Below are 57671 nucleotides of genomic sequence, written 5' to 3' on the forward strand. Positions count from 1 at the left end.
TGCCGGCGCTCCAGGCGGATGTCTTCCACGGCAGGCCTGCGAGCCACCGATCGAGCTCGTCGGCGTCGAGCTGGACGGCCCGGATGGCATGAGGTGGACGAGATCCGAGAACTTCAAGAGCGTAGCCGACGGATAGCACGTTATACAACGCCTTCGGGTCGTCCCTGAGCTTAGTCCCTGCCCGATGCGCATTCGGCTCCGGAAAGAGGCCGGTCTCGCCGTCCTGCAGGTTTTGGAGCCGCTCGACTGTCTGCGATCGATCCAGCCCTGGTGGCAATTCCCCGAAGCCTGCCGCGATCTCGATTGCGTCACACAGATGCCGCGCTGCGGGTCGCTGCACGCCATCCGCTTCCAGCGATTCATAGGCGTCGGCTGTCTTCCATCGCTTGAGGATATCACGCCATTGATCCTGCGCCTTGCTGCCGAGTTTTTGCAGGCAGTCTTCGACACTTCCGACGCCCGACGACCGAGGGGTCCCGCCCCTGAGGCGGATGACGCGTGCGGGCACGCCGCCTGCGATCGCCAGTGGCGGGATTTCTCCAGCCACGACCGCGCCGGCAGCAATCACCGCGCCGCTGCCGATGACGGCGCCATCCAGGACGACAGCATTGGCCCCGATCCAGACGTCGTCGCCGATCGTGATTCCGGCAGTCGTTACCTTCTGGCGATGGATCGGCACGGTGGGATCGTCGAAGCCATGGTTGAAGCCGACGATCGAGGCGTGCGATGCGATCCGAACGCCGTCGCCGCAGGTCACTCTGCCCGAAATGCAGGCATAGGGGTTGATGGTGCAATCGTCTCCCAGAGTGATATCGCCTCTGACAAGCGCGTGGCCGGCGATCCATGACCGCTCACCCATCTTCAGGCGATCGGTAAAGACGGCGGCATGCTCGGCGATGTAGGACGTGTCGGCGAACTCGGCCCCGCAGGCCCTGCGAAGCTCTGCCTTGCGCGCGAGATGAGCCGGATGGCGCAGGTCGGAAGCGATATGCTCCCAAGGCAGGAATTGGAGCCTGCGCGCTTCTTCCCGGTCTTCCAGCGCCGCGTTCGGATTATTGGCCTGATCCATTTCTTGTCCTTGGGGCGGCTCAGCCGCCGAATATGCGCTTGCCTTCCGACATGAGCTGTTTGGCGGCGTCGGACGGCGTTATCTGCGCGAAGGCCAGGCTGTCGGCGGTCGCCGTCAGAACCTGCTGAGAAAACTCGGCCGCGCCGATCGGTATTGCCGGCGGATACGGCCCAACCCTCTCCTTCAACGAGACGATGTAATCAATCGTCTGCTTTGACACTTTGTCGCCGGTCGCCGCGACGTCGCCCTGGATCTTCGTATTGACAGGAACACCACGCTCGGTTCCGAGAGCATGTCCCGCATTTGCGTCGTTGACGAAGAAGTTGATGAACTTGGCTGCCGTCTCCGGCGACTTCGACCAGGGCGATATCGACCATAGCGTCGAGGGCCGGTAAAACAACCCCGAGCGACCTGCGGCGTCCTGTACCGGAAGAGAGCCGATGGTCATCTCGGATTTTGCGAGCGCGGTGTAGCCCGCAAGCTGATTGGAATAGGCAAAGGCCATGACGGCATTGCCACTCGCCACGGGGTTGGTCTCGATATTTCCCTTGTCGAGAGCCTGGATGTCGGCGGTGACACAGCCGCCGGCCTTTGCCATCTGATCCCAGTAGTCGAACCATTCAGCGGCGTCGGCCTCTTCGAAGCCGAGGTGGCCATCCTGCGTGAAGAGTGCCTTTCCGCGCTGTCGCAGCCAGACTTCGAATACGAAACTATACCGGGCGCCATTGCTCACCGCGAAGAGATTGCCGGAGCCGGAAGCTTTCTTGAAGTCCGTGCAGATCGTCTTGAACTGCTCCCATGTCGTCGACGCTGTGGGTGCCGGTACGCCGGCCTTTTCCAGCGCCGTCTTGCCGACCATCAGGGCAGCGGCGTTCAGGGACGTCGGAATGCCGGTCAGCTTGCCATCCACGGTGCCGAGATCCAACGCGCCGGGTGAGAAGTCCTGTGACTTGATAACGCTGTCGTGGAACTGAGTCAGGTCAAGAGTGGCGCCACGCCGGGAATAATCGGCGAAGGTCACAGGTTCCAGAGCGAAGACGTCGGGCACGTTGCGGCCGGCCACCATCGTGCTCAGCTTCACCCAATAGTCCGACGTTGCGACCTGACCGGTGAACGTCACGCCGGGGGCTGACGTTTCGAACTGCTTGATGACCTCGCCGGTCCGTTTTGCACGGTCGGGATTTCCCCACCAGAATACTCTCAGAGATTCCTCGGCGGCACGTGCGCCAGGAATGTCGATCAGCGCCGCGGCGATGGCGCTCGCCATAAACTCTCTACGTCTCAGCATCTTCCCCTCCCAGGTCAATGCCGCCCGCTTGATGCGGCGACAGGACAACGATAGACGAAAAAATGATGCTGGAAAGAAAAATTTCGTAATTAGCGAAAATTTCTACGCTGTATGGCAGCGCCGGACCGCCCGTGATAAATCTCGATCGAGGAGAACCCTGATGACACGCAGATCGAGAATCTCTGACATTGCCGAAGCCGCAGGCGTTTCCATCGCCTCGGTGTCAAAGGCTCTCAACAACAGGTCCGGGGTTGGAAACGAAAGCCGCGAACGCATCCTGGAAGCGGCCGCCCGTCTTGACTACAAGCACAAGACAGCCGATGTCGCCGACGCCTTTCCATCCGGTGTCGCGGTCGTGACGACGGCAGCCCTCTACCTGAACTCGCAGTTCTATGAAGGGGTCATTCAAGGGGCGCTGGACGCCGCCAAGGAAGCAGGCGTGCCGGCGAAGGTGCACCTGATGACACCTGATATTGAAACCGGCAGCGTCAATGTCGAAAGGCTGGTTGCCGACGACGGCGCCTGTCTGCTTCTTGTCGGCCTCGACCATCCGGTATTGATCGAACAGGTTGTCAGAAGTCATGCGCCTGCCGTCATCCTGAATGGGATCGATAGGACGATGCGTCTTTCCTGCGTTCTTCCCGATAACAGGTCCGCGGGTTGGCTGGCGACCACCCGGCTTCTGTCGGAAGGCCACACGGAGATCGTGCATGTCAGCCGGCTATTCCGGACCTCGCTCAAGGAACGATTCGACGGCTTCCGTGATGCGATGCAGGAGGCTGGAATCGCGATCGATCCCGATAGGCATCTGTTCGACCTTATGGCGGCCGGAGTCCTGGAGCCCGGCATGGTGAATGCCTTGACCGACGCGATGCAGAAAGGTCGCTACGCGAAGGCGACTGCTTTCGTCTGCAGCAACGATATCATGGCGCTCGGCGTGATCGACGCGCTTCGCGCACGGGGCAGCGGCATTCCGCGCGACTACTCCGTCATCGGCATGGATGACATCTCCATCGCCCAGCACAGCAATCCAGCTTTGACGACATTGAGGATCGAACGCGAAGAGCTTGGTCGCGTCGGATGGGAAATGCTGAGGGAACGTGCGCTCAACAGCCAGGCGAGGGTGCGGCGTATTGGAATGGCCGTCAGGATCATCGAGCGCGGCACTGTCGGTCCTCCGCGGGATTATCTTCGTTCGCAGAAGTAGGTGTGGATTATCTCGCGCCCCTATTAAGCCGTCACATCGCGCGCTGTGCCGTGCCAATCGCCAAGCTCGAATATGGCGTTATCGCCGACAGCGGAAGCTGGAAATAAGGCGGCCGAATAAGTAGGCATATCCGCTTTAACACCAGAGAACCATAGGGAGCAAATACCGCCTTGACGGCGAATAATCTTTGAGAAATGCTAAGATGTCAGACCAATTTTGAGGTCGGCTGCCTTAGACAAGAACTTGGGGAACCATGAAGGCAAATGGTAGCGACAGGCCGGTAATCCGGCCGCTTCCGGCGATGGACCGCGCGCGTCAGGTGACCGATGCGCTGGCACATTATGTCGAGGATGCCCGGCTTCAGGCGGGCGACCGCCTGCCGGCGGAGCGCGAGCTGATGGCCGCACTTGCCGTCGGGCGCTCCACCATTCGCGAGGCGATCCGGCATTTTCAGGCGCTCGGCGTCATCGAGACGCGCAAGGGCAGCGGAACCTACCTGCTGAAACCGGTTTCCAGAGATACGATTCATATGCCGCTGTCGTTCGAGACGCCGCATCTGCGCGATGTGTTGCTGCAGACGCTGGAGGTTCGCCGCGGTATCGAATGCGAGGCGGGCATGGTCGCGGCGAGGCGGCGCACGGCGAAGGACCTCATCGTCATCGAGGAAAAGCTCGATGAAATGGAACGGGTGCATATCGCCAAGGGCGCTTCCGGACCGGAGGATCTCGCTTTCCACCTCGCCGTTTACGACGCCACCCACAATCCCCTGTTCCGCCAGCTTCTCGAACAGATGCGCGAGACCTTCGAGCGCTTCTGGACTCATCCTTTCGACCGGCAGGATTTTGCCCGCCGGTCCTTCCCCTTTCACCGAACCCTTTTCAATKCCATCGCCGCCCAGGACACCGAGGCGGCGCGGCGTGAGACATTGAAAATCCTCGACGTGGTCGAGGAAGACATCAAGGAAATGTCCCGATGACTGACGGCCTCGAACCGTTCGACCTTGCTTCGCTGATCACCGCCCATGACGAAGGCAACTTCGCCGAAGCCGTCGTTCCGCCKATTTTCCAGACCTCGCTTTTCACCTTTTCCGACTATGACGACATGATCGCTTCCTATCGCGGCGAAAAGGTGCGGCCGATCTATACGCGCGGTCTCAACCCGACCGTGCGCATGTTCGAGGAGATGCTGGCAAAGCTCGAAGGCGCCGAGGATGCGCTGGGCTTTGCAAGCGGCATGGCGGCGATCTCGTCGGCGGTGCTTAGCTTCGTGGAGCCGGGCGACCGCATCGTCGCCGTCAAGCATGTCTATCCCGATGCCTTCCGTCTGTTCGGCACGATCCTGAAGCGCATGAAGGTCGAGGTGACCTATGTCGATGGCCGCGACGAGGAGGCTGTCGCCAAGGCGCTGCCGGGCGCCAAGGTCTTCTATATGGAAAGCCCGACGAGTTGGGTGATGGAAGCCCATGACGTCGGCGCGCTGGCCGCGCTCGCAAGAAAGCATGGGATCGTCACCATGATCGACAACAGCTGGGCGAGCCCGTTCTTCCAGCGGCCGATAACGCTTGGCGTCGATCTCGTCATCCATTCAGCCTCCAAATATCTCGGCGGCCACAGCGATGTGGTTGCCGGTGTTGTTGCCGGCTCGAAGGAGATGATCGCCCGCATCAAGGCCGAATCCTATCCTTATCTCGGCGGCAAGCTGTCGCCCTTCGATGCCTGGCTGCTGATCCGCGGTTTGCGGACTTTGCCTTTGCGCATGCGGGCGCATGAGGCAGCGGCCACGACGATCGCGCAGCGCCTGCAGGCGCTCGACGTTGTCGAGCAGGTCTGTCATCCGGGCCTTACCAATCGCCTGCCCGCCGGCCTCAACGGTACGTCGGGCCTCTTCTCTTTCATATTCCGCGAGGGCATCGATATCAGAGCCTTCGCAGATCACCTCAAGCTTTTCAAACTGGGTGTAAGCTGGGGTGGACATGAAAGCCTGATCGTACCGGGCGAAGTTGTGCTGCAGCAGAAGGCACAGCCGAATTCGGCACAAGCCTTCGGCATCAGCCCGCGATCTGTGCGCCTCCATATCGGCCTCGAAGGAACCGAGGCGCTGTGGAGGGATATCGAGGAGGCGATTTCCGTCGCCTCTTAACCGAAACCTCACAACAACTACGGAGGGGAACCAAAAATGAAAAAGCTTATCATCTCGACACTCTTCGCCACGATGATGGCGGGCACGGCTTTCGCGGACACGACGCTGAAGCTCGTCGAAGTCATCACCAGCCCCGAGCGCACCGAGACGCTGAAGTCGATCGTCGGCAAGTTCGAAGCCGCCAATCCCGGCACCAAGGTCGACATCATCTCGCTACCCTGGAACGAAGCCTTCCAGAAATTCGCGACCATGGTCTCGGCCGGCGATGTGCCAGACGTCATGGAAATGCCCGATACGTGGCTGTCGCTCTATGCCAATAACGGCATGCTGGAAAGCCTGGAGCCCTATCTCGAGAAATGGGAACACACCAAGGAATTGACGCCGCGCGCGCTCGAGCTCGGCCGCGACGTCAAGAATACGGCGTACATGCTGCCCTACGGCTTCTATCTGCGCGCCATGTTCTACAACAAGAAGCTGCTTGCAGAAGCCGGCGTCACAGAACCGCCGAAGACGATGGAGGATTTCACCAAGGCGTCCGAAGCCGTCTCCAAACTGTCTGGCAAATACGGCTACTGCATGCGCGGCGGTCCGGGCGGCCTGAACGGTTGGATGATCTTTGCGGCCTCCATGGCCGGCGACAACAAGTATTTCAAGGAAGACGGCACCTCGACGATGAACAGCGAAGGCTGGGCAAAGGGCATCGAGTGGATGGTCGATCTTTACAAGAAGGGCTATGCGCCGAAGGATAGCGTCAACTGGGGCTTCAACGAAGTCGTCGCCGGCTTCTATTCCGGTACTTGCGCCTTCCTCGACCAGGATCCAGATGCGCTGATCGCCATTGCCGAGCGGATGAAGAAGGAAGATTTCGGTGTTATGCCGCTGCCGAAGGGTCCGGCCGGCAAATCTTACCCGACCATCGGCTACGGCGGCTGGTCGATGTTCACGACGAGCCAGAACAAGGATCTCTCCTGGAAGCTGATCGCCACCCTCGAAGGTCCAGAAGGCAACATCGAGTGGAACAAGAAGATTGGCGCTCTGCCGGCCTATACGGCAGCCGAGAAGGATCCCTTCTACGCCGGTGACCAGTTCAAGGGCTGGTTCGAGGAGCTGGCCGACAAGGACACCGTCCCGACGGTCATGCCGACCTACCTGGAAGAGTTTGCGTTCTTCAAGGATTCCCTGGCAATCAAGACCTCTCAGCAGGCGCTGCTGGGCGATATCTCCGCCAAGGACCTTGCCGATCAGTGGGCCGATTACCTCACCAAGGCTCAGCAGAAGTTCCTCGCCAAGAAGTAAGGCAAGCTACTCAAACGGCGGCGGAAATCTTCCGCCGCCGTTCATCTAACGACAGACGGCGCCCTTAAGCGTCGCGAGGGAAAGCATCGGGTTAATGACCATCACCGCCCATACGCTCGAGTTACGCCACGACCGTCGGCCATGGCTGCGCCGCCTCGCCGACGCCTCGGAGCCTTATCTCTACAGTGCGCCGTCGCTGATCCTGATCATCGCGGTCATGCTGGTGCCGCTGGCGGTCGGCGTTTCCTATGCATTCCGTGATATCCAGCTTCTCAATCCTTTCTCCGGCGGCTTCGTCGGGATAGAGCATTTCCGGGAGCTTTCCCAAGACAAGGCCTTTTATGGCGCGTTGCGGAACACGCTCTGGTGGACCGGTGCCTCGGTCGTCCTGCAATTCTTTTTCGGGCTGGTCCTTGCCCTGCTGCTGGACAAGCCTTTCTGGGGCAGGGGTGTCATCCAGGCGCTGGTGTTCCTGCCCTGGGCGGTGCCATCCTTTCTGGCCGGCTTGAACTGGGCCTGGCTCTTCAATCCGGTCATCGGGCCGATCCCGCACTGGCTTTTTGCTCTCGGACTCATGAGCGAGCCGGGCAATATCCTCTCCGATCCACAATATGCGATGTGGGGCCCGATCATCGCCAATGTCTGGTGGGGCATTCCATTCTTCGCCATCACGCTGCTGGCTGCGCTACAGGCAATTCCGCGCGATCTTTATGAGGCGGCCTCCATCGACGGTGCAGGCTGGTTCCAGCGCTTCCGGTCGATTACCCTGCCGTTCCTGGCCCCGACCATCGCCATCACCGTCATGCTGCGGACCGTCTGGATCTCGAACTTCGCCGATCTGATCGTCGTCATGACCGGCGGCGGACCGGCGGATCGGACGCAGATCGTTGCAAGCTATATTTTCACCCAGGCCTTCAGGCGCCTCGATTTCGGCTATGCTTCGGCGATTGCGCTGGTGCTGCTGGTGCTGCTTCTGGCCTATTCCATGCTGATCATCCTGCTGCGGCAGAGCCTGCTTGCCAAGGATTGAGCCATGAGACGATCCATTCTTCCCATCATCGCGCATCGTCTGGCGATTCTCGTCTATGTCGTTTTCGCGCTCTTCCCGCTCTTCTGGCTCTTGAAGGTCTCGGTCACCCCGAACGACCTGCTCTATACGGAGGGCGTGCGCATGTGGCCGTCGCGGACCACGTGGGAACATTACAGCTTCGTGTTGGAGCACAGCGCCTTCCCGACCTTCTTCAAGAATAGCGTCATCGTCTCGGCTTCGACGGCGGTGGCGGTGACGATCTGCGCCTCTTTGTCAGGCTATGCGTTGTCACGCTTCAGCTTCCGGGCGAAATACTGGATCATCGCGCTGATGCTGCTTACCCAGATGTTTCCGCTGGTCATGCTGGTCGCGCCGATCTTCAAGATTCTGTCGCCGCTACACCTGACGAACAGCCTGACTGGCCTCGTCATCGTTTACACCGCCTTCAACGTGCCTTTCGCGACCTTCCTGATGCAGTCCTTCTTCGACGGTATCCCGAAGGATCTCGAGGAGGCAGCGATGATCGATGGCGCTACCCAATTCACGGCCTTCCGGCAGATCATCCTGCCGCTGACGCTGCCGGGCATTGCGGCGACCCTCGGCTTTGTCTTCACTGCGGCCTGGAGCGAGCTGCTCTTTGCGCTGATGCTGATCAACGGCAATGATGCGGCGACCTTCCCCGTCGGCCTTCTCACTTTCGTTTCGAAATTCTCCGTGGATTTCGGGCAGATGATGGCGGCAGGCATCATGGCGCTCATTCCGGCCGGCCTCTTCTTCCTGCTCATCCAGCGTTATCTCGTTCAGGGCCTGACGGCCGGTGCGGTCAAGGGTTAGTCAAATGGCATCGATCGATATCAAGAATATCCAGAAGTCTTATGGTCATATGTCCGTGCTGCACGGCGTCGATCTGGAGATCAAGGACGGTGAATTCGTCGTCCTGGTCGGCCCGTCCGGCTGCGGCAAGTCCACGCTTCTGCGCATGATTGCCGGCCTCGAAGAGGTGACCGGCGGCGAAATCCGCATTGCCGGCAACCGCGTCAACGAACTGCATCCGAAAGACCGCGACATTGCCATGGTGTTTCAGTCATATGCGCTCTATCCGCATATGAATGTCGCCGGCAATATGAGCTACAGCCTGAAGCTCAGGAAGACGGCGAAGGAAAAGATCGCCAGTGCCGTTGCGAGTGCAGCTTCGAAGCTCGGCCTCGATCCGCTGCTGGAGCGCCGCCCGAAGGCGCTGTCCGGCGGCCAGCGTCAGCGCGTCGCCATGGGCCGCGCCATTGTGCGCCAGCCGAAAGCCTTCCTGTTCGATGAGCCGCTGTCGAACCTCGACGCGCGCCTGCGCGAACAGATGCGCGCCGAAATCAAGAAACTGCATGGCGACCTCAAGGCAACCTCGATCTACGTGACCCACGATCAGATCGAGGCGATGACACTGGCGGACCGGATCGTCGCCATGCATGGCGGGGTCGTGCAGCAGGTCGGCAGCCCCCTGGAGCTGTATGACCGCCCCGCCAATCTCTTCGTCGCGGGCTTCATCGGCTCGCCCGGCATGAACTTCCTCGAGGCGAGCTACGAGGCAGGCGGCGTGAAGCTGAAGGACGGCACGATCGTGCCCCTGGATAAAACACTGTCCCTTTCGAACGGCGAAAAGGTCACGCTCGGCATTCGGCCGGAGCACGTCGTCATGACAAGTGACGGACCAGGAATTGCCGCCGATGTCGAACTCGTCGAGCCGACGGGCTTCGGCATCATCCTGCATCTTTCGCTGCATGGCCTGCCGTTCAAGATTTTTACGCTCGATCGTGAGGCGATGACTGCGGGGCCAAACGTCAACGTGGCTTTTCCGGCTAAGCACCTGCATGTGTTCAACGGCGAGGGCAATCGCGTCGATTGAGTTGCGGGAAGGCGACTGTCGCGGATAGCGATTACTGCAGGTKAAAAAGGCTTTCGTTGCAGAGCCTTCGGGGGCTATATCGTCAGAAGATGATCACGCTGGAGTGGATATTTTGACAGGCACCGTTCTCGACCGCTTTCTCCGCTATGTCGTTATCGACACCCAATCCGATCCCGCCTCATCGACGCAGCCGACCACCGAGAAACAGAAGGATCTCGGCCGGGTTCTGGTTGAGGAGCTCTTAGAGGTCGGCCTTTCGGATGCGCATCTCGACGAGCACGGCTATGTGTATGCGACCATTCCGGCCAATAGCAATAAGAGCGTCCCGGTCATCTGCTTCTGCTCGCATATGGATACTGCGCCTGACTTCACGGGCAGGAACGTCAAGCCGCAGATGGTGACGAATTATGCGGGCGGGGATATCCTGCTTCCCGGCGATCCAAGCCGGGTGATCCGCGTCTCCGAGCATCCCCAGCTGAAAAACCAGATCGGCAACGACATCATCACCACCGACGGCACGACCTTGCTCGGCGCCGACGACAAGGCGGGGCTGGCGGAAATCATGGCCGCAGCCCAGATCCTCATCGATAATCCCGACATCAAGCACGGAACGATCAAGATCCTCTTTACGCCGGACGAAGAGGTCGGCCGCGGCGTCAACAAGGTCGACCTGAAGAAGCTCGGCGCCGATTATGCCTATACGATGGATGGCGAGACCGCCGGCCATATCGAGGATGAGACCTTCTCGGCCGACAGCGTCGATATTGTCATCGCGGGCGTGGCGATCCATCCGGGTTTCGCCAAGGACCGAATGGAAAACGCCATCAAGCGCCGGCGCCATCATCGACCGGCTGCCGAAGGATATTGCGCCGGAGACGACCGAGGGAAAGCAGGGCTTCATCCATCCGACCGGCGTCGCCGGCTCGATGGAAAAGTCTGCGATCAGCCTCATCATCCGCGACTTCACCGACGAAGGCCTTACCGAAAAGGAGGCCATGCTCGAAGCAATCGTCAAGGATGTGATGAAATCCTATCCGGGCTCGACCTATCGTTTCGATGTGAAGGAACAGTACCGCAATATGAAGGTCGTGCTCGACCGTCATCCTGAGATCGTCGAGAACGCCGTCGAGGCGGTGCGCCGGGCGGGCATGACGCCGGTGCGCGGAAGCATTCGCGGCGGTACGGACGGTTCGCGCCTTTCCTTCATGGGCCTGCCATGCCCGAACATCTTTGCCGGCGGCCACGCTTTCCACTCGCCGCTCGAATGGATCAGCCGCCAGGATATGGAAAAGGCTGTGAGGACGATCGTCGAGCTTGCGAAGGTCTGGGAAGAGCGCGCCTAGAGCAATTCCGGCAAAAGTGCGTAGCGGTTTTTGCGTTCGAAACTGTGCRAAAACAAAAGAATGGAGCATATCCGCAATTCGAAGAAAACGGATATGCTAAAGGCGCCTCAGACTTCCGGGATCAGCCGCCGTTTGCCTGAATGCTTGGTCGCAGCATCACGCTGTCGGAAGCGGGGCGGGGTGTCGGGATAGCGACCGGTACGCCAGGCGCCGGCTCGATCGAGGTCACCGGCTCAAGGATCGGCATCGGTTGCGTGCTCGCCGTGGCCGAGGGGTCCGGAGCTGGGATCGGAACCGGAACGGTTGACGGGATCAGCACATCGAACTGCGGCGGCAACATGCTTTCACCCGGTACGTAGTTCATCGCGACTTCGTAAGARGGCAGCGGCGGCGGCGTTTCGAGTGTGCCGTCTTCGTCGCGCTTCTCGTAGAAGGCATTGCCGCCAGCAACTGTCACATAGTGCATGTTGTTGTATGGGAATTTCAATCCCGCGGTGTGGAAGAACATCGCGTCCCCGACCGCCGGATGGCGCTCGCCGCTCAGGACCGCGTCGGCTGCGGTCGCAAGTTCGGGTTCGGCCTGCGGCTTCACTTCTCGCGTCATGACACCCGGCGCAAATTGCCGCTTCTGGGCGACGACGCCGCAGATGGAGTCGGCATAGGCGCCTGAGGTCAGCCGGTTCATGACAACACTGCCAACGGCCAGATAGCCCGCCTCATCCGAATGCTCGGATTCAAAGTACATCGCGCGCTTCAGGCAATCACGATCCTTGGTGGTGTAGTTGAAACTGACTTTTGCCGGTTGAACGTGTTTCGGCTTGCTCTTGACCGACGTGGACGCCGGTTTCGGTGTTGTCGTGCAGCTCGCGGCTGCCAGTCCTACGAACAAAATCCCGACCAGGGATTTTCCAAAGGAAATATCCGCCCTCAACGCCAGGTGCCTCCTATTGGAATTAGTCCAGCCCTTTTCGATCTAAGCAAAAACGTTTTATCCGGCACGTGACAAAAATACAAACAACCGGAGATCACAAAATTCTCAATGGTTCTCGCCACATKCGATTCCGGCGAGAACCCGGATTGAACGAATATCAGCCTCGGAAGAGCTTCCAGCGTGTYGGCTTGAAGGCGACGCGCGACCGGTCGAGCCTGTCTGCTTCGCTCGGCGGAAGCTCGATTTCGATATGCGGGCGCTCCTTGCCGATGTCGAGTTCGATATGGCGGGTGCCCGCGACGCGCCGGCTGGCGACCGGCTGGCCGGCAATGCAGTTTTCTGCCGATTCGCAGAGCCGGACATCGTGCGGGCGGAAGTAAAGTTGCGCAGCGCCATCAGTCTCGTTCTCGGCATTAAGACCGAGCGAGCGGCCCTCGAAGTGGATATCGCCGCCGGCAACCTCCACCTGCAGGCAGTTCGACTGGCCGACGAAGCCGAAGACGAAGGGCGAATTGGGGCTGTCGTAGACCTGATCCGGCGTGCCGACCTGCTCGATCGCGCCCTGGCTCATGACGACGACGCGGTCGGCAAGCTCCATCGCCTCGTCCTGATCATGGGTGACGAAGACGGTGGTGTGGCCGGTGCGGTCATGGATTTCGCGTAGCCATTTGCGCAGGTCCTTGCGCACCTGCGCATCAAGCGCGCCGAAAGGCTCGTCGAGCAGCAGGACGTTCGGCTCGACCGCCATGGCGCGGGCAAGGGCCACGCGCTGGCGCTGGCCGCCGGAAAGCTGTGCCGGATAGCGCTTTTCAAGACCTGAGAGCTGCACGAGATCGAGCAGCTCCAGCGCCCGCTTACGGATTTCTGCCTTCGGCGGACGGCGCGACGCATTGCGCACCTTCAGGCCGAAGGAGACATTGTCGAGTACTGTCATATGGCGGAAAAGCGCATAGTGCTGGAACACGAAGCCGATATTGCGTTGTTGCACAGTCTTCCTCGACGCATCTTCCTCGCCGAAGAAGATCTGGCCTTCGGTTGGGCTTTCAAGGCCGGCGATGAGGCGCAAAAGCGTAGTCTTGCCGGAGCCGGAGGGGCCGAGCAGTGCGATCAATTCACCGGAGCGGATATCGAGCGAGACATCGTGCAGCGCCGGAAAGCGGTCGAATTCCTTGCGTATGTTCTGGACGCGTACTTCCATTCTAATTCCTTCAGTGCCGCCGGCTGGCGGCGATTTCGGCGCTATAGCGCATTTCCAGCAGCGTCTTCAAAACAAGTGTGACAAGGGCAAGCAAGGCCAGAAGCGAGGCGACTGCAAAGGCCCCGGTGAAATTATACTCGTTGTAGAGGATTTCCACCTGCAACGGCATCGTGTTGGTCTGGCCGCGAATATGGCCCGATACAACCGATACGGCGCCGAACTCACCCATGGCGCGGGCATTGCAGAGCAGCACGCCGTAGAGAAGGCCCCATTTGATGTTTGGCAGCGTGACGTGCCAGAAGGCCTGCCACCCGCTGGCGCCGAGCGAAAGCGCTGCCTCCTCATCCTGGGTTCCCTGTTCCTGCATGAGCGGAATGAGCTCGCGCGCGACAAAGGGGAAGGTGACGAACATCGTGGCAAGGATCAGCCCCGGCGCCGCAAACAGGATCTTGATGTCGTTGGCGCTCAGCCACTGGCCGAGCCAGCTGTTGGCGCCGAAGAGCAGCACGAAGACGAGACCCGAGATCACAGGTGAAACCGAGAAAGGCAGGTCGATCAGCGTCGTCAGGAACGCTTTGCCCTTGAACTCGAACTTGGCAATCGCCCAGGCGGCTGCAAGGCCGAAGACGAGGTTCAGCGGCACGCTGATCCCGGCAACGATGAGTGTCAGGCGGATGGCGGAGAAGGTCTCGGCATCCTGAAGTGCGGTGAAAAACGCACCGGCGCCCTTGCGGAATGCCTCGACGAAAACGGCCGCCAGCGGCAGGAACAGGATCAGGAGAAGGAAGACGAGCGAGATGGCGACGAGCGCGATCCGGGCCATCTTGCTTTCTGTGATCGCCGAATGGAGCTTGTGCGGCTGGGCGGATGGTCCACTCCCGCTAGTGTCAGACGCCATAGCCGTACCTCCGCCTGCTCCAGCTCTGGATGAGGTTGATGACGAGCAGCAAGCTGAACGAGAGGATCAGCATGATCGCAGCAATGCCTGTCGCAGCCGCATAGTTGAACTCCTCGAGCTTGATGACGATCAACAGCGGGGCGATTTCCGATTTGAACGGTAAGTTGCCGGCGATGAAAATGACCGAGCCATACTCGCCAACGGCGCGGGCAAAGGCGAGGGCAAAGCCCGTCAACGCCGCAGGCGCAAGGCCCGGCAGCAGCACGCGCGCGATTGTCTGAAAGCGGTTGGCACCAAGCGTGGCGGCAGCTTCCTCCACTTCTTTGTCGATCTCTTCCATGACCGGCTGGACCGTTCGCACGATGAACGGCAGGCCGACGAAGATGAGGGCGACGACGATGCCGGCCGGTGTGAAGGCGATCTTGATGCCGAGCGGCGTCAGGAACTGCCCGACCCAGCCGTTTGGAGCGTAGAGGGTGGTCAGTGCGATGCCGGCGACGGCCGTCGGCAGAGCGAAGGGCAGGTCGACCATCGCGTCGATGATGCGCTTGCCGGGGAACCGGTAGCGCACCAGCACCCAGGCGAGGATGACGCCGAAGACGGCATTGATGCAGGCGGCGATGAAGGCGCAGCCGAAGCTGATGCGCAACGCACTCAGCGTTCGCTGGTCGAATGCGATGTCGAAGAACTTCTCCCAGCCGAGTGCGCTCGACCGCCAGGCAAGACCGGACAGGGGGATCAGGACGATGAGGGTAAGCCAGATCAAGGTAAGGCCGAGCGCCAGTCCGAAACCCGGAATGACGCTCGGCCGCCTGAACCGCCACCGTGTGGGGTTATGTGCGCTCATAAGACCTATTATTGGGCAGGCTTGTAGATCTGGTCAAATACKCCGCCGTCGCCGAAGAATTTCGGCTGTGCATCCTTCCAGCCGCCGAAGTCGTCGATCGTGGCGAGCGTCAGCTTCGGGAAGCGGGCGATGTCGGCCGGGTCGGCTGCTTCCGGCTTGATCGGACGGTAATAGTGCTTTGCCGCGATCTTCTGGCCTTCATCCGAATAAAGGTAGTTCAGATAGGCTTCGGCGACCTTGCGGGTGCCCTTCTTGTCGACGTTGCCATCGACGATTGCGACCGGTGGATCGGCACGGATCGAGAAGGCGGGGGTCACGATCTCGAACTGGTCGGGGCCGAGTTCCTCGAGCGAGAGATAGGCTTCGTTTTCCCAGGCGAGCAGGACATCGCCAAGGCCGCGCTGGACGAAGGTGGTTGTGGCACCGCGTGCGCCGGTATCGAGAACCGGAACGTGCTGCAGGAGCTTGGTCACATAGTCCTGCGCCTTGGCTTCGTCGCCGCCGTTCGCCTGCTTGGCCCATGCCCAGGCTGCGAGGAAGTTCCAGCGGGCGCCGCCCGAAGTCTTCGGGTTCGGCGTGATGACCTGCACGTCATCCTTGATCAGGTCGCCCCAATCCTTGATACCCTTCGGGTTGCCCTTGCGCACGAGGAAGACGATCGTCGAGGTATAGGGCGTCGAATTATTGGGGAGTTTGGTCTTCCAGTCGGCCGGTATCTTGCCGGTCTTCTTGGCGATCGCGTCGATATCGCCTTCGAGCGCGAGTGTCACGACGTCGGCATCAAGGCCGTCGATGACCGAGCGCGCCTGAGCACCGGAACCGCCATGAGAGGCCTGGATCGTCACGGCTTCGCCGGTGTCAGTCTTCCACTTTGCAGCAAAGGCAGCGTTGAAATCCTTATACAATTCGCGCGTCGGATCATACGATACGTTCAGAAGCGTCTGGTCGGCGAATGCGGGTGCGACGCTGCCGATCGCAAAGCTGCCTGCCATGACCGCGGCCGCGATGAGCCGGGTGAGCCTTAAAGTCTGCATGGGGAACCCTCCGTGGTGATGCGCTAAACTCTATCAACTAAGTCGTATAATGAAACGAAGATTGTTCCGGTTCCGGGGACCAATCTTAGAAAGCCATCCCATTTTCAGCGGGTGTTTGCGAATGGGACGTGCTGACAGTTGGCCGCGGCCAATTGAGGCGCCACGCCTCAGTCGTGATTTTTCTGCCACAGTTCGACCGCCAAAGTGACATTGGTGTGTCGATTTTTAGTCTTCTTTTGCAGCGCTGACGTTTTCGAGTGCCTACATGGACTTCCGGTCGTTGGGATTCGGCGACCGGATGGCAGGGGTGCCCTTGAAGCACTGCTTGCCTTTTTCAAACCGTAAAAGGTCTTTCTGATGTCTATTAAAACTATCCTTCTTGGCTCTGTTGCCGCCCTTGCAGCGGTTTCCGGAGCACATGCAGCCGACGCTATCGTCGCCGCCGAGCCGGAGCCCGTAGAATATGTTCGCGTTTGCGACGCCTACGGGACTGGCTACTTCTACATCCCAGGCACGGAAACCTGCCTGAAGATCGAAGGCTATATCCGTTTCCAGCTTAACGCCGGCCAAAACGTTGGCGGTAGCGTAGCTAACCCGAACGACTCCGATTGGGATGCCGTTACCCGCGGTCAGGTCACCTTCCAGACCAAGAACGACACCGAATACGGTACGCTCACCGGCGTTATCACGCTGCGTGTCAACGCGGACAACGCCACCAGACAGGACACCACGCTGGACGAAGGCTACATCGACATCGCCGGCTTCCGCGTTGGTAAGCAGTACAGCTGGTGGGATGACGACCTGAGCGGCGAGACGGACACGCTCTCGAGCAACGAGACGACCCACAACTCGATCCGCTATCAGTACGAGACCGACAACTTTGCAGCCGGTATCTCGCTCGACGAACTTGAAGAAGCCTACGACGAGAAGCCGGGCGAAGGCCCGAACAACTTCGGCGTTGCAGCCCAGGTTTCCTTCAAGAGCGGCGCATTCAGCGGTTACCTGCTCGGTGGTTACGATAGCGACAACGAGGAAGGCGCTATCCGCGCAATCCTGTATGCCGACATCGGCCCCGGCACGCTCGGCCTCGCTGGCATCTGGGCCAGCGGTGCTAACTACTACTATGAAGAGTCCGAATGGACGATCGCTGCCGAGTACAAGGTGAAGCTCACCGACAAGTGGGCCGTTACCCCGGCCTTCCAGTATTTCGACAAGATCGATCTCGATGCTGACGGCAAGGGCTTCAGCGGCGGCAGCGCTTACACGACTGGCGTCACCGTCGACTACCAGATCGCTGAAAATCTGCGCAGCAAGGTCAGCGTTCAGTATCACGACGAAGAAGACGGCGACGACGAAACCTTCGGTTTCCTGCGTCTCCAGCGCGACTTCTAATAAAAAGGGGCCGAAGCGGCCCCTTGTTCTCGATTTGCCTTCCCCCCGCTTCGGMGGGGAGAAGGTCGAAAGCGCGAAGCGAATTTTTCCTTACACGCGCGAATCCGCGATGAAATCCGAATAGAATTCATCGACGCTTCTGGCCTTGCGCATGGCAGTCAAAACGCCTTCCGATTGAAGTCTGCKGGCGATGGCGGCAAGCACGTTCAAATATTCTCCGCGATTGTTTTCACCGAAGAGCAGTACGAAGGCGATGTCCGTCGGGATATCGTCGATTGCATCGAAATCCAGCGGGTGGGCGAAGCGGATCAGCATGCCGCGCGGGCTCGTCACGCCGTCGATGGCCGCATGCGGAACGRCAATGCCGTTGCCTATGCCGGTAGAGCCGAGCTTCTCACGGGATTCGAGCGCCTTCAGGACGGTCTGGCCGTCAATGCCGAAGGCCTTGCCGGCCTTTTCGGAAATCGCCTGCAGCGCGCGCCATTTGGTCGCCACCGACAGGCCGATGAAGGTGTGCTCCGGCCGTATAATGTTGGAAAGGTTCATTTCATTCTCGATGCTGTTTTCGGCGGGGTCAGTCAGGCTCGCGGAGCCGATAGCCGACACCGGTCTCGGTGGTGATATAGTGTGGCTGGTCGGGAATCTGCTCGACCTTTTGCCGCAGCTGCCGCACATAGACGCGCAGATACTGCACGTCCGCCGCCGGACCCCATACCTGCTTCAGAAGAAACTGATGCGTCAGCACCTTGCCGGCATGCTGGGCGAGCACGCGCAGGATGTCGTATTCCTTCGGTGACAGCTTGATTTCCTTGCCGTCGACCTTGACGATACGCTTGACGAGATCGATCGACAGGCCGCCGGTCTGGAAGATCGCCTTTTCGCCCTGCTGCTGCAGGCGGTGACGAAGTGCGACGCGGATGCGGGCACCGAGCTCGTTGACGCCGAAGGGCTTCGTCACATAATCGTCGGCACCGGTTTCAAGCGCCTTGACGATGCCGGCTTCGTCTGTGCGACTAGAGAGGATGACGACGGGCATGGTGAGCCCGTCCTCGCGCCATTCCTGCAAAAGGTCGTGGCCCGGAATATCGGGAAGACCGAGATCGAGCACGATGAGATCGGGCTGGTCATCCTTCACGGACTGGCGGGCAGCAGTCCCATTCGGCGCCTCATGAACTTCATAGCCCTGCGCGGTGAGGCCGACGCGTAAGAGCTTGCGGATCGGGGGCTCGTCATCAACGACGAGAATCTTGACGGCTGAACCGGTCATTTGAGTTCATCCAGTTTGGGAATGTCATTCGGTTTGGGAAGGMGGATGGTGAAGACAGCCCCGGACCGGTCCGTCCGGTTGCCGGCGGTAATCGTCCCGCCCATCGMCTCGATGAAGCCCCGGCATATGGAGAGACCAAGGCCGGTGCCGGCGCGTACCTGATCGCCCTTGCGCACACGGTAAAAGGTGTCGAAGACACGGGTAAGGTCTGCAGGGGGAATGCCCGGACCTTCGTCGGAGACCTGTACGACGACATTATCGGCATCCGCCCAGCCTTCGATGCGAATGACGGAACCCTCGGGTGCGTATTTCGCAGCATTGTCGAGCAGATTGAAGAGGACCTGTTCGAAGAGGACGGGATCGACGCGGACCATGGGCAGGTCGGCGGGGATTGTCATTTCCGTCCTGTGATGGTCGAGGATCTTGGCAGCCCGGCGCAGCGCGGTGCCGGCGATGTCGCCGGCATAGTGCAGCGCATAGTTCGGCTCCATGGCGCCGGATTCGATCTTCGTCATGTCCAGCAGGTTGGCGATGAAGCGGTTGAGGCGCTCGGATTCATCGACGACGGTCGAGAGAAGGTCGGTCCGATCGTCGGCCGACATGGAATCGAAATAGTCGCGTAGCGTGCCGGACGCACCGAGGATCGCCGCAAGCGGCGTCTTCAGGTCATGGGAAATTGAGGTCAGCAGGGCTGAACGCAGGCGATCGGCCTCCGCAGCAAGCTTGGCGCGGTCGACATCGGCGACGAGCTGGACGCGCTCGATGGCAAGTGCCGCCTGGTCCGCCAGGGCGTCCAGAAGGCGTTGCTGCTCGGGCGTCAGTAGCGGGCCGTCGCGGCGGTCGCTGTCGAGACCGATGACGCCGACGGCGGTGCGGCCGGTGCGCAGCGGCACATAGAGGCGCTTGGCGCCGGGCAGGGTATCGGCGCCGCGCCCGGCGGCGTGATTGTGCTCCCAGGCCCAGCGGGCGGCGGCAATATCGGCATCATCGAGCGTATCGTCAGGCGGATAACCGGCCTTGACCGCGATGGAACCTTCTTCCGGAAGGAGCAGAACGACGCGCACCTTGAGCATGGAGGCGAGCTGAAAGGCCGTCGCCCAGAGGACGTCGTCCAGCGTACCGGTACCCGCGAGTTTCTTGGAAAAGAGATAGAGGTCTTCCGTCGTTCGCGCCCTCTGCCGGGCGGAAAACGCCTGCCGCTGCACCGTTGCAGTGAGATTGGAGGCGATAACGGCGACGCCGAGGAAGAAGAAGAGCGCCAGCACGCTTTCGGGGTCGCTGATCGTCAGCGTATAGCGTGGCGGCAGGAAAAAGAAATTGAAGGAAAGAGCGCTGACGATACAGGTATAGAGCGCCGGCCTCAGGCCATGGATGACCGCTGACGTCAGCACCGCCATCAGGAAAACGAGCGCGAGGTTGCGCACGTCGAGCACCTGATCGAGCACCACGCCGACAGCCAGCGCAATCGCGACATAGGCTGTCGAGAGGATATAGGCCCTGAAATTCAGTGTGGGGACAGCAGGTGCTGCCTTGACGCCGCGCTGTGAGGGCGTGTCTTTCTCGCTTCCGGAAATGACATGAACGCTGATATCACCGGCCCGCCGGATCAGTTCGTCGGTCGTCGAACGATTCCACCACCCTTCGCGCCAAGTCGGCTTCTTCGGGGCGCCGATGACGATGTGGGTGACGTTGTTGGCGGTGGCGTGGCGCACCAGCTCTTCCGTCACTTCGCGACCGGGAATGGTGATTGCTTCACCGCCGAGCTGTTCGGCAAGCCGCAAGGTGGCCGCGATTGTGTCTCGCTGCGTTTCCGACAGATTGATGGAGCGGTTGGTCTCGATATAGACGGCGGCCCAGGGGCCGCGCAGGCGTGAGGCCATGCGCGAGGCATAGCGCACGAGCGAGGCAGAGCGGGGATGCTCGTCGATCGACACCAGCACCCGCTCGCCGGCGGCCCACGGGCCGGAAATCGCATGCGCCTGCATATGGGTCAGCAATTGGTCGTCGACGCGCTGGGCGGTCTTGCGCAGGGCGAGTTCGCGCAGAGCCGTCAGGTTGCCGGGTGTGAAATAGTTGGTCAGCGCCCGCTCGGCAGTCCTGGCCACATAGACCTTGCCGTCATGAAGGCGCTTGATCAGATCGTCGGGTGTCAGGTCGATGATCTCGATATCATCAGCCATGTCGATCACGGAATCCGGCACGGTTTCGCGCACCCGGATGCGGGTGATCTGCGAAACGACGTCGTTCAGGCTCTCCACATGCTGGATGTTCAGCGTCGAATAGACATCGAAGCCACGGTCGAGCAGTTCCTTGACATCGAGATAGCGCTTCGGATGGCGGCTGCCCTCGGCATTGGTATGGGCCAGTTCGTCGACGAGAACGAGATCGGGCTTGCGGACGAGAATGGCATCGAGATCCATCTCTTCGAGCGACTGGCCGCGATAGGCAATCTTCACACGCGGAATGATCTCGAAGCCGGCAAGCAGTGCTTCGGTCTCTTTGCGGCCGTGGGTTTCGACGACGCCGATCACCACATCGAGGCCGTCGGCCATCTTGGCATGGCCGGAAACCAGCATCTCATAGGTCTTGCCGACGCCGGGGGCTGCGCCCAGGAAGATTTTGAGGCGCCCGCGCGACTCCGCCCGGGCCTTTTCGAGAAGCGCATCGGGCGAAGGCCTGCCGGCCTGGTCGCGATTGTCGTCTGGCATGCGGTTCGGTCTTTCTTCACGAGCAAGCCCCGGTCCGCTTGTCGCGTTCCGGGGCTCTCAACCTTTACTGAGTCATAGAAGCATCAAGGCCCTGGTTCAACGCCAGAACATTGACGGTCGGCTCACCGAGCAGGCCGAGTTCGCGGCCCGTAACGGCTGCATCGACGAGTGCCTTGACCTTGGTTTCATCGATACCACGGGCCTTGGCGACGCGCGGTACCTGGAAGTAGGCAGCATCGGGCGAAATATGCGGATCGAGGCCGCTGCCCGAGGCGGTGACGAGGTCGGCGGGAACCTCGGCATTCGGGTTGGTTGCCTTCGCCGCCTCATAGTCGCCTTTCACGCGATCGATCAGCTTCTGGCTGGTCGGGCCGAGGTTGGAGCCCGAGGACGCAGCGGCATTATAGCCGTCACCCGCGGCGGACGGGCGGCCGTGGAAATACTTGTCGCTGGTAAAGGCCTGGCCGATCAGCGTGGAGCCGATGACCTTTCCGTCCTTTTCAATAAGGCTGCCATTTGCCTGGAAGGGGAAGATGGCCTGAGCGGCACCCGTCATGGCAAGCGGGTAGAGAAGGCCGGTGATGGCTGTGGTGGCAACGATCATGACGATTGCCGGACGAAGTTCTTTCAACATTGTTGTAACTCCTTAGGCGAGGCCGAGAGATGAGACGACCATATCGATCGCCTTGATGCCGATGAAGGGGACGATGATGCCGCCGAGACCGTAGATCAGCAGGTTGCGAGAGAGCAGCGCGCCGGCGCCGATCGGGCGGTAGCGCACACCCTTCAGTGACAGCGGGATCAGCGCGATGATGATCAGCGCGTTGAAGATGATCGCCGACAGGATGGCGCTCTGCGGCGTGGCGAGGCCCATGACATTGAGCACGCCAAGCTGCGGGTAGAAGGTCAGGAACATCGCCGGAATGATGGCAAAGTATTTGGCGATGTCGTTGGCGATCGAGAAGGTCGTCAGCGCGCCACGCGTCATCAACAACTGCTTGCCGATTTCGACGATTTCGATGAGCTTCGTCGGGTCGCTGTCGAGATCGACCATGTTGCCGGCTTCGCGGGCAGCGACCGTACCGGTGTTCATGGCGACGCCAACGTCGGCCTGTGCGAGAGCGGGAGCGTCATTCGTGCCGTCGCCGCACATGGCGACCAGCTTGCCCTTGGCCTGCTCTTCGCGGATGAGTTGCAGCTTGTTCTCTGGCGTTGCCTGGGCGAGGAAGTCGTCGACGCCGGCTTCGGCGGCGATGGCGGCTGCCGTCATCGGGTTGTCGCCGGTGATCATGACGGTGCGGATACCCATGCGGCGAAGCTCGTTGAAGCGCTCGCGGATGCCGCCCTTGACAATGTCCTTCAGCTGGATGACGCCGAGCAGCTTGCCATCGCGGGCAACCGCGAGCGGCGTGCCGCCGGCCTTGGCGATCTCGTCAGCGATCGACTGCAGTTCACGGACGATTTCGGCGCCGTTCTTCGAGGAGGCATCGCCATTGACGTAGCTGAGAACCGCATCGACGGCGCCCTTGCGGATGGACGCGCCTTCAAGGTCGACGCCGCTCATGCGGGTCTGCGCGGTGAAAGGCACGAAGGTGGCCTTGAGGCTCGCCATATCGCGGCCACGGATCGCATATTTCTCCTTGGCGAGCACGACGATGGAGCGTCCTTCCGGCGTTTCGTCGGCGAGCGAAGCGAGCTGGGCCGCATCGGCGAGATCCTGTTCGGAAATGCCGCGAACCGGGCGGAAGCTGGTGGCCTGGCGGTTGCCAAGCGTGATCGTGCCGGTCTTGTCGAGCAGCAGTGTATCGACGTCACCGGCAGCTTCGACGGCGCGGCCGGACATGGCAAGCACGTTGAAGCGGACGAGGCGGTCCATGCCGGCGATACCGATCGCCGACAGCAGGGCGCCGATCGTGGTCGGGATCAGCGTGACGAAAAGGGCAACGAGCACGATGATCGGGATCGAGCCACCGGCATAGGACGCAAAGCTCGGGATCGTCGCCGTGGCGAGTACGAAGATCAGCGTCATGCCGGCGAGCAGGATGTTGAGCGCGATTTCGTTCGGCGTCTTCTGACGTTCCGCACCTTCGACGAGCGAGATCATGCGGTCGAGGAAGGTCGAGCCGGCCGCCGCCGTGATGCGCACGCGGATCCAGTCGGAAAGAACCTGCGTGCCACCAGTGACCGCCGAGCGATCACCGCCGGATTCACGGATCACAGGGGCGGATTCGCCGGTGATTGCCGCTTCGTTGACCGAGGCGACACCTTCAACGACTTCGCCATCGGAGGGGATGATGTCGCCGGCTTCGACGAGAACGAGATCGCCGACCTTCAGGCTCGTGCCCGGCACCATGCGATAGCCGCTGCCGTTATTGGCTGTCAGCAGCTTGGCCTGGGTTTCAGTGCGCGCCTTGCGCAGCGAGTCGGCCTGCGCTTTGCCGCGGCCTTCGGCGACGGCTTCGGCGAAGTTGGCGAAGAGCACGGTAAACCAGAGCCAGAGGTTGATCTGGAAGGAGAAGGCAAGATTGCCGTTGCCTGAGACGAGGTCACGCAGGAACAGAACGGTGGTCAGTGCCGAGACCGTTGCCACGACGAACATGACCGGGTTCTTGGCGAGTGTGCGCGGGTTGAGCTTGGTGAAAGCGGCACCCACGGCCGGAATGAGGATGCGAGAATCCATGATGCTCGCGGATTTTGCCTGGCTCATAAGAGACTCCAGCTTTGAAACGAGGATGGCGAACCGGACAGCCGGTCAGCCCTGTAAAATTTTGACTGCGCAGATGATGACGAGCAGGCCTGCCATCATCACCAGGATGATGTCGGAGGCGCGCGGCATCCGCTGGGCTCCACGCCCCGGCAGACCGGGACGTGGATGGAAGGCTTTTCGGAGCCTGTGACGGATAATCATGACACCCACCTCAGAAGGTCTGGCCGGCGATCATGACCAGGTGCTCGACAACAGGACCGAGGGCCAGTGCCGGGAAGAAGGTGAGACCACCGACGATGAGGATCGTGCCGATGAGCAGGCCGACGAAGAGAGGGCCGTCCGTCGGGAAGGTGCCTGCCGAGGCCGGAACCGTCTTCTTCGTGACCAGCGAGCCGGCAATCGCAAGAGCCGGGATGATGACGAGGAAGCGGCCCATGAGCATGCCGAAACCGAGCGTGATGTTGTACCAGGGTGTGTTTCCGGTCAGGCCGCCGAAAGCCGAGCCGTTGTTGGCCGCAGCCGACGTATAGGCATAGAGGATTTCGGAGAAACCGTGCGGGCCGGCCGTGCCGATCGAGGCAACTGCCGAGGGCAGCACGCTTGCGATCGCGGTGAAGACCAGCATGGCGAGCGGCAGGCAGAGGATGGCAAGAACGGCCATCTTCATTTCCTTCGCCTCGATCTTCTTGCCTAGATATTCCGGCGTACGGCCGACCATGAGGCCCGCCACGAAGACGGCGACGATGATGAAGAGCAGGATACCGTAGAAGCCAGCACCGACACCGCCGACGATGACTTCGCCGAGCTGCATGTTGATGAGTKGGATCAGGCCGCCGAGCGCGGTGAAGCTGCCATGCATGGCATTGACCGCTCCGCAGGAGGCMGCCGTGGTGATGACCGCAAACAGTGAGGACAAGGTGATGCCGAAGCGGACTTCCTTCCCTTCCATGTTGCCGCCCTGCAAGCCGAAGGCATGCATCAGCGGGTTGCCGGCAGCTTCCGCCCAGTAGGTGATGCCGACGCCGACGATGAAGAGGATGCCCATTGTGGCGAGGATTGCCCAGCCCTGGCGCTGGTTGCCGACCATGCGTCCGAAGACGTTGGTGAGCGCCGCACCGATCGCGAAGATCGATACCATCTGGATGAGGTTGGAAATCGCGTCCGGGTTTTCGAACGGATGGGCGGAGTTGGTGTTGAAGAAGCCACCGCCATTGGTGCCGAGCATCTTGATGGCAAGCTGCGAGGCGACGGGCCCGACGGCGATCGTCTGCTTGGCGCCTTCCAGCGTCGTGGCATCGACGTAGGGGCCAAGTGTCTGCGGCACGCCGAGCCCGACATAGGCGAGCGTCAGCACGATGCAGATCGGCAGCAGGATGTAGAGCGTCGCGCGGATCATATCGACCCAGAAATTGCCGATCGCCTTGCCCGATGCGCGCGAGAAAGCGCGGATGAAGGCAACGGCGATCGCCATGCCGGTCGCAGCCGACACGAAATTCTGAACCGTGAGGCCCATCATCTGCGTCAGGTAGGACATCGTGCTTTCGCCACCGTAATTCTGCCAGTTGGTGTTGGAGACGAAGCTGGTAGCGGTGTTGAAGGAAAGCTCCGGTCCGACCGCAGTCATGCCGGCCGGGTTATAGGGCAGCGCGCCCTGCAGACGCATCAGTGCGTAAAGCACGATGACGCCGAGCAGATTGAACATCAGCATGGCGAAGGCATAGGAGGTCCAGTGCTGATCTTCGCGCTCGCTGGTGCCGGCAACGGCGTAAAGCCCCCGTTCGATCGGAACGAGGACCGGTGAGAGGAATGTGCGCTCGCCACTGAAGACACGCGTCATGTAACCGCCGAGCGGTTTGACGAGCACAAGGACGATCCCGCAATAAAGCAGGATCTGAAGCCATCCGTTGAGGGTCATGGGAGGAAACTTTCAGTACCCGGCTGCTTCGATCAGAAGCGCCGGCTCTTTCAGAAACGTTCTGGGCGGATGAGGGCGTAGGTGAGGTAGACGGTGAGAAACACGGTCACGGCACCGCTCAAGATATAATCGAGGGTCATTGGTGTCTCCTTCAAAGCCTGTCGCAGGCGCGCGTATAGGCAAAGCATAGTCCGAAGAATACGACTGCAGTGCCGAGTAGAATTATATCCATCATCGATCTTGACTCCGGTTTGTTATTCTTGGAGTCAGACAAGACAAAGGGCGCCATCCTGGCGGGGCGGCACCTTTTATGCTTTCTGGCGTGGAGATGATCTTTGCGATCTCTCGGACATTAATATGCGGCCGAAGTGCATAAAGGTTCGAGATTGGGCAGGAGGCATCAATATAAAAATCTTATAAATGCCTTTATGCGCTCGAAGCCGGAATTGGGGCGCCATCGGCAGGTCGGTATAAACAAAAAGCCGTGCCTCGAGGGCACGGCGCGATATCGAACAGCGCAATGTTGGTGGGTTCAAGGATCGACCTTGAACTGGTAGTGGCCTTCGGCGCTATGACCGTCCATCGAGAGGACGCGCCAGTTGAGCGTGTAGAGGCCGGGTGCCATCGAAGGATCGAGCGGGATCTTGAAGACGGATCCTTCGGGGCCGGAGAGGAATGGCTTGCCCGTGGGCAATGCCGTGCCCTGCGCGTCGAGCAGGATGGCTGTCGAGCGCGTAAGATCGACTGGCCCGGTAAAGGTGAGTTCGAGGTTCGCCGGCACCAGCTGTTCTTCCTGCTGTGGCGGCGGAAGCGATGCTTCCTCGATCGCCGCTGAAGCCTCGTTTGCGGCAAAGAGAAGCGATGCGAATAGGCAGAATGACACAATCGATTTCATGACGGTCTTCCTTGGATTGCCGATCCGCATGGTGCCGGGAGCGTCATGCCCCGTCACGCCATGCCGGCGTATGCCTAATAACGCTGCTGGGGCCGATTTCGATCCCGCATCCTTGCAATAACCCGCACCGGCTGCAGCAGCGGCTGTGGCTGGCGCCCTTGTCGGAGTGTTGCGACCGCTTCATCGACCAGGTTGCGCCAAAATTCGCGGAGCCGTCTTGTTATCTGCGAGTTGGAAGCCGAATTCCTGGCGACATTGTCGTTGTCGTGCTTCATTGCTTTCTCCTTCCACTTTGCCGTGATCCTTGAACAGAAATATAGTCCTCGGCGAGCTCTGGCGAAATCATACGGACGTCTAGGGAGCGCCTATCTTTCGGGTGATAAGCGTGTGAGCATTTCGTCATATATTGAGCAAAAGCCTCCTGGATATGATTGAATTGCTGGGCGTTGCGGTCTTATAGTCGGCCGCAAGGGCATCCCATGAATCGCGGGAGCCATAGGGAAGGAAACCGATCATGACAAAAGTCCGTGCGCTGGTACTGGAGCGCCAGCATGAGCTTGCGCTTCGCGATATCGATCTGCCTCTGGAGACGGGACCCGGGCAGGTGAAGATCAAGATCCATACCGTGGGCGTCTGCGGCTCTGATGTGCACTATTACACGCATGGCAAGATCGGCCCCTTCGTCGTCAACGAGCCTATGGTACTCGGCCATGAGGCGGCAGGCACGGTGGTCGAGGTCGGTGCCGGTGTGACGCATCTGAGGGTCGGCGACCGCGTCTGCATGGAACCCGGCATTCCCGATCCCAATTCCAAGGCGAGCCGGCTCGGCATGTACAATATCGATCCTGCTGTCGCCTTCTGGGCGACGCCGCCGATCCATGGCGTGCTGACGCCTGAGGTCGTGCATCCCGCCAACTATACGTTCAAGCTACCCGACAATGTCAGCTTTGCCGAAGGTGCGATGGTCGAGCCTTTTGCGGTCGGCATGCAGGCCGCGACCAAGGCGAAGATCGCACCCGGCGATACCGCAGTTGTTCTCGGCGCCGGTCCGATCGGCACGATGGTAGCGATTGCCGCCCTTGCCGGTGGTTGCGCCCGCGCGATTGTCGCCGACCTCGCCCAGCCGAAGCTCGATATCGCCGCCCGGTATCAGGGCGTTATCCCGGTCAATATCCGCGAGAAGAACCTTGCCGAGGAAGTCAGCCGATTGACCGATGGCTGGGGGGCCGACGTGGTCTTCGAATGCTCCGGTTCGCCGAAGGCGTGGGAGACGATCATGGCCCTGCCACGTCCGGGCGGCGTCATCGTTGTCGTCGGCCTTCCGGTCAATCCGATCGGCTTCGACGTCTCCACGGCTTCCACCAAGGAAATCCGCATCGAGACGGTGTTCCGCTATGCGCACCAGTACGAGCGCTCGATCGCGCTTCTGGGATCGGGCCGCGTTGATCTCAAGCCGCTGATCTCCGAGACCTTCACCTTCGAAAATTCGATCAAGGCTTTCGACCGCGCGGTCGAGGCGCGCCCTGATGACGTCAAGCTGCAGATCGTCATGGAGTAAGGTGCCCCTAGGGGTGCCTTGTGAACGGTTTCATCCTGTGGAGCAGCACCGCGGCCGCGATGACGGCCGCGGCTGCGAGTGCGATCAGAAGATGGTTGTGTAGCGGAAGGCGACCGAGCATCTGTTCTATCCCATGCCCGAAGGCATAGCCGAGTGCGGTGAAAATCTGGCCCCAGACCAGCGCTGCCAGAAGATTGATGACGAGGAACTTCTGCGTCGATATGCGCGTCGTGCCGATCACGATCGGGCTGATTGTTCGCAATCCCACCAGAAAGCGGAACACGAAGATGARGCCCGTCGGGTATTTTTCGAGAAGCTGTGTCACCCGCGCCAGCGCCGGCGTTTCCATGAGGCGACGAACGAARCTCCATTGGGCTGCGTAGCGACCGRCGAAGAACCACATCTGATCGCCGGCAAAGGACCCTGCCGAAGCCGCCATTGAGGCGGCCCAATAGGTCAGAAGGCCGCGATGCGCGATGACGCCGCCGAGAAAGGCCGCTGTCTCACCCTCAAAGGCGGTGCCGAGAAAGATGGCCGGGAGGCCGTAATTCTCGATCATAAGCTCGATGGACATCTGGCCTGCCTCGTTACTGATTGCGATGCCGAGCTAGCGCTGTACCGTTGTCGGATCAGACCGCCTTCAGGTCGCCGAGCAGCGTCGGAATCAATTCCGAGACGGTTGGATGGATCGGCATGGACCATTGCAGCACCGGATAGGTCGTGCCGGCGTTCATGGCATCGATGAAGCCGTGAATCGCCTCATCTCCCTCGATGCCGAGGATCGCGGCACCGAGGATTTCCTTTGTTTCGGCATCGGCGATTACCTTCATGAAGCCCTTGGTTTCGCCGCGCTCGTTGGCACGACCGACCCGGCTCATCGGGCGGGTCGAGACCAGGATCTTGCGGCCGGAAGCGCGGGCCTGCTTTTCCGTCATGCCGACGCGGCCGAGTGGCGGGTCGATGTAAAGCGCATAGGCCGGAATACGGCTCGAAACCTTTCGGTCCCCGCCGTCGAGCAGGTTGGCGGCAGCTATTTCGAAGTCGTTGTAGGATGTATKGGTGAAAGCGCCGTGGCCGTTGCAATCACCAAGCGCCCAGATGCTGTCCACATTGGTGGCGAGCCGGTCGTCTACGGTGATGAAGCCGTGCTTGTCGGTGGCTACGCCCGCAACATCGAGGCCGAGATCGTCGGTATTCGGCGTGCGGCCGGTGGCAACAAGTACATGGCTTGCCTCGATCGTTTCGGAATCGACCGTGATGGTTGCACCGTTGGCACTCTTTGCGAAGCTGATGTTGTTGACGTCGGTATGGATTTTTATGCCCTCGGATCTGAGGATATCGGCGATCGCATCAGAAATATCCTCATCCTCTCTGGAGGCGAGCTTCGGGCCGCGCTCGATCACGGTCACGTCTGCTCCGAAGCGCCGATACATCTGCGCGAATTCCAGGCCGATATAACTGCCGCCGATGACGGCGAGATGCTTGGGCAGACTGTCGAGATGAATGATGCCGGTGCTGGTCAGGTAATCGATGTCGGCAAGGCCCGGCGTGTCGGGGATCGTCGGCCGCGCGCCGACATTCAGAAAGATCTTCGGTGCGGTCAGCGTCTCGCCGTTGACGGCGACTTCCTTGGGAGCCGTGAAGCGGGCATGGCCGTAGATGACGGTCATGGTTTTTATGCCGTCGAACCAGCCGCTCAGGCCGTTTCGCGCATTCATGGTAACCGTCTCGGCTCGCCCACGCACCGTCTTCATGTCGATTGCGATCTCGCCCGGTATCTGCACGCCGTACTCGGCCCCGCGCCGCGCCACCTGGGCGGCACGCGCACTTGCCACCAGCGTCTTCGTCGGCATGCAACCGGCATTGACACAGGTGCCGCCGAGGAACTTGCGTTCGATCAGCGCCACCTTCATACCTTTTTCCGCCATGCGGGCGGCCAGGAACGGGCCCGCTTGGCCGGCGCCGATGAAGATCGCGTCGAAGGTCTTCATCAGACTGCTGCTACGATGATGATTGCACCGATGATGGCGACGGCGTCTTCGATCAGGGCCGCCGGGCGATCCTGGCCGAAGGAGGCTGCGAGCCTGCCGCGAACAGCAGCCCCGCCAAGCGTGCCGATGACAGCGCCGATAATGCCGGCGATCAGGCCACCGAAGAGCAGGCTGCTGGCTGCCCCGATCACGGCGCCGGAAAGCGCGCCCATGACGATGCGGGCGCCGAACTGGATCGGCACCTTGCGTGACGGCGTGGTGGGCAACTGGTCGGTAATGAGCTCAACGACAGCCAGTATGGTGAAGATCCAAGGTGTCCACTGGTAGCCCATGAAAGCAAGCGGCGTCTGAGAGAGATCGTACCAGCCGAGTGCGGCACCCCAGGCGACAGCGGCCGGTGCAGTCATGGCGCGAAGACCGGCAACGACACCGATCAGGAGTGYGAGCAGCAGAAACATAGGCAAATCCCCCTTGCACCGCCGGCCATTCTGCCGCGGTGAGGGGAGGTTTGCACATTGTTAACTCCGTTGCAATTCGCCTTGTGTGCGGCCGAATTAGTTGGAGAAGGAGGCAATGCCCGTGATCGCGCGGCCGAGAATGAGCGCATGAATGTMATGCGTTCCCTCATAGGTGTTGACCACCTCCAGATTGACGAGATGGCGGGCAACGCCGAACTCATCCGAAATGCCGTTGCCGCCCAGCATGTCGCGGGCTGCGCGGGCAATATCCAGCGCCTTGCCGCAGGAATTGCGCTTCAGGATGGAGGTCAGCTCGACCGGCGGATGGCCCTCTTCCTTCATGCGGCCGAGCCGCAAACATCCTTGAAGCCCGAGCGAGATTTCCGTCGCCATGTCGGCAAGTTTCTTCTGGATGAGTTGGTTGGCGGCAAGCGGACGGCCGAACTGCTGGCGGTCGAGCGTATATTGCCGAGCCATGGCGTAGCAAGCCTCGGCAGCACCCAGCGCGCCCCACGCGATGCCGAAGCGGGCCGAGTTGAGGCATGTGAAAGGTCCCTTGAGGCCGGTGACGTCGGGCAGCAGGTTTTCTTCCGGCACGAAGACCTCGTCCATCACGACTTCGCCTGTTATCGAGGCGCGAAGCCCAACCTTGCCCTGGATCTTCGGCGCAGAGAGCCCCTTCCAGCCTTTTTCCAGGATGAAGCCGCGGATCAGCCCGTCCTCGGTCTTTGCCCAGACGACGAAGACATCGGCGATCGGTGCATTCGAAATCCAGGTCTTGGAGCCGGTCAGGCTATAGCCGCCATCGACCTTCCTTGCCCGCGTCGCCATGGAGCCCGGATCGGAGCCGTGATTGGGTTCCGTCAGGCCAAAGCAGCCGATCCATTCGCCGGTCGCAAGTTTCGGCAGATACTTCTTCTTCTGCTCCTCGGAGCCGAAAGCGTCGATCGGCACCATGACGAGGGAGGATTGCACGCTCATCATCGAGCGATAGCCGCTGTCGACGCGCTCAACCTCGCGCGCGATCAGACCATAGGCGACATAGCCGAGGCCGGCGCCGCCATATTTCGGATCGATCGTCGGGCCGAGAAGGCCGAGTTCGCCCATCTCGCGGAAGATCTCGGGATCGGTCTTCTCGTGACGAAAGGCTTCGAGAACGCGGGGCGCGAGCTTTTCCTGCGCGTATGCATGGGCGGTGTCCTGCACCATGCGCTCCTCGTCGGTCAGTTGCTCCACAAGCCGGAAGGGATCGGCCCAGTCGAAAACTTCGCGCGTATGCTGCATGTCCAGTCTCCTCACCACGGTTCAGGGCCCATTATTCAGGCATGCCTGATTTAAGGTCGCATAGACCCGCCGACTGGCGGCGTCAACACAAGCGACTATTGCACCAAAGATGCAGAAGTCGTCTTTTCAAATGCGGATCGTTACGCCAGTTTGCGGCCGATGGATTCCGGCCGGATGGATTCGGGCCAGACAGATTTTCGTGTGAGGAGGCAGACATGTCATCGAGTGATCTCTTTGTATCGGCCGAAGGGGCCGAATGGGTTAACCCTGAGCCGGGCGTGACGCGGCGCATCATGGCCTATTTGCCCGAGATGATGATGGTTGAAGTCGCCTTCGAGCCGGGCGCTGTGGGTGCGGCGCATTTCCATCCGCATATCCAGGCAAGTTATGTGGCCGAAGGCAGCTTCGAAGTCACGATCGACGGCCGCACCGAAGTGTTGAAGCAAGGCGGCAGCTTCATCGTTCCGCCCAATCTCGTACACGGCGTCAAGGCGCTGGAGAAGGGCCGACTGATCGACACCTTCACCCCGCACCGCGCCGAATTCCTGAAATAGTCAGGTCTCGGCCTTTGCTTTCCGTGTCGGGGCGGGCACGCCTATATAGGGCGGGATGAAACAGACATCCTCGCTGCGGACGGCTTCGCGCAGGAAGTCGATGACAGCGCGCACGCGCGGCGCCTGCTTGAGATCGCGATGGCAGGTGATCCAGTAGTGGCGCTTGAGGTCGATCTCGTCGGGCAGCACGCGCACCAGTTCAGGATAACGGCAGGCGAAAAAATAGGGCAGGATGCCAAGGCCGAGGCCATTTCTGGTGGCCGTCAGCTGCGCGAAGATGCTCGAACTCTGGAACTGCGGCTTGATGCGCGKATGTACGTCGCCGAGATAATCGAGGCCCGGCGCGAAGATCATTTCCTCGATATAGCTGATGAAGGGATGGTTCAGCAGGTCGTCACGCGTCCTGATGGGGGCCGCGCGGGCAAGATAGTCGCGCGAGGCGTAGACCTGCAGATGATAGTCGGTCAGCTTTTCCGCAAAATAAGGACCGCCCTTCGGCTCGTCGAGAACAACGGAAATATCCGCCTCCTTGCGCGAGAGAGACATGATCTGCTGGATGGTGACGAGTTCCAGCGCCAGATGCGGGTGACGGGCTGCAAATTGCGGCAACACCGTCGCAAAGAAGAAGTTGGCAAAGCCTTCCGGGGCGCTGRGGCGTACGAGACCGCGTTGGCTTAGCGAACCGTCAGCGAGATCGGCTCGCAACCGTTCCGTTTCCTGTTCCATCTTTTCGGCGGTTTCGACAAAGCGCGCGCCCATGGCGGTCAGCACGTAGCCGCGCGGGTTCCGCTCGAAAAGCTTTACCTTCAACGCAAATTCCAGCCGGTCGATGCGGCGTGAGACGGTGGCATGGCTGGAGCGCAATTGCCGCGCTGCCGTCGAAAGCTGGCCTGTGCGGGCGACGGCTAGAAAAAACTGCAGATCGTCCCAAGTAAATTGCGAGGCATGGCTCATCGGCGTCGTCCAACCCGTCTACGTCTTTGGTCTAATGCCGTCCGACAGAGAGTGCCGCAACTGTCTGCACAGGGGCATTCTGGCCAATCTCTGGGAGGAGAGACAATGCGAAAGAATCTCATTGCGTCCGTTGCATTTTTGCTTGCTAGCAGTACAGCCGTACTCGCCCAGAGCGCGGCTGTTTCCGACGGCAAGGTCAAGATCGGTATTCTAAACGATCAGTCGGGCGTCTATGCCGATTTCGGCGGCAAGTCCTCGGTCGAGGCTGCCAAGATGGCTGTCGAGGATTTCGGCGGCAAAGTGCTCGATATGCCGGTCGAGATCGTCGATGCCGACCACCAGAACAAGCCCGATATCGCCTCTAATATTGCCCGCCAGTGGTATGACACCGAGCAGGTCGACGCCATCATGGAACTGACGACGTCTTCCGTAGCGCTTGCCGTGCAGGCAGTGGCCAAGGAAAAGAAGAAGATCGATATCGTTACCGGTGCGGCAACGACCGACCTCACCGGCAAGGCCTGCTCGCCCTACGGCTTTCACTGGGCCTATGACACCCATGCGCTCGCCGTCGGCACCGGCGGCGCGCTGGTCAAACAGGGCGGCGACAGCTGGTTCTTCCTGACTGCGGACTATGCCTTCGGCTACTCACTGGAACAGCAGACCACGGATTACGTGAAAGCGAGCGGCGGCACGGTTGTCGGTTCGGTACGCCATCCCCTGTCCACGCAGGACTTCTCATCCTTTCTGCTGCAGGCGCAATCATCAGGTGCCAAGGTGATCGGCCTTGCCAATGCCGGCCTCGATACGTCGAACGCCATCAAGCAGGCGGCCGAATTCGGCATCACCCAGGGCGGCCAGCATCTGGCGGCATTGCTCTTCACGCTCGCTGAAGTCCATGGTCTTGGCCTTGAGGCCGCTCAAGGACTGACGCTGACGGAAGGCTATTACTGGAACCGCGACGACGACAGTCGCGCATTCGCCAAGAAGTTCTTCGCCCGCACCGGCAAGATGCCGAACATGATCCACACCGGCACCTATTCGGCCGTTCTGCAATATCTGAAGGCGATCCAGAAGGCTGGTACGGACGAGACGGAAGCCGTCGCCAAACAGCTTCACGAAATGCCAGTCGATGACGTCTTCGGCCGTGGCGGCACGGTTGGCCCGAACGGCCGCATGATCCACGACATGTACTTGCTGCAGGTCAAGAAGCCCGCCGAAAGCAAGGAGCCGTGGGACTACTTCAACGTTCTTGCCACCATTCCCGGCAAGGAAGCCTATATCGACCCCGCCAAGAGCGGTTGCGATCTGGTGAAATAAGATATGGCGGTTTCCGCAATTGAAACACAGGCCAAGCCGCGGGTGGTGCTTTCCGCCCGCGGCCTGCGCCGCGATTTCGGCGGCTTCACCGCCGTCAAGAATGTCGATCTCGATGTGCATGATGCAAGCGTGCATGCACTGATCGGGCCGAATGGTGCCGGCAAGACGACGGTTTTCAACCTGCTCACCAAGTTTCTGCAGCCGACATCGGGCACGATCACGCTGATGGGTACGGATATCACCAGGACGCCGCCAGACCGGGTGGCGCGTATGGGGCTCGTTCGCTCCTTCCAGATATCAGCCGTTTTTCCGCATCTGTCCGTACTCGACAATGTGCGGGTCGCCCTGCAGCGGCCGAACAATCTTTCCACGCAGTTCTGGCGGCCGCTTTCGGCGCTCGACAKACTCAACGACAGGGCCGAGCAGCTGCTTGCCAGCGTCGGTCTTTCCAAGGAGCGCGATCATATCGCCGCCGATCTCTCCTACGGGCGTAAACGGGTMCTTGAAATCGCAACCACGCTGGCGCTCGATCCGAAAGTGCTGCTGCTCGACGAGCCGATGGCTGGCATGGGGCAGGAGGATGTCGGTGTCGTCTCGGCCATCATTCGCGATGTCGCCCGCGACCGTGCGGTACTGATGGTCGAACACAATCTCTCGGTCGTCGCCAATATCTGCCGGCATGTCACCGTGCTGCAGCGTGGCGAAATCCTCGCCGAGGGCGATTATGCGACCGTCAGCCAGGACGAGCGCGTGCGCCAGGCCTATATGGGCACGGAGGAGCACCACTGATGGCGCCGCTTCTCGAAGTCCAAGGGCTGAACGCCTGGTATGGCGAAAGCCATATCCTGCACGGCGTCGACATGACGGTCGGCGAGGGTGAGATGATCACCATTCTCGGCCGCAACGGCGTCGGAAAGACGACGACTTTGCGCACTATCACCGGCATCGTGCGTGCGCGAAAGGGCAAGATCAGCTTTGCCGGCACGGATATGATGCAGGTGCCGCTGCACAAGACGGCCCATAAGGGCATCGGTTTCGTGCCGGAAGAGCGCGGCATATTCTCGACCCTAACGGTCTCGGAGAACCTGCTCTTGCCACCGGTCGTGGCGCCGGGTGGCATGAGCCTCGATGAAATCTACGAGCTTTTTCCGAACCTTTATGAGCGGCGCGCGAGTTCCGGCACCAAGCTGTCGGGCGGCGAGCAGCAGATGCTGGCGATTGCCCGTATCCTGCGCACCGGCGTCCGCCTGTTGCTGCTGGACGAGCCGACAGAAGGCCTGGCGCCCGTGATCGTTCAGCGCATCGGCGAGGTACTGACGGCATTGAAGGAACGCGGCATGACCATCGTTCTCGTCGAGCAGAACTTTCGCTTTGCGAGCCGTATTGCCGATCGCTTCTATCTGATGGATCATGGCCAGATGGTCTCGGAATTCCCGGTCGGTGAACTGCCGCAGCGCATGKATGTGCTGCACAAGGTTCTGGGAGTGTGATGCGATGACGATGATCTTCGGCATTCCCTTACAGGCGCTGCTCGGCCAGCTGCTGATCGGCCTGATCAACGGGTCCTTCTATGCGCTGCTGAGCCTTGGTCTTGCGATCATTTTCGGTCTTCTGCGCGTCATCAATTTCGCGCATGGCGCCCAATATATGCTCGGCGCCTTCGTCGCCTATCTGCTGCTGAATTATCTCGGTATCGGCTATTGGCCGTCTTTGTTGCTGGCGCCTGTCATCGTTGGACTTGCCGGCGCGGTTGTCGAACGGCTGTTCCTGCGCCGGCTCTACGATCTCGATCCGCTCTACGGTCTGCTCTTCACGTTCGGCCTGGCGCTCGCGGTCGAAGGCACGTTCCGTTATCTCTACGGCTCATCCGGCCAGCCCTATGCAACGCCACCGGCACTGGCCGGCGGAATGAACCTCGGCTTMATGTTCCTGCCGATCTATCGTGGATGGGTGGTGATCGTCTCGCTCGTCATCTGCATCGGGACGTGGCTTTTGATCGAAAAGACCAAGCTCGGCGCCTATCTGCGCTCGGCGACGGAAAATGCCACGCTGGTTCAGGTCTTCGGCGTCAACGTGCCGGTTTTGCTGACCTTCACCTATGCGCTCGGGGCCAGCCTCGCCGCCTTTGCCGGCGTGCTGGCGGCACCGATCTATCAGGTCTCACCGCTGATGGGCTCGAATATGATCATCGTCGTCTTCGCCGTGGTCGTGGTCGGCGGCATGGGCTCGATCATGGGCGCCATCATCACCGGGTATGTGCTCGGCATCGCGGAGGGCCTGACCAAGGTCTTCTATCCGGAAGCGTCCAATATCGTCATCTTTGTCATCATGGCGATCGTGCTTCTCATCAGGCCCGCGGGCCTCTTCGGCCGGGATGCGTGATATGGCTGACATCACCGAAACCGTCCGAACGGAAAAGAGCCGCACCGCCCTTTCGGTGCAGACCGGGTTCCTGATTATCGGGCTCCTGCTTCTGCTGCTTGCGCCGTTTTTCTTCTACCCGATCTTCCTGATGAAGCTGCTCTGCTTCGCACTCTTTGCCTGCGCCTTCAATCTGCTGCTCGGCTATACGGGTCTGCTCTCGTTCGGACACGCGACCTTCTTCGGCGGGGCGGCCTATTTTACCGCCTATACGGTGAAGAGCTGGGGCTTTCCGCCGGAGTTCGGCATTCTTGTCGGCGTTGTCGGAGCAGCCTTTCTCGGTCTCGTCATGGGCTTCTTCGCGATCCGCCGACAGGGCATCTATTTCGCGATGATCACCCTGGCACTGTCGCAAATGTTCTTCTTCTTCTGCCTGCAGGCGAAATTTACCGAAGGTGAGGATGGCATCCAGTCCGTGCCGCGCGGCCATCTCTTCGGCTTTATTGATCTCAACAGCTCGACCAATATGTACTACTTCGTGCTGGCGGTGTTTCTGATTGGGCTTCTGAGCATCTGGCGCTTCATCAATTCGCCCTTCGGCATGATCCTGAAATCGATCCGCGAAAACGAGCAACGGGCGATCTCGCTCGGCTATTCCGTGGCGCGCTACAAGCTTGGCGCCTTCGTGATGTCAGCAGCCCTTGCCGGGCTTGCCGGGTCGGTCAAGGCGCTGGTCTTCCAGTTTGCGACGCTGACGGATGTCGCTTGGCAGATGTCGGGCGAGGTGATCCTGATGACGCTGCTTGGCGGCATCGGCACGCTGATCGGCCCGGTCTTCGGCGCCGGGCTCGTCGTGACGCTGCAGAACTATCTCGCGACGTCGGAATTTCCGGTGACCATCATCACTGGCGTCGTCTTCATGATCTGCGTGCTGATCTTCCGCCGCGGTATCGTCGGTGAATTCTACGCCTCGCGGATCGGGCGTAAACTCGGTTTTGTCTATCGCCGCTGAACGGGGGACCTCTTCTCCTGCAACGGGGGAAGATGTGCAGCGGCGCCGCGAAATCCCGCCTTCCCGCTCCGGGGAGGCGGGATGCAGCTCATTTCGGAGTGCATGATCCATGGATCGCTACGACTATATCATCATCGGGGCAGGCAGCGCCGGCTGCGTGCTCGCAAACCGACTGTCTGCCGACCGTAACAACAGCGTTCTCTTGCTGGAGGCGGGCGGCAACGACAATTACCACTGGATCCACATTCCAGTCGGCTATCTCTACTGCATCAACAATCCTCGGACCGACTGGTGTTTTACCACCGCACCAGAGGCCGGGCTGAACGGACGAGCGCTGAACTATCCGCGCGGCAAGGTGCTCGGTGGCTGCTCGTCGATCAACGGCATGATCTATATGCGCGGCCAGGCCCGCGACTACGACCTCTGGCGGCAGATGGGCTGCACCGGCTGGGGCTGGGACGACGTGCTGCCGTTTTTCCGGAAGTCGGAAGACCATTATCAGGGCGAGGACGAAATGCATGGCGCTGGCGGCGAATGGCGTGTGGAGAAAGCACGCGTGCGCTGGGATGTGCTCGATGCCTTCCAGAAGGCGGCCAAGGAAGCCGGCATCCCCGAAACGGCAGATTTCAACCGCGGCAGCAATGAAGGCTCCGGCTATTTTGACGTCAACCAGCGTTCCGGCATCCGCTGGAATGCGACCAAGGCCTTCCTGCGCCCAGCCATGAAACGCGGCAATCTGACAATCATGACGAAGGCCCAGGTGCGGCGGTTGCTGGTTGAAGAGGGCGCCGTCGTCGGTGTCGAGTTTCAGCACCGCGGCACGGCCAAGCGAGCCTATGCCGCGAAGGAAACCGTGTTGTCGGCCGGCTCCATTGGCTCGCCGCATATTCTGGAACTGTCAGGTATCGGCCGGGGCGAAGTGTTGCAGCAGGCCGGCATCGATGTGCGGGCGGAGGTAAAAGGCATCGGCGAGAACCTGCAGGACCATCTGCAGCTTCGCCTCGCCTACAAGGTCACGGGTGTACCGACCCTCAACGAAAAGGCGTCGAAGCTGATCGGCAAGGCGGCGATCGGGCTCGAATATCTCGTGCGTCGCTCTGGCCCGATGGCGATGGCGCCGAGCCAACTCGGCATCTTTACCCGCTCCGGTCCTGATAGGGAGACGCCCGATCTGCAATATCATGTGCAGCCKGTCTCGTTGGACAAGTTTGGCGATCCCGTTCACACCTTTCCTGCGATCACGGCAAGTGTGTGCAATCTCAGGCCGGAAAGTCGCGGTTTCGTGCATGTCTCAAGTCCRGATTTTGCAGCTCAGCCGACGATTGCCCCAAAGTACCTCTCGACGCAGCGCGATCGCGACATAGCTGTTCGTTCAATAAAGCTGACACGCCGGATCGTGGCCCAGCCCTCTTTCGCCCGTTTCCGTCCGGAAGAGTTCAAGCCGGGACCGAGCTACCAGAACGAGGCGGAGCTGGAGAAAGCGGCAAGCGATATCGGCACAACGATTTTCCATCCCGTCGGAACCTGCAGCATGGGCATCGACAGGGATAGCGTCGTCGATCCGCGCCTGAGATTGCGGGCGCTTGCAAGACTGAGGATCGCGGACGCCTCGGTGATGCCGGCCATCACGTCAGGCAATACCAATTCGCCGACGATCATGATTGCCGAAAAGGCGGCTGCCATGATCCTCGAGGACAACAGATAGGAGATGAGCATGGCAAAGATCGGATTTATCGGGCTTGGCAATATGGGCGGGCCGATGGCGGTCAATCTCGTCAAGGCCGGTCACGAAGTTCTCGGCTTCGATCTCGCCGCCCCCGTGCTGAAAGCGGCTGAGGAAAGCGGCGTGAAACCGGCCAGCCATGCCAGTCAGGCGGTCAAGGAGGCTGAGATCGTCATCACCATGCTGCCGCAAGGCAAACACGTACTGACGGCCTGGACCGATATCCTGCAATCGGCTGCGCAGGGCACGCTTGTAATCGATTGCTCGACCATCGATGTGGAAAGCAGCCGCAAGGCGCATGAGATGGCGAAAGCCGCAGGCTGCCTGTCGCTCGATGCGCCGGTCTCAGGCGGCACGGGTGGGGCGAGCGCCGGAACGCTAACCTTCATGGCGGGCGGCTCCGAAGGAGCCTTCGCCAAGGCAAAGCCCGTTCTCGAGGCCATGGGCAAGAAGATCGTCCATTGCGGCGAGGCGGGTGCGGGGCAGGCAGCGAAAATCTGCAACAACATGATCCTCGGCATTTCCATGGTYGGCGTCTGCGAGGCCTTCGTGCTCGCCGAAAAACTCGGTCTCTCGCATCAGGCGCTTTTCGATGTCGCCTCCACCTCATCCGGCCAATGCTGGTCGATCAACACCTATTGCCCGGTGCCCGGACCGGTGCCGACCTCGCCTGCCAATAATGACTACAAGCCGGGTTTTGCCGCAGCCTTGATGCTGAAGGATCTGAAGCTCTCGCAGGAAGCGGCTCTTGCGAGCGGCGCATCCACACCACTTGGCGCGGAGGCCGCGCAGCTTTACGCGCTCTTCGATAAGCTCGGCAATGGCGGTAGGGATTTCTCCGCCATCATCGAGATGTTCCGCGAAAAGATGTAGGCAGCGTCTAGCGCTCCCAATAGGCACCAATGCTCATCTTGTGCCGGTCATGGGTCCGCTCGGTCTTGAGGAAGTCGCGGATGCGCTTGGCCTCGGATCGCTCGCAGCCTGCCCAGACGAACGTGTCGGCATCGGCATCTGCCAGGGCATTCTTGATGGCGGTTTCGACGAGACCCATCGTGCCGGCGGGCGCGCCGTTGCGATGCATCCAGGTCAGATCGACCGTGCCGGCCGATGGCAGGGGCAGCTCTTCCGCCGGGCCATCGACTTCGAGGAAGATACGCAGCCGTGTTCCGGCGGGAACCTCGGCAGCCATGCGCGAGATAGCCGGTAAGGCCGTCTCGTCTCCGGMGAGGATCATCGATGTTGCATCGGGCACGCCGCCGCCGCCGGGACCAAGTGCCCCAGCGATATCACCGGGCTTCGCATTCAATGCCCATTCGGCACCCGGCATATTTTCGCCCTCATGCAGAACGAAGTCGATATCGATCTCGCCACGGTCCAGGTCGATGCTGCGGAACGTGTAGATGCGCACAGTCAGCGCATCCTCATCCTTCGCCCATTCGATGCGGCCGTCAGAACGCAGTTTCGGCCAGATGGGTGTGCGGCCCTTCGGCGGGATGAGCAGTCGGAAGTGCAGCCCACCGTGAGCGAAATGCCTGGCATCGTGACAGGCAACCGTTACCCGCCGCATATGCGGGCTGATGTTGCGGGAGCCGACAACGCGGATTTCACGCAGGTCGGGCAGGCGGTCCGCCTTCGGTGCGTCCGACCAGGTAAGCTCCAATGTTTCTTCGCCTGCGAACTGGAAGAGGTGCTCGGCAAGCACCGAGCGCACGTTCTGAAGTGCGCGTGCACTCTTGCAGGAGAGCTCGATTTCAAGCTTGGGACCGTCCTGGCGGATATCCGCCTTGCCGATCGTCATCTCCAGCGTCACCTGATGGCCGTCACGCTTGACGGTACTGTGTTCGGCGAAATGCGAGCAGATTTCATCGAGCATCCTGTTGGGATCGACAGCGATTGCGACGCCGGATGCGGTAAAGGGTGCAGCCATCATTGCTTGGTGTCCTTTCGCGAAAGCAGCCAGATGAGATACGGCCCGCCGATCAGCGCCGCGAAGAGGCCGACCGGCACCTGATAGGGGTAGATGACGACGCGCGAGAGCCAGTCGGCCGTCATCAGCACGCCGGCGCCAAAGAGGACGCTAGCCGCAAGCTGGTGGCCTGGCCGGTGGAAACCGGCGAGACGCGCAAGATGGGGGGCGATAAGGCCAGTAAGGCTGAGTGGGCCGACGAGGAAGGAAGCGATCGCCGTCATCAATGCGGCAAGCACCGCTAGCGTCAGCCGGCTTGTGCCGACGCGAAGACCGAGCGCACGGCTGGAATTGCCCCCAAGCGGCAGCATCGTCAGCCAGCGGCGGAGGAAGGGCAACGGGGCTACCAGCGCGACGAGCGAGATCATCGCCGTCCAGGCTTCAAAGCTGCCGGCGCGGCTGGTCGAACCGGAGAGCCAGGTGAGCAGGATGTAACCGCGCATGTCGCCCTGCGCGAGCACCATGGTGATGATCGCCATGGCGAAGGCGCCGATGCCGACGCCCGCCAGCAGCATGCGCTCCGGTGAAAACTGTGCGCGGGCCGAAATGGCAATCATGGCGCCGAAGGCGGTCAGTGCGCCGAGCGCCATGGCGAGCAGCATGATGACGGGTGAGGGGAAGCCGAAGAGAAAGAGTGCGACCGTCAGCCCGGCGCCGGCACCGCTGCTGATGCCGAGCACTTCCGGGCTCGCAATCGGATTGCCGGTGACCCGCTGCATGATGAAACCGGCTGCCGCGAGCATGCCGCCGGCGCCAGCAGCGACGATCGTGCGGGGCAGGCGGAAGGCCAGAAGATTGGTGAAATCTGTTCCCGCTGCGAAATGCCAGCCGTCATCGGCCGGGCCGAGCGTGAGGAAGAGGACGAAAAGCAGGGCGATGGCAACGGAAAGTGCAATGAGCGTGGCAAGCGGCTTCGAAAGCCTCTTGAGGGCCGCAGTCGATTGTGCGGTTACAGCAGAGACGGAATGGACGCGGGGCAACAGGAAAAGCAGCAGCGGCCCACCCAGCATGGCAGTTGCGGCGCCGGTCGGGGCAAGATCGGTGAAGCCTGGCCCGAGGATTTGTGTCAGGCAATCGGTCAGGAATAACAGACCGGCACCCATCAGAGGGGCTGCGATTATCAGGCTTCCGGTGCTGCGCGCGCCGAAAAGCCGGGCAATTGCGGGTGCGGCGAGGCCGAGGAAGCCAATGACGCCGACCTCGGCCGTGACCGAGGCAGCGAGCCAGACGGCCAGCACGAGGATGGCAAAGCGCGCCGAATGCAACGCCAGGCCGAGGCTTCTGGCGCTCGTATCGTCTAGCGTCAGAATACCGAGCGGGCGCATCAGCAGCAGGGCGGCAGCAAAACCGATCATAAAGCGGGGACCGAGCGAAAATAGGCCGTTCCAATCTTGCTGGCTGAGCGACCCGGCGCCCCAGATATAGATCGACATCGCATATTCGCCACGCGCCAGGATCAGTGTCACGCTGAGCGCGGCGGCAATCATGCTGACGATCATGCCGGAGAGCGCGACGGTCACCGGATCGAGCCCGCGCCGCCAGCTGAGTGCGAGCACGAGCGCAACGGCGCCGAGCCCGCCGCCGAAAGCGACGACCTCCCGAGAAAGGCCGATCAGCAGCGGCGAGAAACTGAGCGCCGCCGTCATCGCCAATTCCGCGCCGGAGGCAATGCCGAGCGTCGATGCATCGGCAATCGGATTGCGCAGCACACGCTGGAGCAGCATACCGGAAAGGCCGAGAGCGGCGCCTGCAATCAGTGCCAGCACCGCGCGGGGCAGAATGCTGTTCCAGAGGATCACGCCATCGAGTATTGCGGCCTGGGCAACATCGCCGGGCACCTGCGGACGCGTTGCGATCAACAATAGGAAGGCGGCTATGCAAAGCGCCGCAAACGCAATCGCCGAGAAGGGAATGCTGACGCCGCGTGCCGGTCGGGCGAGACTAACCATTCCATGCATGGCCAAGCCCCTCCCGAAGAAGATCGGCAAACCGCATGGCGGCCGGCAGCGCACCATAGGGATTGATGGAGCCGAGGATCAGCACGCGCTTCTCGCGCACCGCCGGTAGCGCATTCCAGAAGGCGCTGGTGGAGAGGGTGGCGATCGCATCGGCCGGATGAGGCGGGATCATCACGATCCAGGCATCCGGCATCGAGGCCAGCGTCTCGATGCCGACGGGAGCGGCGGCCGAATAGCTTGTTGCACCTTGCCATGCGTTGGTGAGGCCGACCCGCTTCAGCACCTCACCGAACATGCTGTCGGAGCCGAAGACGCGAAAATGCCGGGCATCACCGAGATTGATCGGGATGACCGGTCTGCCGTCTCCTGCGGAAAAAGCCGTCTTGTAACGGTCGAGCTTGGCAGACAATTCTTCGGTGAGTTGCCTTGCGGCGGCAAGCTGCAGCCGCTCGCCCATGGCAATCGTCGCCCGCTCGGCCAGCGTATAGGGGCTTTCCCCCGGCTTATAGATCGCATGACTTTCAACCGGCGCGATCGGCTGCATGCGGGCGTCAGCCCAGGCATAGAAATTCGAATTGAAGATCAGGTCCGGGCGGGCAAATTTCAGGACCTCGAAGTTCGGCGTGCCGCGTAGGCCGAGATCGGCGACATCGTCCGGAACAGCTGGCGTTACAGCCACCTCACGGAACTGCCGCAGCTCCGTTCCAGCAACGACATTGGCGCCGATCGCCAGTAAGGTTTCGAGGATCGCCCAGTCAAGGGTCGCGACGCGCAGGCTGTCGGCCGCCCGCAGCAGCGTGGGGGCCGACAGCGTGGCCGCCGCACCGGCCAGAAACTGCCTGCGGGAAAAAAATGCCATGGCCTACAACAGATAGCTGACCGGCTCGTTGCGAACCGGATGCGGGAAGACACCCATGCCGACGCCGAAGATGGACTGCAGCTTGTCGGCCTGCATGATGTCGGCAGGCGTGCCCTCGGCAGTGATGCGGCCATGGTTGAGCGCGATGATGGCGTCGCAATAGCGTGCCGCGAGGTTGATGTCATGCAGGACGATGACGACGGTGAGCCCGCGCTCGTGGCTGAGTTCCTGCACCAGCGATAGCACGCTTGCCTGATGTGCAAGATCGAGCGCCGAGGTAGGCTCGTCGAGCAGCAGGCAGCGGGCGTTCTGGGCAAGCATCATGGCGATCCAGGCGCGCTGCCGCTCGCCGCCGGACATGCTGGCGACGAGACGATCGGCGAAATCCTCGAGCTCTGTGCGGACGATCGCTTCCTCGACCATGTCTCGATCGGCAGCGCTGAAGCGGCCGAGGGTGCCGTGCCAGGGGAAGCGGCCGAGCGCTACCAGTTCACGCACGGTCATACCGTCGGTCGCCGGTGTAAACTGCGGCATGTAGGCGACATGGCGGGCGAAGGCGCGGCTGCCCCAATCGGCCGCCGCCTTGCCGTCGAAGGAGATCGAGCCGCTCTTCGGTGCTATCTGCCGGGCGATGATCTTCAGGAGGGTGCTTTTGCCGGAGCCGTTCGGGCCGACAAGGCCATAGATGCGGCCTGTCTCAAGGGTCAGGTCGATGCCGTTGAGAATGGGCCTGCTGCCGATGGCATATTCGATCCCGGCGAGATTCAGGAAAGGCGTAGACACGAGAAACTCCGGCTTTGCTGCTAAGGGTTGGGAGGGCAGAGCCCTCCCTTTATCGCAGCCTCCTGAAAAACTAAACTATATTTGTCAACTTACCATTTCTTGCTGAGCTTGAAAGTGACGGTGCGCGCATCACCATAACCGCAGACCGTCAAGCCACCGCAGCTTTCGACATAGTCCTTGTCCAAGAGGTTGGCGACGTTGAGCGAGGCGCCCCAGTTCTCTTTCTCATAACGGATTGCCGCATCGACGAGGGTCGCGGCGGGTACCTTCGCCGTGTTGGCTTCGTCTGCCCAAGACGTTCCCTGATGGCGCACGCCGGCGCCGAAGCTAAGGCCTTCCATGGCGCCTGTCGTGACCGTGTAATCGACCCAGAGTGAAGCGCTCACCTTCGGCACGATGTATGGCGACTTGCCGATCAATCGCGGATCGGCCTCGTTTTCAAGCACTTCCATATCGGTATAGTCGAGGCCGGCAATGACCTTCCAGTTATCGTTGACGTTGATCTTGCTTTCCAGTTCGAAGCCGCGCGAGCGTACCTTGCCGAGCTGGCTCTGGGCGAAGGTCGCCGGGTTGGTGACCGTGTTGTTGCGCTTGTCGATCTGGAAGACCGACGCTGTGATCGATCCGTCGAAGAAGGTCGGTTCGTATTTGACGCCGCCTTCGATCTGATAGCCCTCTTCCGGCTTCAGCGGGCCGGAAACGCCAGTGCCGATCAGCGGATTGAAGAAGGAAGCGACGCTGACATAGGGCGTCAGGCCATTCTCGAATTCATAGGCGAGGCCGGCGCGACCGCTGACGGCATTATCGTCAGAACTATAAGACGTTCCGACGACCGCATCGGAATTGGTGTCGACATAGTCATAACGGCCATTGAGCGTCAGCAGCCAGCCATTACCGAAATGGATCTGGTCCTGCCCATAGAGACCAAGCTGCCTCTGCGTGACGGTCTGATTGATCTGCACGTCGTTGGCCGGCTGTGCCAAGCCATAGATCGGGTTGGTGGCGCTGATCGCCGTCGCAGCGATTGGCCAGGTCGGCCATTTCTGCAGGTTATCGAGCTTGTAATATTTGTAGTCCAGGCCGACGAGCATGTTGTGTGTGGCGCCGCCAAGCTCGGCCTCGCCTTCCAGCCGGTTGTCCATGCCAAAGGAATCGACGCCCGAGCGGCCTTCGAAGCCGATACGCGCCAAATTGTAATCCGGKCCTGTGGGAACACCGCCGACCCAGCCGTTGAGGTACGGACCGATCTCGTGTTTGTCGAGGCGGCCGTAACGCAGGTTCTGCGAGAACTTGATGCCGTTGTCGAATTCATGCTCGAATTCGTAGCCGATCATCTTCTGAACATAGCTGCCGTCGTCGATGTCGGGTTCGCCATAGAAGGCGTCGCGCGGGATCTTGCCGAAGGGCGCATCCTTGACTGTGCCGACATAGGGGAAGAAGCCATTGCCGGTATGGACTTGATCGAGGCCTGCAAGGTAGCCCCAGACAGTGAAGCTTGTTGAATCGTCAGGCGCAATTTTCAGCTGCGGCATGATGAAGCCGCGGAAATCATGCGAGAAATCCGAATAATTGTCACCACCGGCGACCTTGCCGGTGATGCGGTAGGTCATGGCGTCGCTGGAGCCGACCTTGTCGGATATGTCGAAGCCGGTGAAAGCATTGCCGTTGCTGTTGATACCGATATCCGTGTAGTAGAGCGGCTCGTCGAGCGGGCGCTTGCGCACGAGATTGATGATGCCGCCCGGATTGGCACCGCCGTAAAGCACCGAGGCCGGGCCTTTCAGCACATCAACGCGCTCCAGCATGAAGGGATCGATCTGGAAACCGCCGAAGCCGTAGCTGAAGAGGTTGAGATTGTCGAAGAAGACGCCGGTCTGCGTGGCGTTGAAGCCGCGAATGTAGAACCAGTCGGTGTCGGGGTCATTGCCATAGGGCTGGGCGAGGACACCGGGCGTATAGAGCAGTGCTTCATCGATCTTGTTGGTGACGCCGCGATCGTCCATTTCCTGCTTGCCGATGACCGAGACCGACTGCGGGATCTCGTTGATCGGCGTATCGCCCTTGGAGCCGGCAGACGAATTTTTCGCAACATAACCCTTGACCGGACCGGCCGCGCTGTCAGCGCCGCCCTGGATGACAATTGGCGCCAGCTGTGTCGGATTGGCATCCTGGGCAAAAGCGGAAGACGCCGCCATGATGCCGACGACGGCAGTCCCCGTCAGAAGATTTGCCCTCGAGATGAACCTCTTGGTCTGCGATCGCATGGAATACCCCACTCGTGCCGTGGCCCTGCTTGCCACGGTATGGCCTTGAATAAGTCGAGTGTTTAACTCAATTTTAATTGGCCGGATTGTCGCGATCGGGGGGAAATTGAACGTTCTTGGGCAATTTTCCGCACCGCGCGCAAATGCCCGGACGTATTGCAGCTAAGCAATCTGCGCCTTTTTCCAGTTCGCCGGCGTCGTTCCGAGATGTTTGCGGAAGACACGGGTGAAATGCGCCTGATCGGCAAAGCCGGTTTCGACAGCTATGGTCGTCAGCGGATATTCGCTGACGACCAGCAGATGTTTTGCGCGCTCGAGGCGGGCATGGGTCTGGTATTGATGCGGCGCCACGCCGGTCGAAGCCTTGAAGGCATGGCTGAAATGCGATTGCGACAGGCCGGTGACTGCCGCGACTTCCTCAAGGCGAATATTGCGCAGGCAGTTTTCCTCTATGAATTCGGTGGCGCGGCGCAATTGCCAGGAAGCGAGCTTGCTGCGCTTGCGTGGCTGCACCTTGGTGAGTTTCAGCACATCGATGATGAGAGCGAGCGCCAGGCCGTCGCCGTAGAGGTCATGCAGCGGCTGCGGATTGATGCATTCGGCGGCAATCAACTGGGCGAGCGACAGAAGGCGCTCGTCGGAAAACAGGAGCTGGGCACTCGCAAGGCGCTGCGGATCGAGATCATCGCCGAGCCTTCGGCTGATGGTCTCAACATCGAAATGGATGTCGAGATGGCGCAGAGAATGCACGTCCACCAGATCGGCCCAGACTTCCATATCGGCAGGTACGTAGGAAATCGGACGCTTCTCAGTGTCCTGCACCGTGCCATGGGCACGCGGAGAGAGCTTCACCCGCGAATTGCCCGGCCCGCGTTTTTCGAGGAGGATGAAAAGCCGCGGATCGCGCGATACATAGTAGCCACCACTGTGGGCGGCGCAGTCGACATCCCAGACATCGGCCACGATGCCGTTCCACACCCGGCGATTGACACCTCTAGTAACGGAAAAGCCGTGAATCTTGTTCTGCATGCGCGGTTGAAACGTCATTCCCACTTCCGCCTCCGGCGAGACGCCGGAATAAACCTTCGTAATAAACTCAAGTTTAATACAGGAGGCKGAGCGGGATGACAATCACCCAGTTTGTGCGGGCGGAACTGCCGATATCAGACGACGGAGAAGGTCAGTCGTGCGGTATCCCCGAAGCGGATATCGATCTCGCCGGGTTCGCTAAGTTCGATTGCGCCGCTCAGCGTGCCGGTGGTGACGAGCGCGCCTGATGTCAGCGAGCCTTCCGGCCGCAGCGGATCATTGGCGTAGTCCACCAGCCAGGAGACGACGTCGCCCTTCGGATGCTTTCCGAAGCCATCATAGATCGTTTTGCCGCCATGGGTGACCTTCACCGGCGTGCTTGCAGCGGTATCGATGAAGCTCTTTACAATGGACGGGCCGAGCACGTAACCGCTATTGCCGAGGCGGTCTGCGAGGAAGAGGAGGAAGGAGACGGCGCCGCTTTCCTTGACTGCGCTGACGAGCAGTTCGGCGCCGAGATAGACGGCGGAAACTGCATCGAGCACGTCGGCGCGGCTGTAGGGCGCGCCCCTGCGATAGGGCAGGTCCTTGCCGAAACGCACGGCGATCTCTGTTTCGAACTTCAGGCCCGGATACCAAGCGATGGTGGCACCCGAGACGGCTTCGGCATAGGGATGGAGAGGTGCTGTGACCKGCTGTCCGTCGGGCGAGGCCGTGACCTTCCAGGCGTTGCTTGCAACCCCTTCTTCAGCTTTCAGGAAGTTCTGTGCGTCCATCGCCTGATGCAGATCGTTCGGCGGCCGAAAGGCGCTCGTCGGCTCCTGCTTTCCGGCCTGGCGCAGGCCGTGGAGTTTGGCGGCCAAAGCGCGCGGGTCAAATGATTCAGTCATGCTGTCTCCTCCATCAAGTCGAGAGGTGCCACAGTAGCGGCGCAGCCGGCACGGACAAGGGCAGTCTTGGAAAGACTGTTATTCCATCGCGACGTACCAGCGCTCCCGATAGGCGGGAAGACCTGGAATTGCCAAGGGCGCGAAATGCTTTTCCACCCCGGACACCGGCCGGATGCCGGCGAGAAGCGCTGCGCCCTGGCTGGTGCCGGTCGAGCCCGGCAGGGCCATCGTGTCGCGGCCGGTCAACGCGGAAAGMAGCGACAGATAGGTCTCGTTCAGCGCGAAGGGCCCTTCGACAACAATAGGGCCTTTGGCACCGATCACGCCGAGGCAGGCTTCCGTCATCAGCGCCAGATAAAGACAGGCGGCGGCATATCGCTCTTCGCGACTTGTGCCTTCGGCGCCGAGCCAGCGACTGACCTTGCCGGGGAAGGGGCCGGAACCGGGCGCCACATTCGGCAGCAGCATAATGCCCTTGACCACGACATCCTCGATGACGGCCTTTGCCGCGGCATCGTCTACCTGGCCGATCTCGGCTGAGAGCATCTCGAATTCGCGTCCGCCCATGAAGCGTGAGGACGGTACGGCGCGGCCATAGGCATCGACATTGGCAAGGGCATCACGCTTGGCATCGAGATGGTCGAGGTCGCCGCCGACGCCGAAATTGATGACCCATGTGCCGGTCGAAACGACCGCGAACGGCGCTGCGCGGCCGACAAGATGCGGCAAGAGCGAAGCATTGGAATCATGGATGCCGCAATAGACAGGTACCGAAATGCCAATTTCCTCAGCGATCCCGGGCAGGACGGGACCGAGTGCATCGAAGGCCGAGCGGATCGGCGCCATCCGGTCACGAATGGCGAGCGTGTCGACCAGCGAGGAATAGGCGCCGGTTCTCGGGTTCCAGAGATCCGTATGGCAACCGAGCGATGTCGCTTCGTTTGCCGCGACACCGGTCAGGCGCGCCGACCAGTATTGCGCATAGGTGAGAATATCAGCGACTTCCACGAATTCCGCGGGAAAGGCGTTCTTCTGATAGTGAAGTTGAGCGCCGATATTCAGCCCCATCGACAGCCGCGGCGAGTAGGTCTCGTCGAAGGAAGGGCGAAGCGCATCATAAGCGTCGCGAATATCCTGCGGATATTCGTGTTCATAGTCGATGACAGGCATCGCCAGCTTGCCATCTGCATCGAGCAGGGCGGCGGCCGCACCATGCGTGGTGATCGAGATCGCGTCGAAACCCGGTTTGTTGGCAAACGTCTTCAGCGCTGCAAGCGCGAAACTCCAGAGTGCCTCGATATCATAGTGTGGATAGAGGCCGTCGCGGATGACGGTGTTAGGTTGCTTGCGGACGGCGATTTCTGCGCCCGTCGCGCTGTCGAGCACGACGACCTTGGCATTCGTCTTGCCGATATCGAGAACGGCGATGCGGCGATAGTCACTCATGGCATATGGAAGAGAGTTACGAGGCTGCTTTGGACGGGCGAATTATCCGGATTGGTTTCCATGATGTCGCCCATATGCGCCCACCACTTCTTCATGACCGGATGCTCGGGCAGGCTCGCCATCGTGTGGTCCTTCGGCCGCGTCAACACACCGAAAAGCGTGTTGGTCTCGCGATCGAGATGGATGGAATAGTCGCTGGCGCCCGACTTATGCAGGAGATCGACCAGTTCCGGCCAGATCTCGTCATGCCRCTTCCTGTATTCGGCCTCCATGCCGGGATTGAGCTTCATCTTGAAGGCGTGTTTTTCTAGGGTCATTTGGCGCTCATGGCTTTGATGCGGCGGGCGATGATCGGGATCGCGATAGTGATGATCAGAAGCAGGCCGATGAAAATCGACATGACGATGCCGGGCACGTTCAACAGGCCGAGGCCGAAGGTAACGAGGCCCATGACGAAGGCCGCAATGACGACGCCGCCGATCGTGCCGGAACCACCGAGGATCGAGATGCCGCCGAGCACGACCATGGTAACGACTTCGAGTTCCCAGCCCTGCGCGATCGACGGGCGGGTTGAGCCGAGGCGCGAGGTCAGGCAGACGGCAGCGATGCCGCTCATCACGCCCGTCAGCAGGAAGAGGATGAATTTCACGCGCTCGACGGGAATGCCGGAGAAGCGGGCGGCGAAATCATTGTTGCCGATCGTATAGACCTGCCGACCGAAATTCGTCGCATGCAGCAGGATGGCGAAAAGGATCGCCAGCACGATGAACAGCACGAATTCGAAGGAGAAGACCCAGACGACGTAACCCTGGCCGAAATAGGCGAAATCCGCCGGATATTTGCCGTAGGCCTGGTCGCCGAGCACGATGTAGGAGATGCCGCGGAACAGGCTCATCGTGCCGATAGTGACGACGATCGACGGCAACTTCAGCACCGAGACGAGGAAGCCGTTGAACATGCCGCAGAGAAGCCCGGTGCCGATGCCGATCAGCACGAGGCCCGGTGTGCCGACGCCGGCCTGCGCCGCCGCACCCATCGCCGTCGAGGCAAGCGCGATGATGGCGGCAACCGACAGGTCGATCTCGCCGGCGATGACGAGCAGCGCCATCGCAAAGKCGATCATCGCCTTTTCAGTGAAGTTGAAGGTCGCGTCCGAGAGGTTCCAGGCATCAAGGAAATAAGGCGAGGCCAGGGAATTGAAAATGAAAATGAGGACGGCGACCCCAAAGAGCAGCACTTCCCAGCTCGACATGATGCGTTTGAAGGGTGTGCCGAGCCGATCGGGAATGACGCGCTTTTCTGGATTGGTGGAAACCATGCTCATGCTGCGACCTCCGCTGCGGCGCGGTCACGCAGGATGATGCGGCCGCGATTGCGCTCGCGCCGCGCGTTGAAGACGACGGCAAGAATGATGACTGTTCCGGAAATCGCCATCTGCGTGAACGGAGAGATGCCGATGACGGGCAATGCATTCTTGATGACGCCGAGGAAGAGTGCGCCGAGTACCGTTCCGGCGACCGAGCCGACGCCGCCGGCAATCGAGATGCCGCCGATGACGCAGGCTGCGACGCTGTCGAGCTCGAAGCCATTGGCGATATCGACATAGGCGACCGCAWAGCGAGAGACCCAGAGATAGCTTGAGAGGCCGGCGAGCGCGCCTGAGAGAACAAAGGCAAGGAATTTCGTCTTGCCCGTATCGATGCCGGCGTAGACAGCAGCGGTCGAGTTGCCGCCTGTTGCATAGGCCGAACGGCCGAACTGGCTGTAACGCAGCAGCATGTACATCAGCGCAACGATGATGATCGCCACCCAGCTCAGCACCGGCAGGCCGAGGATCGGCGTGCGGGGAACGGAAAGGAAGGTCGGCGTCATCTGGTGCGCATTCACCCACGCACCGCCCGACAGCACGAAGGCCATGCCGCGATAGATGGTGAGCGTGCCGAGCGTCACGACGATCGGCGGGATTTCGAGGCGCCAGACCAGAAAGCCGTTGATCGAACCGAGCGCTGCGCCAATCACGACCGCCGCAAGGATGAGCACGATGAGCGGCAGGCCCGGAAAGGCAGCATTCATCATTGCGATCGCCATGCCGGTAAAGGCGAGATTGGCGGCAACTGAAAGGTCGATCGATTTCGTCAGAATGACTGTCATCTGCGCAAGCGCCAGGATGATAAGGATCGCCGTGTCGTTGAAGATGCCGGCGAGATTGTCCGGCGTTGCGAAATCGGCAGCACGCGTCGAGAAGACGGCGATCATCACCACGATGATGGCGAAGAGCAGGGTTTCGCGTTTTCTGATCAGTCTCATCATGCTCGTCACCTCATGCATTTCCGGTCGCCGCGCGCACCAGCGCTTCCGGCGAAAGCTGATCGCGCTCGTAGAGCCCCGCCGACAGGCCTTCCTTCATGACAAGCACGCGGTCCGACATGCCGATGATTTCGGGCAGTTCGGAGGAGATCATGATGATGGAAAGACCCTCGGCCGCAAGTTCGCTGATGAAGCCGTGGACCGCGGCCTTTGAGCCGATATCGATGCCCTTGGTTGGCTCATCGAGGATGATGACCTTTGGCATGGTGGCAAGCCATTTGCCGATGACGACTTTCTGCTGGTTGCCGCCCGACAGAGTACCGACAGGCACGGAGAGGGCAGCGGCGCGCAGATCGAGCCGCTCTGCATATTTGCGGGCGAGCGCGAATTCGTCTGCCGCCTGCAGGAAGCCCTTGCGCGAGGTGCGCGTCAAAGAGGGCAGCGTCATGTTCTGATAGATCGGCATCGGCAGCGCCAGGCCGTGGCGGCCGCGCTCTTCCGGCACGTAGACGATACCGGCGCGGATGGCGTCCTGCGGAGAATTGATCGAAATCTCCCGGCCTTCGAGAACAAGCCTGCCGGAAAGCGGCTTGGTGATACCGAAGAGAGATTGCGCAAGCTCCGAGCGTCCGGCGCCGATCAGTCCATAAATGCCGAGGATCTCACCCTTGCGGAGCGTCAGCGAAATATCGCGGAATTCGGTGCGATGACAGTATTTCTCGACCTCGAGAACCGGGCCACCAATCGCCACATCGACCTTCGGGAAGGCGTTTTCGACATCACGGCCGACCATCATACGGACGATTTCGTCCTGTGGCGTTTCCTTCAGCTTTCCGTGGCCGACATCGCGGCCGTCGCGGAAGACGACGTAATTGTCGGCGATCTCATAGAGCTCGTCGAATTTGTGGCTGATGAAGAGAATGGCCTTGCCGCTTGCCTTGAGGCCCTCGACGATGCGGAAGAGATCGTCGATTTCCTTGCGCGAGAGCGCGGCGGTCGGTTCGTCCATGATGACGATGCGGGCCTCGATCGACAAGGCGCGGGCGATCGCCACGAGATGGCGCTGCGCAATCGAGAGGTCCTTCAGGCGGATCGYCGGATCGATATTGCTTTCAAGCGAGGTCAGCAGCGCTCTGGCGCGGCTATTCATTTCGCTCCAGTCGATGGTGCGCCAGCGGGTGCGTGGCGCGTGACCAAGGAAGATATTTTCGGCGACCGAAAGCTCGTCGAAGAGCACGGTCTCCTGATGAATGGCGGTCACGCCGGCATCGATGGCGGCCTGCGCCGTCGCAAAATACACCGGTTTGCCATCGACGAGAATCTCGCCCTCGTTCGGGCGATAGATGCCAGTCAGGATCTTGACGAGCGTCGACTTGCCGGCGCCGTTTTCGCCGATCAGTGCCGTCACCTTGCCGGGATAGAGCGCGATGCTGACATTATCGAGCGCCTTCACGCCCGGAAAGATCTGCGAGATACCGCGCATTTCCAGAATGGCGACAGCGTCATCGGCTTTTTGGTCCGCGACGGGATGTTGAAGGGCAGGGGTCATCAGCAAGCTTACCACCATCGAAAGAGAAGCCCGGCGGCAAAGCCGCCGGGTGTCTGTTCTGAATGTCTGAAATCAGAAGACCTTGGAGAACTGGTCGATGTTCGAGGCATTGTAGACGAAGGGGTCGGCCATAGCGGCTTCGCCATCGTCGCCGATCTTGATCTTGCCCATGCGGCCGGCTTCGATTTCGCTGCCCGGCTTGCCATCGGCATCACCCTTTGCCAGGTGATAGGCGATCTGCGTTGCGGAATAGCCGAGGTCGATCGGGTTCCAGATGGCGAATTCCTTCGTCGCACCAGACTTGATCGCGCCAGCCATTTCGGAAGGCAGGCCGAGACCGGTGACGTAAACCTTGCCCACCAGACCCTTGTCTTCAACGACCTTGGAAGCAGCCAGAACGCCGACCGTCGTCGGAGCGACGATGACCTTGACGTTCGGGTTGGACTTCAGAAGACCTTCGGCTTCACGATAGGACTTGTCCGAGAGGTCGTCGCCGTAAACCGTGGTGACGAGGTTGAGGCCCGCGAAGTCCTTGAGCTGCTTCTTCATCTGGTCGATCCAGATGTTCTGGTTCGTCGAGGTCGTCGTTGCCGACAGGATGGCGAAGTCGCCCTTGCCGCCGTCAAGATGATCCTTGACGAGCGTCAGGCACATCTTGCCGATCAGCTCGTTGGACGACGGGTTGAGCTGCAGGATGCGGCCTTCCGGAGCAACGCCGGAATCCCAGGAGATGACCTTGATGCCGCGCTGGGCAGCCTTCTTCAGAGCCGGAACGACAGCGTCCGGATCGTTTGCCGAGATGGCGATGGCATCGACGCCCTGAGCGATCAGCGAGTTGATGACTTCGATCTGGCCTTCGGCCGTCGTGCTCGTCGGGCCGGTGTAGATCACTTCTACGCCGCCGAGTTCCTTGGCCGCTTCCTGAGCGCCCTTGTTGGCGGCGTCGAAGAAGCCGTTGCCGAGCGACTTTACGACGAGGCCGATCTTGATGTCCTTGGCGCTTGCGGCGCCGGCCATCATGGCGACGGCAAACGCCACGCCGATTGCAAGTGTCTTTGCAAGTTTCATGTCATGTCCTCCCACTGAGTTTTAGACTTCCACACCTCGCCGACGCCTCATGCGACCGACGAGGAATCCTCCTTCACTGCCTGCGCCATCGGGCTCGCAACAACGAGCCGGACGCCTGCATTCTCGACCATACGGGCCGCCTCATCGGCGATGCCGTCATCGGTTATGATTGTTGAAACACGGTCGAGCGCGCACAGAATGAGGCTCGACCGGCGATTGAACTTGCTGGAATCGGCCATGACGACCAGTTCGTCGGCCTGATGCATCAGCTTCTGTTCGCTCTGGATGATCAGCGCATCCGCCTCCATGATGCCGAGCGGTCCGACGCCCTGTGCGCCGATGAACATGCGCCGTGCATAGAAATTGCKGATCGCATCGTTGTCGAAAGGCGACAGGATCAGGCTCTGCTCGCGATAGATCGCGCCACCCGGAACTGTCACAGTGTTTTTCGAATGCTTCACCAGATGCTCGGCAATGGCGAAAGAATTGGTCATGACCTGCATGCGATGACCCGCCATATAGTGAACCATCTGGAAGGTCGTCGTGCCGCCGTTGATGATAATCGCGTCGCCGGCCTCGCACAGATCCACCGCTGCGCGCGCAATTGCGCGCTTTTTATCGATGTTGACTGATTCTGACACTCTGAACGGGCGGCCGGCAAGATTGCCGAGCTGCGGCGGGTGCACTGCTTCTGCACCACCGCGAACGCGCCGGATCTTGCCCTGCACATGAAGAGCCGCGATGTCACGCCTGATTGTCGCCTCGGAAGCGTCCGTCAGTTCAGAAATATCCTGAATCGTGACGACGGACTTCTCCTGAACAGCGCTCATAATGATGCGATGGCGTTCGCGTTCGTGCATTGGGCTCCTCCCGAGTCATATTTATTTCTTATCCGTTAAAAGCTGTCAATCAGAAACGATCATAATTTTTCATATTGCGATGCAACATAATCGAATTTGATCGTTTTCGATTGACAAGCTGCATTTCGATGCGCGATACCGTGACCGAAACGAGCGCTCACCGGAGTGCTCTGGAAGCCTTAATGGGAGGATGATATGGCGGCAAAGGTTCGACTTCTCGACAACCGGTGGGATGATGCTTACGCGGCGGGACTCGATGAACCCGGCAAGCTTCTTTATCGCTCGAATCTGCTCGGCGCCGACAAGCGCATCACCAATTATGGTGGCGGCAATACCTCTGCCAAGGTCATGGAAACCGATCCCCTGACCGGCGGCAAGGTCCAGGTTCTCTGGGTCAAGGGTTCGGGCGGCGATGTCGG

The 57671-nt window shown here is 60.6% G+C and carries 52 protein-coding genes and 1 pseudogene (1 of these 53 running past the window's edge); 19 read left to right on the plus strand and 34 right to left on the minus strand.

Annotated elements, in window-relative coordinates; all coding sequences use genetic code 11:
- Together AC1DNW_RS23040 and AC1DNW_RS23045 are read right to left on the minus strand one after the other, a co-directional pair.
- The coding region (locus tag AC1DNW_RS23040) for an acyltransferase (protein WP_477854469.1) at positions 1–1069 on the minus strand (1069 nt) is incomplete at its 3' end.
- 19 nt (positions 1070–1088) lie between these two features.
- On the minus strand, positions 1089–2357 hold the full coding sequence (locus tag AC1DNW_RS23045; RefSeq protein WP_113307884.1) for an extracellular solute-binding protein: 1269 nt from the start codon (positions 2355–2357) through the stop codon (positions 1089–1091).
- 160 nt (positions 2358–2517) lie between these two features.
- On the opposite strand from AC1DNW_RS23045, the gene AC1DNW_RS23050 reads away from it, so the two are divergent.
- From AC1DNW_RS23050 to pepT, 8 genes and pseudogenes are all read left to right on the plus strand, one after another.
- Positions 2518–3564 (plus strand): LacI family DNA-binding transcriptional regulator, encoded by a 1047-nt coding sequence (locus tag AC1DNW_RS23050; protein ID WP_477854470.1) that lies wholly within the window; start codon positions 2518–2520, stop codon positions 3562–3564.
- A 253-nt stretch (positions 3565–3817) separates the two neighbouring features.
- Positions 3818–4540, plus strand: coding sequence for a FadR/GntR family transcriptional regulator (locus AC1DNW_RS23055; protein WP_477854471.1), 723 nt, complete (start codon positions 3818–3820; stop codon positions 4538–4540).
- Entirely contained in the window at positions 4537–5703 is a 1167-nt protein-coding gene (locus AC1DNW_RS23060) for a PLP-dependent transferase (protein ID WP_113296803.1), read from the plus strand. The genes AC1DNW_RS23055 and AC1DNW_RS23060 overlap by 4 nt, the downstream gene beginning before the upstream one ends.
- Before the next feature lie 36 nt (positions 5704–5739).
- A complete protein-coding gene (locus tag AC1DNW_RS23065; RefSeq protein WP_113307882.1) occupies positions 5740–6999 on the plus strand; it encodes an ABC transporter substrate-binding protein in 1260 nt (419 codons plus the stop codon).
- Between the two features lie 94 nt (positions 7000–7093).
- Complete coding sequence (locus tag AC1DNW_RS23070) at positions 7094–8029, plus strand: carbohydrate ABC transporter permease (protein ID WP_113296801.1); 936 nt, start codon at positions 7094–7096, stop codon at positions 8027–8029.
- A gap of 3 nt (positions 8030–8032) precedes the next feature.
- The gene (locus tag AC1DNW_RS23075; RefSeq protein WP_113296800.1) at positions 8033–8863 is read left to right on the plus strand and encodes a carbohydrate ABC transporter permease; all 831 of its coding nucleotides are present in this window, start codon (positions 8033–8035) and stop codon (positions 8861–8863) included.
- Between the two features lie 4 nt (positions 8864–8867).
- The gene (locus AC1DNW_RS23080) at positions 8868–9926 is read left to right on the plus strand and encodes a sn-glycerol-3-phosphate ABC transporter ATP-binding protein UgpC (RefSeq protein WP_113307881.1); all 1059 of its coding nucleotides are present in this window, start codon (positions 8868–8870) and stop codon (positions 9924–9926) included.
- A gap of 112 nt (positions 9927–10038) precedes the next feature.
- A pseudogene (gene pepT / locus AC1DNW_RS23085) lies at positions 10039–11269 on the plus strand (peptidase T).
- A gap of 121 nt (positions 11270–11390) precedes the next feature.
- Here the strand turns inward: pepT and AC1DNW_RS23090 are convergent.
- The 5 genes from AC1DNW_RS23090 to AC1DNW_RS23110 all read right to left on the minus strand — a co-directional run bounded on the left by AC1DNW_RS23090 (position 11391) and on the right by AC1DNW_RS23110 (position 16177).
- Positions 11391–12200, minus strand: a complete 810-nt coding sequence (locus AC1DNW_RS23090) for a cell wall hydrolase (protein WP_113307879.1) — start codon at positions 12198–12200, stop codon at positions 11391–11393.
- Between the two features lie 157 nt (positions 12201–12357).
- Complete coding sequence (locus AC1DNW_RS23095; RefSeq protein WP_113296796.1) at positions 12358–13398, minus strand: sulfate/molybdate ABC transporter ATP-binding protein; 1041 nt, start codon at positions 13396–13398, stop codon at positions 12358–12360.
- Between the two features lie 10 nt (positions 13399–13408).
- Positions 13409–14296, minus strand: a complete 888-nt coding sequence (gene cysW / locus AC1DNW_RS23100; RefSeq protein ID WP_113296795.1) for a sulfate ABC transporter permease subunit CysW — start codon at positions 14294–14296, stop codon at positions 13409–13411.
- Positions 14286–15143, minus strand: coding sequence for a sulfate ABC transporter permease subunit CysT (gene cysT, locus AC1DNW_RS23105; RefSeq protein ID WP_113307878.1), 858 nt, complete (start codon positions 15141–15143; stop codon positions 14286–14288). The genes cysW and cysT overlap by 11 nt, the downstream gene beginning before the upstream one ends.
- A gap of 8 nt (positions 15144–15151) precedes the next feature.
- On the minus strand, positions 15152–16177 hold the full coding sequence (locus tag AC1DNW_RS23110) for a sulfate ABC transporter substrate-binding protein (protein WP_113307877.1): 1026 nt from the start codon (positions 16175–16177) through the stop codon (positions 15152–15154).
- A gap of 357 nt (positions 16178–16534) precedes the next feature.
- On the opposite strand from AC1DNW_RS23110, the gene AC1DNW_RS23115 reads away from it, so the two are divergent.
- Entirely contained in the window at positions 16535–17569 is a 1035-nt protein-coding gene (locus AC1DNW_RS23115; RefSeq protein WP_113307876.1) for a porin, read from the plus strand.
- Between the two features lie 90 nt (positions 17570–17659).
- Here the strand turns inward: AC1DNW_RS23115 and AC1DNW_RS23120 are convergent, their stop codons facing one another.
- The 8 genes from AC1DNW_RS23120 to AC1DNW_RS23155 all read right to left on the minus strand — a co-directional run bounded on the left by AC1DNW_RS23120 (position 17660) and on the right by AC1DNW_RS23155 (position 27061).
- Positions 17660–18115 carry a PTS sugar transporter subunit IIA gene (locus AC1DNW_RS23120; RefSeq protein WP_477854472.1) on the minus strand — a complete coding sequence of 152 codons (456 nt, stop codon included), beginning with the start codon at positions 18113–18115 and terminating at the stop codon, positions 17660–17662.
- 28 nt (positions 18116–18143) lie between these two features.
- Positions 18144–18836 (minus strand): response regulator transcription factor, encoded by a 693-nt coding sequence (locus AC1DNW_RS23125; protein WP_113307875.1) that lies wholly within the window; start codon positions 18834–18836, stop codon positions 18144–18146.
- A complete protein-coding gene (locus AC1DNW_RS23130) occupies positions 18833–21544 on the minus strand; it encodes a DUF4118 domain-containing protein (RefSeq protein WP_477854473.1) in 2712 nt (903 codons plus the stop codon). The genes AC1DNW_RS23125 and AC1DNW_RS23130 overlap by 4 nt, the downstream gene beginning before the upstream one ends.
- 64 nt (positions 21545–21608) lie before the next feature.
- On the minus strand, positions 21609–22178 hold the full coding sequence (gene kdpC, locus AC1DNW_RS23135) for a potassium-transporting ATPase subunit KdpC (RefSeq protein WP_113301807.1): 570 nt from the start codon (positions 22176–22178) through the stop codon (positions 21609–21611).
- Positions 22179–22190: 12 nt separating this feature from the next.
- Positions 22191–24251 carry a potassium-transporting ATPase subunit KdpB gene (kdpB, locus tag AC1DNW_RS23140; RefSeq protein WP_113307873.1) on the minus strand — a complete coding sequence of 687 codons (2061 nt, stop codon included), beginning with the start codon at positions 24249–24251 and terminating at the stop codon, positions 22191–22193.
- A 211-nt stretch (positions 24252–24462) separates the two neighbouring features.
- Entirely contained in the window at positions 24463–26166 is a 1704-nt protein-coding gene (gene kdpA / locus AC1DNW_RS23145; protein ID WP_477854474.1) for a potassium-transporting ATPase subunit KdpA, read from the minus strand.
- A gap of 50 nt (positions 26167–26216) precedes the next feature.
- On the minus strand, positions 26217–26306 hold the full coding sequence (locus AC1DNW_RS23150; protein ID WP_016556800.1) for a K(+)-transporting ATPase subunit F: 90 nt from the start codon (positions 26304–26306) through the stop codon (positions 26217–26219).
- Between the two features lie 392 nt (positions 26307–26698).
- Entirely contained in the window at positions 26699–27061 is a 363-nt protein-coding gene (locus AC1DNW_RS23155) for a copper resistance CopC family protein (protein WP_113301813.1), read from the minus strand.
- 514 nt (positions 27062–27575) lie between these two features.
- Between AC1DNW_RS23155 and AC1DNW_RS23160 the strand changes: the two genes are divergently transcribed.
- Positions 27576–28619 (plus strand): NAD(P)-dependent alcohol dehydrogenase, encoded by a 1044-nt coding sequence (locus AC1DNW_RS23160; protein ID WP_477854475.1) that lies wholly within the window; start codon positions 27576–27578, stop codon positions 28617–28619.
- A gap of 7 nt (positions 28620–28626) precedes the next feature.
- Here AC1DNW_RS23160 and AC1DNW_RS23165 read toward each other — a convergent pair whose 3' ends face one another.
- The 4 genes from AC1DNW_RS23165 to AC1DNW_RS23180 form a co-directional block, all read right to left on the minus strand.
- Positions 28627–29193 carry a DedA family protein gene (locus AC1DNW_RS23165; RefSeq protein ID WP_477854476.1) on the minus strand — a complete coding sequence of 189 codons (567 nt, stop codon included), beginning with the start codon at positions 29191–29193 and terminating at the stop codon, positions 28627–28629.
- Between the two features lie 55 nt (positions 29194–29248).
- Positions 29249–30610 carry an FAD-containing oxidoreductase gene (locus AC1DNW_RS23170; RefSeq protein WP_477854477.1) on the minus strand — a complete coding sequence of 454 codons (1362 nt, stop codon included), beginning with the start codon at positions 30608–30610 and terminating at the stop codon, positions 29249–29251.
- Complete coding sequence (locus tag AC1DNW_RS23175; RefSeq protein WP_477854478.1) at positions 30610–31068, minus strand: DUF4126 family protein; 459 nt, start codon at positions 31066–31068, stop codon at positions 30610–30612. The genes AC1DNW_RS23170 and AC1DNW_RS23175 overlap by 1 nt, the downstream gene beginning before the upstream one ends.
- Before the next feature lie 96 nt (positions 31069–31164).
- Complete coding sequence (locus AC1DNW_RS23180; protein WP_477854479.1) at positions 31165–32352, minus strand: acyl-CoA dehydrogenase; 1188 nt, start codon at positions 32350–32352, stop codon at positions 31165–31167.
- Positions 32353–32567: 215 nt separating this feature from the next.
- On the opposite strand from AC1DNW_RS23180, the gene AC1DNW_RS23185 reads away from it, so the two are divergent.
- The gene (locus AC1DNW_RS23185) at positions 32568–32906 is read left to right on the plus strand and encodes a cupin domain-containing protein (protein ID WP_113301798.1); all 339 of its coding nucleotides are present in this window, start codon (positions 32568–32570) and stop codon (positions 32904–32906) included.
- On the opposite strand, the gene AC1DNW_RS23190 is transcribed toward AC1DNW_RS23185, so the two are convergent.
- A complete protein-coding gene (locus AC1DNW_RS23190; RefSeq protein WP_477854480.1) occupies positions 32907–33860 on the minus strand; it encodes a LysR family transcriptional regulator in 954 nt (317 codons plus the stop codon).
- Between the two features lie 105 nt (positions 33861–33965).
- Between AC1DNW_RS23190 and AC1DNW_RS23195 the strand changes: the two genes are divergently transcribed.
- The 7 genes from AC1DNW_RS23195 (at position 33966) to mmsB (ending at position 41146) form a co-directional block, all read left to right on the plus strand.
- Entirely contained in the window at positions 33966–35177 is a 1212-nt protein-coding gene (locus AC1DNW_RS23195) for an ABC transporter substrate-binding protein (protein WP_113307869.1), read from the plus strand.
- 3 nt (positions 35178–35180) lie between these two features.
- Positions 35181–35966 carry an ABC transporter ATP-binding protein gene (locus AC1DNW_RS23200; RefSeq protein WP_477854481.1) on the plus strand — a complete coding sequence of 262 codons (786 nt, stop codon included), beginning with the start codon at positions 35181–35183 and terminating at the stop codon, positions 35964–35966.
- Positions 35966–36667 carry an ABC transporter ATP-binding protein gene (locus AC1DNW_RS23205; protein WP_477854482.1) on the plus strand — a complete coding sequence of 234 codons (702 nt, stop codon included), beginning with the start codon at positions 35966–35968 and terminating at the stop codon, positions 36665–36667. Before AC1DNW_RS23200 ends, AC1DNW_RS23205 begins: the two co-directional genes overlap by 1 nt.
- A gap of 4 nt (positions 36668–36671) precedes the next feature.
- Complete coding sequence (locus AC1DNW_RS23210; protein ID WP_477854483.1) at positions 36672–37559, plus strand: branched-chain amino acid ABC transporter permease; 888 nt, start codon at positions 36672–36674, stop codon at positions 37557–37559.
- Between the two features lies 1 nt (position 37560).
- Positions 37561–38550, plus strand: a complete 990-nt coding sequence (locus tag AC1DNW_RS23215; protein WP_477854484.1) for a branched-chain amino acid ABC transporter permease — start codon at positions 37561–37563, stop codon at positions 38548–38550.
- A 109-nt stretch (positions 38551–38659) separates the two neighbouring features.
- Positions 38660–40255: a GMC family oxidoreductase gene (locus tag AC1DNW_RS23220; RefSeq protein ID WP_477854485.1), complete on the plus strand. Its 1596-nt coding sequence runs from the start codon at positions 38660–38662 to the stop codon at positions 40253–40255.
- Between the two features lie 9 nt (positions 40256–40264).
- Entirely contained in the window at positions 40265–41146 is an 882-nt protein-coding gene (gene mmsB, locus AC1DNW_RS23225) for a 3-hydroxyisobutyrate dehydrogenase (RefSeq protein ID WP_477854486.1), read from the plus strand.
- A 7-nt stretch (positions 41147–41153) separates the two neighbouring features.
- Here the strand turns inward: mmsB and AC1DNW_RS23230 are convergent, their stop codons facing one another.
- From AC1DNW_RS23230 to AC1DNW_RS23295, 14 genes are all read right to left on the minus strand, one after another.
- On the minus strand, positions 41154–42203 hold the full coding sequence (locus AC1DNW_RS23230) for a DUF2218 domain-containing protein (RefSeq protein WP_477854487.1): 1050 nt from the start codon (positions 42201–42203) through the stop codon (positions 41154–41156).
- Complete coding sequence (gene fhuB, locus AC1DNW_RS23235; protein WP_477854488.1) at positions 42200–44197, minus strand: Fe(3+)-hydroxamate ABC transporter permease FhuB; 1998 nt, start codon at positions 44195–44197, stop codon at positions 42200–42202. Before fhuB ends, AC1DNW_RS23230 begins: the two co-directional genes overlap by 4 nt.
- Positions 44181–45056, minus strand: coding sequence for an ABC transporter substrate-binding protein (locus AC1DNW_RS23240; RefSeq protein ID WP_477854489.1), 876 nt, complete (start codon positions 45054–45056; stop codon positions 44181–44183). Before AC1DNW_RS23240 ends, fhuB begins: the two co-directional genes overlap by 17 nt.
- A gap of 3 nt (positions 45057–45059) precedes the next feature.
- Positions 45060–45839 carry an ATP-binding cassette domain-containing protein gene (locus AC1DNW_RS23245; protein WP_113307861.1) on the minus strand — a complete coding sequence of 260 codons (780 nt, stop codon included), beginning with the start codon at positions 45837–45839 and terminating at the stop codon, positions 45060–45062.
- Between the two features lie 89 nt (positions 45840–45928).
- Positions 45929–48103, minus strand: coding sequence for a TonB-dependent siderophore receptor (locus tag AC1DNW_RS23250; RefSeq protein WP_113307860.1), 2175 nt, complete (start codon positions 48101–48103; stop codon positions 45929–45931).
- A 162-nt stretch (positions 48104–48265) separates the two neighbouring features.
- On the minus strand, positions 48266–49150 hold the full coding sequence (locus AC1DNW_RS23255) for a helix-turn-helix domain-containing protein (protein WP_113307859.1): 885 nt from the start codon (positions 49148–49150) through the stop codon (positions 48266–48268).
- Positions 49151–49266: 116 nt separating this feature from the next.
- Positions 49267–50022 (minus strand): fumarylacetoacetate hydrolase family protein, encoded by a 756-nt coding sequence (locus AC1DNW_RS23260; protein WP_477854490.1) that lies wholly within the window; start codon positions 50020–50022, stop codon positions 49267–49269.
- Between the two features lie 78 nt (positions 50023–50100).
- Positions 50101–51468, minus strand: a complete 1368-nt coding sequence (locus AC1DNW_RS23265; RefSeq protein WP_113307857.1) for an FGGY-family carbohydrate kinase — start codon at positions 51466–51468, stop codon at positions 50101–50103.
- Complete coding sequence (gene rhaM / locus AC1DNW_RS23270; RefSeq protein WP_477854491.1) at positions 51465–51785, minus strand: L-rhamnose mutarotase; 321 nt, start codon at positions 51783–51785, stop codon at positions 51465–51467. Before rhaM ends, AC1DNW_RS23265 begins: the two co-directional genes overlap by 4 nt.
- Positions 51782–52792 (minus strand): ABC transporter permease, encoded by a 1011-nt coding sequence (locus AC1DNW_RS23275; RefSeq protein WP_477854492.1) that lies wholly within the window; start codon positions 52790–52792, stop codon positions 51782–51784. Before AC1DNW_RS23275 ends, rhaM begins: the two co-directional genes overlap by 4 nt.
- The gene (locus AC1DNW_RS23280; RefSeq protein WP_477854493.1) at positions 52789–53778 is read right to left on the minus strand and encodes an ABC transporter permease; all 990 of its coding nucleotides are present in this window, start codon (positions 53776–53778) and stop codon (positions 52789–52791) included. The genes AC1DNW_RS23275 and AC1DNW_RS23280 overlap by 4 nt, the downstream gene beginning before the upstream one ends.
- Positions 53779–53788: 10 nt before the next feature.
- Positions 53789–55324 carry a sugar ABC transporter ATP-binding protein gene (locus AC1DNW_RS23285; RefSeq protein ID WP_477854494.1) on the minus strand — a complete coding sequence of 512 codons (1536 nt, stop codon included), beginning with the start codon at positions 55322–55324 and terminating at the stop codon, positions 53789–53791.
- Between the two features lie 72 nt (positions 55325–55396).
- Positions 55397–56392, minus strand: coding sequence for a rhamnose ABC transporter substrate-binding protein (gene rhaS, locus AC1DNW_RS23290; protein WP_113307855.1), 996 nt, complete (start codon positions 56390–56392; stop codon positions 55397–55399).
- Positions 56393–56439: 47 nt separating this feature from the next.
- Entirely contained in the window at positions 56440–57252 is an 813-nt protein-coding gene (locus AC1DNW_RS23295; protein ID WP_477854495.1) for a DeoR/GlpR family DNA-binding transcription regulator, read from the minus strand.
- A 195-nt stretch (positions 57253–57447) separates the two neighbouring features.
- On the opposite strand from AC1DNW_RS23295, the gene AC1DNW_RS23300 reads away from it, so the two are divergent.
- Positions 57448–57671, plus strand: the 5' end (the start) of a protein-coding gene (locus AC1DNW_RS23300) for a bifunctional rhamnulose-1-phosphate aldolase/short-chain dehydrogenase (RefSeq protein ID WP_113307853.1). 1873 nt of this gene lie beyond the right edge of the window; the window shows 224 of its 2097 coding nt (coding positions 1–224); the start codon lies at positions 57448–57450; the stop codon falls past the right edge of the window.

Source organism: Rhizobium sp. 05L429, from assembly GCF_056397645.1.

What these genes read in the sequence shown, in the direction of transcription:
- AC1DNW_RS23045 (WP_113307884.1), bottom strand. Translation starts at nt 2,357, where the DNA reads ATGCTGAGACGTAGAGAGTTTATGGCGAGCGCCATCGCCGCGGCGCTG.
- AC1DNW_RS23050 (WP_477854470.1), top strand. Translation starts at nt 2,518, where the DNA reads ATGACACGCAGATCGAGAATCTCTGACATTGCCGAAGCCGCAGGCGTT.
- AC1DNW_RS23065 (WP_113307882.1), top strand. Translation starts at nt 5,740, where the DNA reads ATGAAAAAGCTTATCATCTCGACACTCTTCGCCACGATGATGGCGGGC.
- AC1DNW_RS23070 (WP_113296801.1), top strand. Translation starts at nt 7,094, where the DNA reads ATGACCATCACCGCCCATACGCTCGAGTTACGCCACGACCGTCGGCCA.
- AC1DNW_RS23075 (WP_113296800.1), top strand. Translation starts at nt 8,033, where the DNA reads ATGAGACGATCCATTCTTCCCATCATCGCGCATCGTCTGGCGATTCTC.
- AC1DNW_RS23080 (WP_113307881.1), top strand. Translation starts at nt 8,868, where the DNA reads ATGGCATCGATCGATATCAAGAATATCCAGAAGTCTTATGGTCATATG.
- cysW (WP_113296795.1), bottom strand. Translation starts at nt 14,296, where the DNA reads ATGGCGTCTGACACTAGCGGGAGTGGACCATCCGCCCAGCCGCACAAG.
- cysT (WP_113307878.1), bottom strand. Translation starts at nt 15,143, where the DNA reads ATGAGCGCACATAACCCCACACGGTGGCGGTTCAGGCGGCCGAGCGTC.
- AC1DNW_RS23115 (WP_113307876.1), top strand. Translation starts at nt 16,535, where the DNA reads ATGTCTATTAAAACTATCCTTCTTGGCTCTGTTGCCGCCCTTGCAGCG.
- AC1DNW_RS23125 (WP_113307875.1), bottom strand. Translation starts at nt 18,836, where the DNA reads ATGACCGGTTCAGCCGTCAAGATTCTCGTCGTTGATGACGAGCCCCCG.
- kdpC (WP_113301807.1), bottom strand. Translation starts at nt 22,178, where the DNA reads ATGTTGAAAGAACTTCGTCCGGCAATCGTCATGATCGTTGCCACCACA.
- kdpB (WP_113307873.1), bottom strand. Translation starts at nt 24,251, where the DNA reads ATGAGCCAGGCAAAATCCGCGAGCATCATGGATTCTCGCATCCTCATT.
- AC1DNW_RS23150 (WP_016556800.1), bottom strand. Translation starts at nt 26,306, where the DNA reads ATGACCCTCGATTATATCTTGAGCGGTGCCGTGACCGTGTTTCTCACC.
- AC1DNW_RS23155 (WP_113301813.1), bottom strand. Translation starts at nt 27,061, where the DNA reads ATGAAATCGATTGTGTCATTCTGCCTATTCGCATCGCTTCTCTTTGCC.
- AC1DNW_RS23160 (WP_477854475.1), top strand. Translation starts at nt 27,576, where the DNA reads ATGACAAAAGTCCGTGCGCTGGTACTGGAGCGCCAGCATGAGCTTGCG.
- AC1DNW_RS23185 (WP_113301798.1), top strand. Translation starts at nt 32,568, where the DNA reads ATGTCATCGAGTGATCTCTTTGTATCGGCCGAAGGGGCCGAATGGGTT.
- AC1DNW_RS23195 (WP_113307869.1), top strand. Translation starts at nt 33,966, where the DNA reads ATGCGAAAGAATCTCATTGCGTCCGTTGCATTTTTGCTTGCTAGCAGT.
- AC1DNW_RS23215 (WP_477854484.1), top strand. Translation starts at nt 37,561, where the DNA reads ATGGCTGACATCACCGAAACCGTCCGAACGGAAAAGAGCCGCACCGCC.
- fhuB (WP_477854488.1), bottom strand. Translation starts at nt 44,197, where the DNA reads ATGCATGGAATGGTTAGTCTCGCCCGACCGGCACGCGGCGTCAGCATT.
- AC1DNW_RS23240 (WP_477854489.1), bottom strand. Translation starts at nt 45,056, where the DNA reads ATGGCATTTTTTTCCCGCAGGCAGTTTCTGGCCGGTGCGGCGGCCACG.
- AC1DNW_RS23255 (WP_113307859.1), bottom strand. Translation starts at nt 49,150, where the DNA reads ATGACGTTTCAACCGCGCATGCAGAACAAGATTCACGGCTTTTCCGTT.
- rhaS (WP_113307855.1), bottom strand. Translation starts at nt 56,392, where the DNA reads ATGAAACTTGCAAAGACACTTGCAATCGGCGTGGCGTTTGCCGTCGCC.